The organism is Umezawaea sp., from assembly GCF_057122925.1.
The window spans coordinates 1-52,576 of the sequence record NZ_DBNGPQ010000054.1 but is presented as its reverse complement, the minus strand read 5'-3'; the positions used below and the strand labels follow the sequence as shown (position 1 = coordinate 52,576).

The 52,576-nt window shown below is 74.2% G+C and carries 44 protein-coding genes; 21 read left to right on the top strand and 23 right to left on the bottom strand.

Annotated elements, in window-relative coordinates; all coding sequences use genetic code 11:
- Both AC156L_RS12195 and AC156L_RS12190 read left to right on the top strand, forming a co-directional pair.
- A partial coding sequence (locus AC156L_RS12195; protein WP_330879373.1) for a discoidin domain-containing protein occupies positions 1-394 on the top strand: 394 nt, incomplete at its 5' end.
- Positions 395-952: 558 nt separating this feature from the next.
- A complete protein-coding gene (locus tag AC156L_RS12190) occupies positions 953-1,327 on the top strand; it encodes a helix-turn-helix domain-containing protein (protein WP_330879372.1) in 375 nt (124 codons plus the stop codon).
- Positions 1,328-1,519: 192 nt separating this feature from the next.
- On the opposite strand, the gene AC156L_RS12185 is transcribed toward AC156L_RS12190, so the two are convergent.
- From AC156L_RS12185 to AC156L_RS12170, 4 genes are all read right to left on the bottom strand, one after another.
- Positions 1,520-4,204: an ATP-binding protein gene (locus tag AC156L_RS12185; protein ID WP_330879371.1), complete on the bottom strand. Its 2,685-nt coding sequence runs from the start codon at positions 4,202-4,204 to the stop codon at positions 1,520-1,522.
- Positions 4,205-4,284: 80 nt separating this feature from the next.
- Positions 4,285-5,064, bottom strand: coding sequence for an alpha/beta fold hydrolase (locus tag AC156L_RS12180; protein WP_330879370.1), 780 nt, complete (start codon positions 5,062-5,064; stop codon positions 4,285-4,287).
- A 512-nt stretch (positions 5,065-5,576) separates the two neighbouring features.
- A complete protein-coding gene (locus tag AC156L_RS12175) occupies positions 5,577-8,405 on the bottom strand; it encodes an nSTAND1 domain-containing NTPase (RefSeq protein ID WP_330879369.1) in 2,829 nt (942 codons plus the stop codon).
- 87 nt (positions 8,406-8,492) lie between these two features.
- Entirely contained in the window at positions 8,493-9,560 is a 1,068-nt protein-coding gene (locus AC156L_RS12170) for a Glu/Leu/Phe/Val dehydrogenase dimerization domain-containing protein (RefSeq protein ID WP_330879368.1), read from the bottom strand.
- A 109-nt stretch (positions 9,561-9,669) separates the two neighbouring features.
- Between AC156L_RS12170 and AC156L_RS12165 the strand changes: the two genes are divergently transcribed.
- The 3 genes from AC156L_RS12165 to AC156L_RS12155 all read left to right on the top strand — a co-directional run bounded on the left by AC156L_RS12165 (position 9,670) and on the right by AC156L_RS12155 (position 13,004).
- Positions 9,670-10,149: an Lrp/AsnC family transcriptional regulator gene (locus AC156L_RS12165; protein WP_330879367.1), complete on the top strand. Its 480-nt coding sequence runs from the start codon at positions 9,670-9,672 to the stop codon at positions 10,147-10,149.
- A 68-nt stretch (positions 10,150-10,217) separates the two neighbouring features.
- Entirely contained in the window at positions 10,218-10,817 is a 600-nt protein-coding gene (locus AC156L_RS12160) for a TetR/AcrR family transcriptional regulator (RefSeq protein ID WP_330879366.1), read from the top strand.
- Positions 10,818-10,823: 6 nt separating this feature from the next.
- On the top strand, positions 10,824-13,004 hold the full coding sequence (locus AC156L_RS12155) for an MMPL family transporter (protein WP_330879365.1): 2,181 nt from the start codon (positions 10,824-10,826) through the stop codon (positions 13,002-13,004).
- 64 nt (positions 13,005-13,068) lie between these two features.
- Here the strand turns inward: AC156L_RS12155 and AC156L_RS12150 are convergent, their stop codons facing one another.
- The 5 genes from AC156L_RS12150 to AC156L_RS12130 form a co-directional block, all read right to left on the bottom strand.
- Positions 13,069-13,449, bottom strand: a complete 381-nt coding sequence (locus AC156L_RS12150; RefSeq protein ID WP_484406821.1) for a WHG domain-containing protein — start codon at positions 13,447-13,449, stop codon at positions 13,069-13,071.
- On the bottom strand, positions 13,416-13,643 hold the full coding sequence (locus AC156L_RS12145) for a TetR/AcrR family transcriptional regulator (RefSeq protein WP_484406820.1): 228 nt from the start codon (positions 13,641-13,643) through the stop codon (positions 13,416-13,418). The genes AC156L_RS12150 and AC156L_RS12145 overlap by 34 nt, the downstream gene beginning before the upstream one ends.
- 49 nt (positions 13,644-13,692) lie before the next feature.
- Positions 13,693-14,349 carry an SDR family oxidoreductase gene (locus AC156L_RS12140; RefSeq protein ID WP_330879362.1) on the bottom strand — a complete coding sequence of 219 codons (657 nt, stop codon included), beginning with the start codon at positions 14,347-14,349 and terminating at the stop codon, positions 13,693-13,695.
- A gap of 46 nt (positions 14,350-14,395) precedes the next feature.
- Positions 14,396-15,877, bottom strand: a complete 1,482-nt coding sequence (locus AC156L_RS12135; RefSeq protein ID WP_330879361.1) for a carboxylesterase/lipase family protein — start codon at positions 15,875-15,877, stop codon at positions 14,396-14,398.
- 125 nt (positions 15,878-16,002) lie between these two features.
- Positions 16,003-17,814 (bottom strand): AMP-binding protein, encoded by a 1,812-nt coding sequence (locus AC156L_RS12130; protein WP_330879360.1) that lies wholly within the window; start codon positions 17,812-17,814, stop codon positions 16,003-16,005.
- A gap of 194 nt (positions 17,815-18,008) precedes the next feature.
- Here AC156L_RS12130 and AC156L_RS12125 point away from each other — a divergent pair, with 194 nt between their 5' ends.
- Positions 18,009-19,466, top strand: coding sequence for a protein adenylyltransferase SelO (locus AC156L_RS12125; RefSeq protein WP_330879359.1), 1,458 nt, complete (start codon positions 18,009-18,011; stop codon positions 19,464-19,466).
- 9 nt (positions 19,467-19,475) lie between these two features.
- On the opposite strand, the gene AC156L_RS12120 is transcribed toward AC156L_RS12125, so the two are convergent.
- Positions 19,476-19,733 (bottom strand): hypothetical protein, encoded by a 258-nt coding sequence (locus tag AC156L_RS12120; RefSeq protein ID WP_330879358.1) that lies wholly within the window; start codon positions 19,731-19,733, stop codon positions 19,476-19,478.
- A gap of 166 nt (positions 19,734-19,899) precedes the next feature.
- Between AC156L_RS12120 and AC156L_RS12115 the strand changes: the two genes are divergently transcribed.
- The 5 genes from AC156L_RS12115 to AC156L_RS12095 all read left to right on the top strand — a co-directional run bounded on the left by AC156L_RS12115 (position 19,900) and on the right by AC156L_RS12095 (position 25,406).
- Entirely contained in the window at positions 19,900-21,060 is a 1,161-nt protein-coding gene (locus AC156L_RS12115) for an FAD-dependent monooxygenase (RefSeq protein ID WP_330879357.1), read from the top strand.
- 259 nt (positions 21,061-21,319) lie between these two features.
- Positions 21,320-22,879, top strand: coding sequence for a hypothetical protein (locus AC156L_RS12110; protein ID WP_330879356.1), 1,560 nt, complete (start codon positions 21,320-21,322; stop codon positions 22,877-22,879).
- A 5-nt stretch (positions 22,880-22,884) separates the two neighbouring features.
- A complete protein-coding gene (locus AC156L_RS12105; protein WP_330879355.1) occupies positions 22,885-23,511 on the top strand; it encodes a TetR/AcrR family transcriptional regulator in 627 nt (208 codons plus the stop codon).
- A gap of 156 nt (positions 23,512-23,667) precedes the next feature.
- Positions 23,668-24,042 carry a PadR family transcriptional regulator gene (locus AC156L_RS12100; protein ID WP_330879354.1) on the top strand — a complete coding sequence of 125 codons (375 nt, stop codon included), beginning with the start codon at positions 23,668-23,670 and terminating at the stop codon, positions 24,040-24,042.
- Positions 24,039-25,406, top strand: a complete 1,368-nt coding sequence (locus AC156L_RS12095; RefSeq protein WP_330879353.1) for a permease prefix domain 1-containing protein — start codon at positions 24,039-24,041, stop codon at positions 25,404-25,406. Before AC156L_RS12100 ends, AC156L_RS12095 begins: the two co-directional genes overlap by 4 nt.
- 45 nt (positions 25,407-25,451) lie before the next feature.
- On the opposite strand, the gene AC156L_RS12090 is transcribed toward AC156L_RS12095, so the two are convergent.
- From AC156L_RS12090 to AC156L_RS12080, 3 genes are all read right to left on the bottom strand, one after another.
- Positions 25,452-28,028: an ATP-binding protein gene (locus tag AC156L_RS12090; protein WP_330879352.1), complete on the bottom strand. Its 2,577-nt coding sequence runs from the start codon at positions 28,026-28,028 to the stop codon at positions 25,452-25,454.
- A gap of 452 nt (positions 28,029-28,480) precedes the next feature.
- Positions 28,481-29,788, bottom strand: a complete 1,308-nt coding sequence (locus AC156L_RS12085; protein WP_330879351.1) for a M28 family metallopeptidase — start codon at positions 29,786-29,788, stop codon at positions 28,481-28,483.
- Between the two features lie 448 nt (positions 29,789-30,236).
- Positions 30,237-30,977, bottom strand: a complete 741-nt coding sequence (locus AC156L_RS12080; RefSeq protein ID WP_330879350.1) for a LysR family substrate-binding domain-containing protein — start codon at positions 30,975-30,977, stop codon at positions 30,237-30,239.
- Between the two features lie 58 nt (positions 30,978-31,035).
- On the opposite strand from AC156L_RS12080, the gene AC156L_RS12075 reads away from it, so the two are divergent.
- Entirely contained in the window at positions 31,036-31,431 is a 396-nt protein-coding gene (locus AC156L_RS12075) for a DUF5997 family protein (protein WP_330879349.1), read from the top strand.
- A gap of 100 nt (positions 31,432-31,531) precedes the next feature.
- Here AC156L_RS12075 and AC156L_RS12070 read toward each other — a convergent pair whose 3' ends face one another.
- Entirely contained in the window at positions 31,532-34,252 is a 2,721-nt protein-coding gene (locus AC156L_RS12070; RefSeq protein ID WP_414720050.1) for a sensor domain-containing protein, read from the bottom strand.
- A 428-nt stretch (positions 34,253-34,680) separates the two neighbouring features.
- Here AC156L_RS12070 and AC156L_RS12065 point away from each other — a divergent pair, with 428 nt between their 5' ends.
- Positions 34,681-35,841: a beta-ketoacyl synthase N-terminal-like domain-containing protein gene (locus tag AC156L_RS12065; protein ID WP_330879347.1), complete on the top strand. Its 1,161-nt coding sequence runs from the start codon at positions 34,681-34,683 to the stop codon at positions 35,839-35,841.
- Between the two features lie 16 nt (positions 35,842-35,857).
- On the opposite strand, the gene lnt is transcribed toward AC156L_RS12065, so the two are convergent.
- Both lnt and mptB read right to left on the bottom strand, forming a co-directional pair.
- Positions 35,858-37,360 (bottom strand): apolipoprotein N-acyltransferase, encoded by a 1,503-nt coding sequence (gene lnt, locus AC156L_RS12060; RefSeq protein WP_330879346.1) that lies wholly within the window; start codon positions 37,358-37,360, stop codon positions 35,858-35,860.
- Positions 37,353-38,843 carry a polyprenol phosphomannose-dependent alpha 1,6 mannosyltransferase MptB gene (gene mptB, locus AC156L_RS12055; RefSeq protein WP_330879345.1) on the bottom strand — a complete coding sequence of 497 codons (1,491 nt, stop codon included), beginning with the start codon at positions 38,841-38,843 and terminating at the stop codon, positions 37,353-37,355. Before mptB ends, lnt begins: the two co-directional genes overlap by 8 nt.
- A gap of 364 nt (positions 38,844-39,207) precedes the next feature.
- Between mptB and AC156L_RS12050 the strand changes: the two genes are divergently transcribed.
- The 3 genes from AC156L_RS12050 to AC156L_RS12040 all read left to right on the top strand — a co-directional run bounded on the left by AC156L_RS12050 (position 39,208) and on the right by AC156L_RS12040 (position 41,594).
- Complete coding sequence (locus AC156L_RS12050; RefSeq protein WP_330879344.1) at positions 39,208-39,969, top strand: SDR family NAD(P)-dependent oxidoreductase; 762 nt, start codon at positions 39,208-39,210, stop codon at positions 39,967-39,969.
- An 81-nt stretch (positions 39,970-40,050) separates the two neighbouring features.
- Positions 40,051-40,539, top strand: coding sequence for a winged helix-turn-helix domain-containing protein (locus tag AC156L_RS12045; protein WP_330879343.1), 489 nt, complete (start codon positions 40,051-40,053; stop codon positions 40,537-40,539).
- Between the two features lie 293 nt (positions 40,540-40,832).
- Positions 40,833-41,594 carry an ABC transporter permease gene (locus AC156L_RS12040; protein WP_330879342.1) on the top strand — a complete coding sequence of 254 codons (762 nt, stop codon included), beginning with the start codon at positions 40,833-40,835 and terminating at the stop codon, positions 41,592-41,594.
- A 24-nt stretch (positions 41,595-41,618) separates the two neighbouring features.
- Here the strand turns inward: AC156L_RS12040 and AC156L_RS12035 are convergent, their stop codons facing one another.
- Together AC156L_RS12035 and AC156L_RS12030 are read right to left on the bottom strand one after the other, a co-directional pair.
- A complete protein-coding gene (locus AC156L_RS12035) occupies positions 41,619-41,741 on the bottom strand; it encodes a hypothetical protein (protein WP_330879341.1) in 123 nt (40 codons plus the stop codon).
- A 3-nt stretch (positions 41,742-41,744) separates the two neighbouring features.
- Positions 41,745-41,942 (bottom strand): hypothetical protein, encoded by a 198-nt coding sequence (locus AC156L_RS12030; RefSeq protein ID WP_330879340.1) that lies wholly within the window; start codon positions 41,940-41,942, stop codon positions 41,745-41,747.
- A 71-nt stretch (positions 41,943-42,013) separates the two neighbouring features.
- Between AC156L_RS12030 and AC156L_RS12025 the strand changes: the two genes are divergently transcribed.
- From AC156L_RS12025 to AC156L_RS12005, 5 genes are all read left to right on the top strand, one after another.
- Positions 42,014-42,658, top strand: a complete 645-nt coding sequence (locus AC156L_RS12025) for a glycine betaine ABC transporter substrate-binding protein (RefSeq protein ID WP_330879339.1) — start codon at positions 42,014-42,016, stop codon at positions 42,656-42,658.
- Positions 42,648-43,427, top strand: a complete 780-nt coding sequence (locus tag AC156L_RS12020) for an ABC transporter ATP-binding protein (protein WP_330879338.1) — start codon at positions 42,648-42,650, stop codon at positions 43,425-43,427. The genes AC156L_RS12025 and AC156L_RS12020 overlap by 11 nt, the downstream gene beginning before the upstream one ends.
- Before the next feature lie 22 nt (positions 43,428-43,449).
- Positions 43,450-44,310, top strand: coding sequence for a TauD/TfdA dioxygenase family protein (locus AC156L_RS12015; protein ID WP_330879337.1), 861 nt, complete (start codon positions 43,450-43,452; stop codon positions 44,308-44,310).
- A 176-nt stretch (positions 44,311-44,486) separates the two neighbouring features.
- The gene (locus AC156L_RS12010; RefSeq protein ID WP_330879336.1) at positions 44,487-48,167 is read left to right on the top strand and encodes a glycoside hydrolase family 2 TIM barrel-domain containing protein; all 3,681 of its coding nucleotides are present in this window, start codon (positions 44,487-44,489) and stop codon (positions 48,165-48,167) included.
- Positions 48,168-48,276: 109 nt separating this feature from the next.
- Entirely contained in the window at positions 48,277-49,032 is a 756-nt protein-coding gene (locus AC156L_RS12005; protein WP_330879335.1) for an SDR family oxidoreductase, read from the top strand.
- Here AC156L_RS12005 and AC156L_RS12000 read toward each other — a convergent pair.
- The 5 genes from AC156L_RS12000 to AC156L_RS11980 form a co-directional block, all read right to left on the bottom strand.
- Complete coding sequence (locus AC156L_RS12000) at positions 49,024-49,629, bottom strand: carboxymuconolactone decarboxylase family protein (protein WP_330879334.1); 606 nt, start codon at positions 49,627-49,629, stop codon at positions 49,024-49,026. The two genes, AC156L_RS12005 and AC156L_RS12000, sit on opposite strands and share 9 nt — an antisense overlap.
- 15 nt (positions 49,630-49,644) lie before the next feature.
- On the bottom strand, positions 49,645-50,595 hold the full coding sequence (locus AC156L_RS11995; protein ID WP_330879333.1) for a GlxA family transcriptional regulator: 951 nt from the start codon (positions 50,593-50,595) through the stop codon (positions 49,645-49,647).
- Between the two features lie 53 nt (positions 50,596-50,648).
- Complete coding sequence (locus AC156L_RS11990) at positions 50,649-50,957, bottom strand: hypothetical protein (protein WP_330879376.1); 309 nt, start codon at positions 50,955-50,957, stop codon at positions 50,649-50,651.
- Between the two features lie 2 nt (positions 50,958-50,959).
- Entirely contained in the window at positions 50,960-51,619 is a 660-nt protein-coding gene (locus tag AC156L_RS11985) for a DJ-1/PfpI family protein (protein WP_330879375.1), read from the bottom strand.
- 103 nt (positions 51,620-51,722) lie between these two features.
- The coding region (locus tag AC156L_RS11980) for a hypothetical protein (RefSeq protein WP_484406816.1) at positions 51,723-52,576 on the bottom strand (854 nt) is incomplete at its 5' end.

Sequence of the window (52,576 nt, the reverse complement as noted above, 5' to 3'; positions counted from 1 at the left end):
CAGCGAGCTGGACTTCGTGCCGATCGACGGTGCGAGGGCCACCGCCTCGCTCGGCACGGGCGCGGAGTTCGCGGTGGACGACGACGCCTCGACCCGCTGGTCCAGCGAGGCCGCCCAGGCGCCGGGCCAGTACGTGCAGGTGGATCTGGGTGCACGCGAGCACTTCCGCCGGGTCGCCGTCGACAGCGGCGGCAACCTCGGCGACTACGCGCGCGGCTGGCGGCTCGCGGTCAGCGACGACGGGGTCCGCTGGAGGACGGTGGCCGAGGGTGTCGGCGACGGCCAGCTGACCACCGTCGACCTGCCCCGCACACGGGCCCGCCACCTGCGGATCACCGCCACGGCCCAGGCCGGGAACTGGTGGAACGTCAGCGACGTGCGCCTGTACGGCTGATCGCCGGTGTTTCGCCGCGTCCTCGCAGGTGAGGACGCCTCTATCACTCGTTCGAGTAAATCTCCATCAGTGGGTGTAGACATTCATGCTCGGGAGTGGGTAGTCTCTTCCTCGTCGAGAAGAGAAAGTCAGTCGGCGCGGGAGATGACGAACTGCCCGCGGGTGTACCGCAAGACGGTCAGGTGTGCCGGGGCCGATCAGTGGAAGGGGTTCCGGCAGGTGACCGGAAGCGGTCGGTGAGGTGATGCCGGCATGTGCATGAGGACCGGTGCCGACCGCGACGTGAGAGCACGACAATCGGAATTCAGAGGAGAAGGGAAGGGTCGCACACCATCGGATCGCCTGCTTTCGGCTGCACTCGGCCGGGCGGGTACCGCGGTTCCATCGGATTGGAAGGTGGTCTTCGGTTACGCACAAGCGATCCCCGCAGTCTCCGCCCCCAGGGCGGACCACGCGGACAGAGGAAACCGATCTCACGGTCGGCTAGGTGGAAGTGAACCCTACAACCCCGGGGCCCCGGCGCTGCTGCGCCGGGGCCCCTCGTGATGCGGAGGCGCGATGAACCCAGAACACGACCACGAGGAGCAGGCTGTCCCGCCGCGCAACTCGGCGGAGAAGTTCGACGACGACCACTACCCCGCCTACACCATGGGCAGGGCGGCGGCGATGCTCAACACCACGGCCGCGTTCCTGCGCGGCCTCGACGAGGCGAAGCTCATCGAGCCCGAGCGCTCCAGCGGCGGGCACCGGCGCTACTCGCGCTACCAGCTCCGCCTGGCCGCTCGCGTGCGCGAGCTGGTCGACCAGGGCACCGCCCTGGACGCCGCGTGCCGCATCGTCACCCTGGAGGACCAGCTCCAGGAAGCGCGGGACGCCAACAAGAACGCGCAACACCCGCCGGGCGAGCCGTACCCGCCGCTGCGGGGCGTGTAGGCGGAGCACCACCGAGGACGAGGGCAGATCAACACGGAGGCTGGGAACCGACGACTCCGTGTTGATCCGACCACGGTTCCCGCACCTCGGGGGTCACCGCGGCCGCACTGCCGGACCGCCGCACCACCGCGTTCGCGCAGGCCGGGATCCGAGACCGGGCCCGCGTCACCGTGCTCACCGCGTCCACGCGGGTCAGGTGCCCAGGTCGGACCGGTCCCTGAGTTGCCTGCGGGACGTGATGCCGAGCTTGCGAAAGATGTTGCGCAGGTGGGCGTCCACGGTGCGGGGGCTGAGGAAGAGGCGGGCGGCGACCTCGTTGGACGTCGCCCCGGTGGCGACCAGCCGGGCGATGGAGACCTCCTGCATGGTGAGCTGGTCGACCGTGTGCCCCGACCGGCCGCGGGCCCTCTCGCCGGTGGCGCGCAGCTCGTCGGCGGCCCGCCGGGCGAACCCCTCGATCCCGGCCGAGGTCAGCAGGTCGTGGGCGGTGCGCAGGTGCGTGCGGCAGTCACGCCTGCGGCCCGCGCGCCGCAGCCACTCCCCGTACACCAGGTGCGCCCTGGCCCGGTAGGGGAGCATCGGGGACTCCTCCAGGTGCTCGACGGCCTCCCGGTAGTGGTCCTCGACGCCGGTCACCAGACCCCGCGCGCAGGCCGCGATCCCCAGGCCCGAGGCGGTTCCGCTCGCGCGCGTGCGCTCGGTCAGCGACTCCAGGGCCTCGGCCGCGGCGGCGGGCTCGCCGCACCGGACGGCCGCCTCCACCAGTTCCGGCAGGGCGATCCCGGTGAGGAACAGGTCGCCGTGCGCGGTGGCGCGCCTGGCCGCGGCCAGCGCGGCCGGGTAGTCGGCGGAACCGTTGTGCAGCACGGCCGCCGCCCAGTCGACGTTGGCGATCAGCTGCCCGATGCCGCGCCCCTCCGCCGTGGCGCTCTCGAACAGCTCCAGCGCTTCCCGCGCGCGTCCGCGCATCGCGGCCAGCTGCAACCGGTGGTAGAACACCGGCGGCGCGCCCCCGGCGTCGGCGATGGCCTCCTCCTCGGCTATCGCGGCCATCGCCCGGCCGAAGTCGCCGGTGAGGGCGGCGCCGGACGCCACCTGCGCGAGGCCGAGGCGCAGCAGGAGCGGCGACCCGGACTCGCGGCCGGTCTTCACCAGCCACTCGACGACCGCCGCGTGGGCGTGCGGGTCCCACAGTTCGGCCGCGACCATGACGGCGAGCGCGGGCCGTCTGGTCCACATCGGACTCTCCCCGTCGTCGAGCTGGGCGCGCAGCAGGGGAGCGGCGGCCCGGTGGCCCTCGGTGGCGAGCAGGCTCAGCGCGTCCAGGACGTCGGGGGTGCGCGGTTCCCGTGCCGCCGACCGCGCGGCGGCCAGGACCGCGTCGAGCACGCCACCCGCCCGACCCACGAGCAGCGCCATCTCCAGCGCGTCGAGGAAGCAGTCGCGCGACCGGTCCGGGTCGAGCGCCGCGAGCCGGTCCGCGGCGCGCAGCATGAACGCCGGGCCGTTGCCGTCGTCGCGCCGCACGAAGGCGATCCGCCCCCGCAGCAGGTCGACCTCCGCCTCCCCGAACCCGTCCAGCGAGGCGGTGCCGACGGTCGTGAGGAGGTCGGCCGCCGCGTCGGTGGCGCCCGCGTCGAGCTTGGCCCGCACCGCCGCGAACGTCCGCTCCACCCGCGCGGCGGGGGTCTGCGACAACGCCGCCGCGCGTTCCAGGAAGGCCGCGGCGGCCACCACGCCGCCGCGGGCCAGGGCACGGGACGCGGACCGCTCCAGCTCGGCGGCCACGTCGTCGTCCGGCCCGGTGCACGCCTGGGCGCGGTGCCAGGCCCGCCGGTCCGGATCGGTGACCGGGTCGGTGACCTCGGCCAGCACCCGGTGCGCCCCGCGGCGCTGGTCGGTGTCCGCGGCCCGGTAGACCGCCGACCTCGCCAGGGGGTGGCAGAAGCGGACGCGGGTGGCGAACTCGACCAGCCCGGTCGCGTCCGCCGCGGCGGACGCCTCGTCGACGTCGACGTCCAGCAGCCGCGCGGCGGCCCACAGCAGGCCTGGGTCGCCGGTCGGGTCGGCGCTCGCGACGGTCAGCAGCAGCCGTGCGGAGGCGGGCAGGCAGGCCAGCCTGGCCTGGAAGCCGCGTTCGACCCTGGTCGGCACCGACGCCGTGTCCGGTGGCGCGAAACCACCGGCCCTCGGCAGTTCCAGCAGTGCCAACGGGTTCCCGCGCGCCTCGGCCAGCACCCGGTCGCGCACCTGCTCGTCGAGCGGCACGTGGCTCCCGGCCGCCAGCAGCGTCCGCGCGTCGGCGTCCTCCAGCCCGGCCACCACCAGACCCGGCAGGTCGTCCAGCTCACCGGCCGGGCAGGGCACCCGGACCGCGAGCACCAGTGCGACCGGTTCGGCCGCCACGCGCCGGGCGAGGAAGGCCAACGCCTTCGACGACGCCGAGTCCAGCCACTGGGCGTCGTCGACCACGCACAGCACCGGGCGCCCTCGGGCCGCGGTCGTCAGCAGCTCCAACGTCGCCAGACCGATGCGGAACAGGTCGGGCGCGCCGGTGGCGAGTCCGAACGCGACCCGGAGCGCCTCGCCGTGCCGGTCGGGCAGGTCGTCGAGGTGCTCCAGGACCGGCACGCACAACTGGTGCAGGGCGGCGAACGGCAGCTCGGACTCGAACTCCGACCCGGAGACGTGGATGACCCGGAACCCGGAGGTCCCGCGGGCGTGCTCCAGCAGCGCGGTCTTGCCGATGCCCGCCTCGCCCCGCAGCACCAGCACCCCACCGCGGCCCTCGCGCGCGGCGCCGGTCAGCTCGTCCACGCGACCGACCTCGGCACGCCTGCCGACGAGGGGGCCGGGTGGGTGAACCAACGTCCGCATGGCCAGTACGGTAGCGAGCCCCCGTCACACGGGCGTGCGACCCGTGGAACACGGCGAACCCACGCCGGCGTGAGCGCCGATCACCAGCCGGCGTCCGCCAGCGCCCCCGACAGCCGAGGGGCGATCACGTCGGTGCTCGCCAGTGCCCCGATGTGGTCGAGGCCGTCGAACTCGATCAGCTCGAACCCGGCCCGCCGCAACGGTTCCGCGTGGGCGCGGACGCGGCGGGCGATGGCGCTGCCGCCGACCACGTCGTGCATCCGGCAGTCCGGTTCGCCGTCGCGCGAGCCGTACCAGAGGACCTTCGGGCCGGGCAGCGCCGTCAGCGCGGCGGTGTCGTCGCGCTCGGTCCAGTCCTGGTAGAGCAGCACGCCCGCGTGGTGCTCCGCCGCCTTCTCCGGCAGGCCCGCCTGCCGCAGCGCCCCGCGCGCGCCCTCCACGTAGCCGAGCCAGTAGTCGTAGCCCGCGAGGAGCGGGAAGCCGCCGATCAGCAGTCCGGTGGCGCGGTCGCTCGCGGCGACCAGGAAACCGGCCAGCGCCGCCATGCCCGAGTACCCGGCGAGCACGAAGGTGTCCACGCCCGCCGCGTCGGCGACGGTGTGCAGGTCGTCGACCTCCATGTCGAGGGGGTAGCGGGTCAGCGCGGTCGGGTTCCACGGACCGCCCGCGTCCTCCTCGGGCTCCAGCACGCCGACCACCTGGCGCGGTTTGTACCGCACGACCCGGCGGCCGTCGGCGGCCAGCGCGTCGCCCAGCGCCGCCTGCTCGGCGCGGAACCTCGCGGGGAACACCACGGCGGGCCCGTCACCCGTCGCCTCGTACCAGAGCCGGTACCCGTCACTCGTGACAGCGGTCGCCAACGTCGCCTCCGGGGGAGTGGGGAACGATCACCGTAGTGGGTCGCCCGCCCGCCGTGCGGAAGGCCCCGTGACGCGTCAGCCGGCCTCCTTGCCGGCCATGGTGAACGCCCCGGCCTCCAGCCGTCGGACCAGCCCGCGCGTCCACTCGGCGCGGGTCAGGTCGTCGACGAGGCCCACCGCCGCCGCGAGGAGGTCGAGCCGGGGGCGCGGTGCGGAGCAGCGCTCCCGTTCCTCCGGCCGCCGTGCTCACCCACCACAGGGCGCCGAACGCGGCGAAGCCCCCGTGCCGCTGCCGTCGTGCTGCGCCGCGACCTCCACCACCCACAGCCGGACGTGCGCCGGTTCGACCGGGAAGCCCGGCACCGGCCGCCGTCCGGGACGGAGTCGGCGAAGAACAGCGCGCCGTCGCGATGCGCGCCTCGGCGTGGGCCGGGCCCGCCCCACCACCGCGGAGGGCGCCAGGGTCGACCTGCGTCGGTTCGCTCCTCGAACAACCAGGCGGACGCGGCTGGTCAGCAGGGCGGTCGGTAGTCGACCCCCGGGAAGTAGGTGCGCCACTCCTGCTCGGTCAGGGGCTCGTCGACCGCCTGGCACACCCACCCGGCGGCGTCGTCCACGTCGACCTGCTCCAGCGGCACGTCCGGGATCCGCCACAGCACGGCGGAGTCGTCGTCGCTGCCCGACACGAGCGCGCGCCCGTCGGAGGTGAACGCCAGCGACACCACGGCCTCGGTGTGCGCGTCCAGCGTGGCGAGGTGCCGGGCGCCGGGCGAGGCGGTCCACAGCCGGACGGTCTTGTCCTCGGCGCCGGTGGCGACGGTGCGGCCGTCGGGGCTGAACACGGCCGACCGCACGATCCCGTCGTGCCCGCGCAGCACCGCCAGCTCGCTCCCGGTCGCGGTGCTCCACAGCCTGGACACGCGGTCCTGCCCGGCGGACAGCAGCATCGTGCCGTCGGGGCTGAACGCCACCGCCGTCGCGGGTGCCCCGTGGCCTGCGAGCACCCGCCCGGCACCGGACCCGGTGACGTCCCACAGCACGACGGTGTGGTCGAACGAGGCCGTCGCGAGCGTGCGTCCGTCCGGGCTGAAGGCCGCCGCCACGACGCCGTCCGCGTGCCCGGTCAACGTCGTCAGCTCACGGGGCAGCCGGGGGTCGGCGACGTCCCACAGCTTGACCGTGCGGTCGGTGCTCGCGGTCGCCGCGGTCCGGCCGTCGGGGCTGAACGCCACCGAGTTCACGTCGTCGGTGTGCGTGCCGAGGGTGCCGAGCCGCACGGGCGCGGCGGGGTCGGTGGTGTCCCACAGCGCGGCCGTGCCGTCCCAGCTCGCCGTCGCCACGACCCGGCCGCCCGGCTGGACGGCCACCCCGTTGACGGTGTCCGCGTGCCCGGTCAGCGTCCCGACCTCGACCGGGTGGCCGCGGTCGGCGAGGTCCCACAGCCGCGCGGTCCGGTCGTGCCCCGCGGTCACCAGCAGGCGGTCGTCCGAGCTGACCGCGACCGAGTCGAGGTTGGCGCCGTGCGCGGCGAGCCGCCGGTCCGGGTAGGGGAACGCCGCGATCAGGCTCGCCCGCGCCTCGTCGGTGGGAGCCAGCCGGTACGCGGCCAGGCTGAGCTGGGCCGCCAGCGCGGGGGCCCGCACGCGCATGTTCACGGCCTTCGCGGCGGCGATCTCCGACAGGGCGTGGTCGCGCTGCCGCCGGGCGGACTGCTGCGTGCTGACGGCGTAGGCCGTGGCGGTGACCGCCAGCAGGAACAGGACGCTGAGCAGGGCGACGGCCTGCTTCTGCTGCTGCGCGCGCCTCCTGGCCCGCTCGGTCTCCGCCGCCTCCTCGGCCAGGCTCGCGTCCAGCAGCCGCCGTTCCCGCGCGCTGAGCGCGGTCGGGTGCCGCTCCGCCCACTCCCGCGCGAGGGTGAGGCGCGTGCCCCGGTAGAGCGCGCTGGCGTCACCGCCGAGCGCCTCCCAGGCGTCGGTGGCGCGGGTCAGCTCCCGGTGCAGCCGCAGCCCCTCGCTCTCCTCGGCGATCCAGTCGCGCAGCCTCGGCCACGCCCGCACCAGGGCCTCGTGGGAGATCTCCACGTTGTCCCGGTCCAGCGTGACGAGTCGGGCGTCGGCGAGCAGGTCCAGCACGGCGCGGACGTCCGGGTCGTCGTCCAGCTCGGCGCGGGTGGTGCGGCGCTTGGTGTGCTCGGTGCCGTCGCCGGGCGCGATCAGCCGCAGCACGAGGTTCCTGGCGACGACCCGCTGCCGCCGCGTCAGCCGCGCGAACAGCGACTCGGCCGTCTGCGCGAGCGCGCCGTCGATGCCACCCGCGGCCCGGAAACCCGCCAGCGTCAGCGTGTTCCCCTCGCGGCGCAGCCAGGTCTCCAGCAGCGCGTGCGACAGCAGGGGCAGCACGCCGTGCTGCCCCTGCGCCTGGGCGACGAGTTCGGACAGCAGCTCGGTCTCCACCGCGTAGCCCGCGCGGACGGCGGGCCGCACGATCGCCTCCCGCAGCTCGTCCGTCGTCATCGGCCCGAGCGTGACCTGGCCCCGCGCCATCGCCTCCACCAGGGCCGCGGACGTCGTGCAGTGGGCGTAGAAGTCCGCGCGCACCCCGAGGACCACCCGGCAGTCACCGCGCGCGGCGGTGAGCAGCGCGTCGATGAACGCCTCCCGCTCCGCGACGTCGTGGCACAGCGCGAAGACCTCCTCGAACTGGTCCACGACGACCACCGGCTCGCTCCCGGCGGGCGCCACCCGCCGGATGTGCTCGGCCACCGCGAACCGGTCGTCCAGCGGGGGGACCGGCGCGCCCGCGAGCCTGCCGAGCTGTATCGCGCACTCCTCCAGCGGGTGCTCGCCGGGGGTGAACAGCAGCACCGGACCGGTCAGCCGCGGCACGAGACCCGCCCGCAGCAGCGACGACTTGCCCGCGCCGGACGCCCCGAACAGCACGACCACGCGCTGGTCGGACAGGCGGGCCACCAGCTCCCGCACCTGGCGGTCCCGGCCGAAGAAGCGGTCGACGTCGGTGGGCTGCAACGCGTTCAGCCCGACGTACGGGCGCTCGGCGTCGGAGGTCGGCGGCGGCTCCCGCTCGCCCACGACGTCGTGCCACCGGGCCCGCCACTCCTCGATCGGGCCGCCGCACGCCCGCACGTAGGCGAGCGTCACCTCCAGGCTCGGCATCCGCCTGCCCGCCGCGGCCTGCGACAGCACGGCGGTCGAGTAGTGCGCGCGCCTGCTCAGCTCCCGGTAGGTCGGTCTGCCCGCCTCGTCCCGCAACGACCTCAGGTCGTGCGCGAACCTCAGCAGGGCGCTGTCGCCCACGTCGAGCGGCCGTTCTCTCCTCGGCATCCCCCACACCCCGCCCCCGATTCTCCCGGCTCGGCGCGGTCGCGGTCCAGGAGTCGGCGAAAAATCCGTCCGCCGAGGGGAACGACGTCACCCCAGCAGGTCCCGCGCGCGGCGACGGGCCTCGTGCAGCGGCGCGGTGCCCCGGCTCGCGGCGGCGACCAGGACCTCGCCGAGCCGCCGCCCGGTGTCGCGCACCAGGAGGTCGGCCTCCTCCGGTGTCGCCCCGTGCAGCTCGCGGGCGACGGCGGAGACGATCCCGCCCGCGCTGACCACGGTGTCGGGAGCCCAGCACACGCCGCGGTCGTGCAGCAGGTCGGCGGTCGGGTCCGCGTCGAGCTGGTTGTTCGCGGGGCCGACGACCGCCCGGCACCGCAGGGTGGGCACGGTGGCGGGCGTCAGGATCCCGCCGACGGCGCAGGGGACCACGACGTCGACGTCGGCGGACAGCGCCTCGCCCGGCTCGGTCCACGTCGCCCCCCACCGGTCGGCGGGCGCCCGCCGGGACGGGTCGACGTCGGTGGCGGTCAGCCGGGCGCCCGCCGCGGCCAGGTGCTCGCCGACCAGCGTGCCGACGTGGCCGAGCCCGAGCAGCGAGAAGCTCAGCGACCCCAGCGGCCTGCCGCCCAGGACGTGGTGCCGCACCGCCTCGATCGAGGCGATCACCCCGGCGGCGGTGGGGCCGGACGAGTCGCCGCTGCCGCCCGCCGACACCGGTCGGCACAGCGCCCGCGTGGTGCCCCGGCCGATCGTGGTCATGTCCTCGGGGGACGACCCGACGTCCGGGCCGGTGTGGTAGCCGCCGTCGAAGGTCTCGACCAGGTCGGCGACGTCGGCGAGCAGGTCGGCGCGGCGCGGGCCGGTGAACTCCGCCGCGGTCGCGGGGTCGAGCGCCACGACCGTCTTCCCGCCGCCGTGCGCGAGCCCGGCCAGCGCCGCCTTCTCGGTCATCGCCGCCGACAGCCGCAGCGCGTCGGCCAGCCCGTCCTGCCAGGTCGGGTAGGCCCGGACCCGGCAGCCGCCGATGGCGGGCCCGAGCCGGGTCGAGTCGATGGCGACGACGACCACCTGCCCGGTGCGGGCGCCCCGGACGATCCGCACCTCCTCCGGCGGCCGGGTCGCGACCGCGGTCGGGGTGTGGTCGAGGTTCAGGGTCATGCGTGCCTCCCGGTCGGAAGTTCGAGGTTCTGGGATAACTTTGGTCCGGGTGAACCAGTGGTGGCACGTGGACCGAACGTCGTTCGGTGGAGCAGGGGAGTGGACCGGCGTGGACGAACTTGATTCGGCGATCCTGCGCGAACTCCAGGCCGATGCTCGGCTCACCAACCGGGAGTTGGCGAGCAGGCTCGGGCTGGCGCCGTCGACCTGCCTGGTGCGCACGCGGGCGCTGCGGGAGCGGGGCGTGCTGACCGGCTTCCACGCGCAGGTCGACCTGGCCAAGATCGGCCGGGGCGTCCAGGCGCTGATCGCGTTCACGATCCGGCCGCTGGGCCGCGACGTCATCCGCGGGTTCGAGACCTTCGCGCTCGCGCAGCCGGAGGTGCTGGCCGTCTTCGTGCTCGGCGGCAGCGACGACTTCCTGGTGCACGTCGCGATCCCCACGATCAGCGACATGCACGCGCTGCTGATGGACCGCTTCAGCAAGCGCAAGGAGGTCGTCGGGTTCCGCACCTCGATCATCTACGAGCACCGCAGGCGGCTCTCGATCGATCCGGCCGAGCCGGACGGGGTGCCCGGCGGGGTATGACGAAGACCACCGACCAAGTTGGTCGGTAAACCGACCAACTTGGTCCGTCAGCTCGTACCGTGGTGGGCATGACCCGTCCGTTCCGGCAGCAGGTCGACGAGAGCATCCTCGACCAGGCCGCCGCGCTGTTCGCCCGCCGAGGAGTCGCCAAGACCTCCCTCCAGGAGGTCGCCGACGCCGTCGGGCTGTCGAAGACCGGCCTGCTGCACCACTTCCCGAGCAAGGACGCGCTGCGCGAGGCGGTGGTCGCCCAGGCGAACTCGCTGGGGCAGCGGGTGCTCGACCAGGTGCGCGACCTGCCCGTCGGCGTCGACCGCGACCGCACCGCCCTGGAGGTCCTGGTCGACGTCGCGTTCGCGCACCCCGGCATGGTCGCCATGCTCCTGATCCCCGTCGCGCGCGGCGGGGACGACGTGGTCGTGCCGGGGCCCACCGACGGCGGCGTCGGGGGAGCCGCGTTCGACGCGTTCGGCGTCGACCCCGTGATCCCCGCGTCCGAGCGCGCCGTCCGGGTGGCGGGCGCGCTGGCCGCGCTGGCGGTCCTGAGCCTCGCGGCGCACCACGACGACCAGATCTCCACCTGGCGACCCCACATCGTCGCCACCTGCTTCGACGCGCTCGGCCACGGCCGCGTCGCCCGTTCCGGCTCCGACCAGGTTGAGGACTGATCACCCATGGCTCGCTTCTTGTCCCGGATCGGTGCGTTCGCGCACCGGCACCGGTTGTCCGTGATCGCCGTCTGGCTGGTCGTCCTCTTCGGCGCGGGAGCGGGAGCGGTCACCCTGGCGGGCGAGACCTCCAACTCGTTCTCCATCCCCGGCCAGGAGTCGACCACCGCACTGGAGCGGATCGGCCAGGAGTTCGGCACCAGCGGAGCCCAGGCCAAGGTCGTGGTGCGGGCCCCCGAGGGGCAGACGCTGACCACGCCGGAGAACGCCAAGGCGCTCGGCGACCTGGTCGCCGACCTCGCGGGCCTGCCCGGCGTGAAGGCCGCCAGCAACCCGCTCGACCCCACCGCGCCGACGGTCAACGCCCAGCAGGACACCGCCTACAGCACGGTCACCTACTCGGCCGCCGTCGGCGAGGTCACCGCCGAGGACCAGAGCGCGCTGCTCGCCGCCGTCGAGGACGCCCGGAGCAGCGGGTTCACCGTCGAGGCCACCGGTGAGGCCACCCAGGCGCCGTTCCACCTCGGCGGCATCGCCGAGGCCCTCGGCGTCGTCGTCGCCCTGATGATCCTGGTCATCACCTACGGCTCGCTGATCGCCGCGGGCATGAACCTGCTGACCGCGCTCGTGGGCGTGGGCATCGGCGTCCTGGGCGTCACCATCGCCACCGGGTTCGCCGACCTGTCGTCGACCACCCCGCTGCTGGCGGGCATGCTCGGCCTCGCCGTGGGCATCGACTACGCCCTGTTCATCATCACCCGGTTCCGCCACGAGCTGCGCCGCGGCAGCGACGTGCCGACCGCCATCGCCACGGCCGTGGGCACCGCGGGCTCGGCCGTGGTCACCGCCGGTCTGACCGTCGTCATCGCCCTGACCGGCCTGGTCGTGGTCGGCATCCCGTTCCTGACCCAGATGGGCGTGGCCGCCGCCGCGACCATCGTCGTCGCCGTCCTGGTCGCGATCACCCTGGTCCCGGCAGCGCTCGGGCTCCTCGGGCACCGCGTGCTGCCGCGCAAGCAGCGCGGGGTGGTCGTCTCCGACGACGTGGACCTCACCGGCGACAGCGGGTTCCTGGCCCGCTGGAGCACGGCGGTCACCCGCCAGCGCGTCCTGTCGCTCGTCCTCGCGGTGGCGGCGCTCGGCGTGATCGCCATCCCGTTCGCCTCGATGCACACCACCCTGGTGCAGCGGCCCGCCTCCGACAGCACCCAGGCGCGGGCCGACCAGGTGCTGTCCGACGGCTTCGGCGCCGGGTTCAACGGGCCGATCATCGTGCTGTTCGACGGCGACGGCGCTCCCGCGGCGGCCGAGAAGGCCGGTGCCGCGATCGGCGCGCTCGACGACGTGGCCCTCGTGACCCCGCCGACCCCCAACGCCGACGGCAGCGCGGCCCTCGTCACGGTCATCCCGGAGTCCGGACCCACGACCGAGGCCACCGAGCAGCTCGTGGAGGACCTGCGCGCGCTGCCCGCCGCCACCGAGGGTCCCGGCTACGCCGTCACCGGAGCCACGGCGGTCAGCGTCGACGTCGCGCAGAGCCTCGACGAGGCGCTGCCGATCTACCTGGCCCTGGTGGTCGGCCTGGCCCTGGCGCTGCTGGTGCTCGTCTTCCGCTCGCTGCTCGTGCCGCTCGTCGGCGTGCTCGGCTTCCTGCTGACCATCGGCGCCTCGCTCGGCGCCACGGTCGCGGTGTTCCAGTGGGGCTGGCTGGCCGACCTGGTCGCGCTCGACAGCACCGGACCGCTGATCAGCCTCACCCCGATCCTGGTGATCGGCATCCTGTTCGGCCTCGCGATGGACTACCAGATCTTCCTGGTGTCCCGGATGCACGAGGCCCACAGCCACGGCGCCGCGCCGCTGCGGGCCATCCGCACCGGCTTCCGCCAGGCGGCCCCGGTCGTCGTCGCGGCGGCGCTGATCATGTTCTCGGTGTTCGCGGGCTTCGTGCCCGCCGGCGACGCCACGCTGAAGTCGATCGCCTTCGCGCTCGCCGCGGGCATCCTGTTCGACGCCTTCGTCGTCCGCATGGTGCTCGTCCCGGCCGCGCTCGCGCTGCTCGGCGAGCGCGCCTGGTGGCTGCCGAGCTGGCTGAACTGGCTCCCGGCGCTCGACGTCGAGGGCTCGGCGCTGACCGAGGAGGCCCCGGTGGCGCGGGAGAAGCAGGAGGTCGCGGTCGGCGAGCGGTGACCCGGCCCCGACGACGGCGAGCGGCCCCCGGTGCTCCGGCACCGGGGGCCGCTCGCGCGTCCGGTCAGGACGGTCGCGGCAGGACGCCGATCAGCAGGTCCAGCAGGTCCTCGGGCGTCGTGCCCCACTTGGCGGGGGACAGGTGGCCGCTCAGCTCCAACCCGGTGGCGCCGTGGACGCTCGTGAGCAGCAGCGCGGCGTACTGCCGGGCCGCGGCCGCGCCGACGACCGCGGTGACCAGGTCGAGGAAGTGGCCCTGGGCTCGCTCGGCCGCCCTGGCCACCGCCGCCGGATCGGCCGCGGGAACGGTGAACATGAGGCGGTGCAGGTGGGGGCGGGACCGGCCGATCGAGAGCAGCGCGAGCAGCGCCCTCCGCAGGGTCCGCTCCGGCGTGTCGCCGGAACCCGCGGTCAGGGTTTCGAGCTCGTCGGCGACGGCGTCCACGCCTCGGTCGCCACCGCCACCAGCAGGCTCTCCTTGTCGGCGAAGTGCCGGTAGGGAGCCGACCGGGAGACTCCCGCGTCGGCGCCGACCTCGCGCAGGGTGACCGCGTCCGGTCCGCCCTTGTCCAGCAGCGCGCCGGCCGCGTCGAGCAGCGCCCGTCGGGTGGTGGCGGCGGATTCGGCTCTGGTCACCATCCCGTCAGGGTAGTTGTCGGCCTCCGCCCCGCCGCTCGCTCGGCGGGCGTCACGCGGGCACCGGCGGCCGGAGGTGGGACCCGAGGTCGCGCGGCAGCACCCTGTCCAGCAGCCGGTCCGGCACCAGTCGGGCGAGTCGCACGAGGACGGCCGCGTCGCGCCCCACGGCGTAGCGGGCGCGCGGCCTCGTCGCGGTGACCGCGTCCGCGACGACCCGCGCCACCGCCGCCGCGGGCAGGCCCTTGGCGGTGAACGACTCCGCCAGGGTGACGACGGCGTCCACCAGGGTGTCGTAGCGCGCGTGCTGGGCCGGGGTCATGTCCGCGGCCGAGCGGTGCGCCGTGGCGATGCCGCGGCCGGACATCCCGGTGGCGACACCGCCGGGTTCGACCACGACGACCTCGACCCCGTGGGCGTTGACGGCGATCCCGGCGTTGTTCACCAGTGCCCGCAGCCCGAGCCCGTCGTGCGCCGCGCGCTCGGCGAGCGCGGCGAGGTGGGCCCGGTCGGTGATGTCGAGGATGAGGGGCTCGACGCGGTCGGACCGCAGCGCCGCCGCGTCCACCTCGCGCCGGACGCCCGCCAGGACGTGGAAGCCGCGGCGGGCCAGTTCCCGTGCCGTCGCCGCGCCGATCCCGGAGGACGCCCCGGTCACCACGGCCAGTTCGCCGCGCGGGGGCGCGACGCGTTCAGTTGACGTTGTCATCTCAAAACCGCAGCAGTTCGGATGACGCTGTCAACTCGAACACGGGTCAGCGGCGGCCCTCCCACAGGAGGCGCTCGTCGGCCCGGTCGTCGACCGTGGTCGCGGAGACGGTGTCGAAGCGCATCGCCACCCGGTGGTCGGGGCGGTAGGCGGGCCAGCCGGGGTCGCCGTTCGCGGCGAAGGAGACCCACGCGCCGTGCACGGCGTCGGCCAGCCCCTGCGGCGCGCGGCCGTCGGTGATGGCCGTGAGCGCCGGGTCGTCGAGGTTGTCGAAGACGAACGGGATCTCCAGGACGTGGCAGGCGCCCAGCGCGCCGCCGTAGGCGGGGGAGCGCCAGGCGAACTCGTACACGTGCGCCCGGCCGCGGTGGGCCTCGGCAAGGCGCAGCGCGGGGATCCGGTAGTACCAGTCGGTGATGATGGCGGACACCACCTCGCCGGGCGAGGCCCCCGGCCGGTTGGCGCGGTAGCGGCGGACCGCCGCGCCGGGGCGCAGCCCGTAGCGCAGCGCCACGAGGTGCGGGGCCAGCGCGTTCATCCGCGCGATGGCGCCGGTCGGCACGAGGAACAGTCGCGCCTCCTCGCTGTTCGTGCCGATCAGTACGTCGATGTCGGCGCTCGCGCCCTCGGCGACGGCGTCGATCGGCTTCACGGGCAGCACGTCGCCGTCCACCACCGGTTCGAACGGCATCAGGTTGCGCGCCACCTCGCCCCACAGACCCGTCCTCGGCTTGGCGGCGACCTCCTCGGCCACCCGCGCCTGGGCGGCCAGCAGCCGTTCGACGGGAACGCCCGCGACGGCCTCGCGGGTCGGGGCGACGCCGAGGATCGCCGCCAGCCGGGTGCCGACCAGCCGCGCCGCGCGCGGGGAGATGACGCTGTCGCCCGCGCCGGACTGGGCGATGGCGCGGTGGAACAGGCCCTTCGCGGCGGGCATCGCCATGAGGGAGCACACGCTCATGGCACCCGCGGACTCGCCGAAGACGGTGACGTTCCCCGGATCGCCGCCGAACCCGGCGATGTTGTCGCGGACCCACGCCAGCGCGGCCACCTGGTCCAGCAGGCCGAGGTTGGGCACGCCGTCGCCGAACCAGAGGAACCCGTCCGCGCCGAGCCGGTAGTTGAGGGTCACGAGCACGACGCCGTCACGGGCGAAGCGCGTGCCGTCGTAGGCGTGCAGCGAGCCGGAGCCGCTGGTGAACGAGCCGCCGTGGACGAAGACCATCACCGGTCGCGCGCCGGTGGTGCCCTGCGTCCACACGGAGAGGTTGAGGTGGTCGTCGCCGGGCGTGACCACGCTGGGCACGAGGTCGGCCAGCGGACCGAAGCCCTGGGCCTGCGGCGCGGTGGGCCCGAACCGGGTGGCGTCGCGCGGCTCCGCCCACGGCTCGGGCGGTCGCGGCGGCTGGAACCGGTTCGGCCCGACCGGCGGTGCGGCGTAGGGGATCCCCCGGAAGACCAGGACGTCGGACTCGGCGGTGCCGACGACGTCCCCGTGGCGGGTGGTGGCGGTGGGCTGGGTGGTCAACGGACCTCCGGTGGGGGCGGCGTCGAGGCCGCCGAGGAGCGGGTCGGGTCGCGGAGAGGTGTCCCCCCGCGCACGGCGGCGACCCTACGGGGGGCGTCGCCGTGCGCGGGGGGACACCCGCGGTGTCAGCCGGTCCGCTCGGTCGGCTCGTGCACGTCGTCCGCGCGCGGGTCCGCGTACAGCTCCTCCACGTCGGCCGCGTACTTGCGGTTGATGTTGCGGCGCTTGAGCTTCATCGTCGGCGTGATCTCGTCGCCGCCGGGCTCCCAGACCGCCGGGAGCACGCGGAACCGCTTGACCTGCTCCACGCGCGACAGCTTCGCGTTCGCCTCGGCGATCCCCGCGCGGATCGCCTCGACCACGACGGGGTGCCGCGACAGCGCCGCCGGGGAGGTGTCGGTGATGCCCGCCCCCGCCGCCACCGCGGCGGCCACGTCGGGTTCCAGCGCGACCAGCGCGGTGTTGTACGAGCGGGCCTCGCCGATGACCACGATCTCGCCCACCAGCGGGCAGGCGACCTTCACCGTGTTCTCGATGGCGGTCGGCGACATGTTCTTGCCGCCGGAGTTGATGATCAGCTCCTTCTTGCGGTCGACGATCGTGACGTACCCGTCGTCGTCCACGGTCACCACGTCACCCGTGCGCAGCCAGCCGTCCTCGGTGAACGCCTCGGCCGTGCGGGCCGGGTCGTCGCGGTAGCCGCGCATCACGACGGGGCCGCGCACCAGCAGTTCGCCGTCGTCGGCGACCTGGAGTTCCACACCGGGCACGGCGACGCCGACCGTGCCGACCTTCACCCTGGTCAGCGGGTTGTGGATGGCGGCGCCCGTCGTCTCGGACATGCCCCAGACCTCCACGATCGTCAGGCCCAGCGCCATGAAGAACTCCAGCGTGTCCGGAGCGATGGCGGCGGCGCCGGACATCGCCCACCGCATCCGGTCGAACCCGATCGCGGTGCGCAGGGGCGCCAGCACGGCCTGGTCGAGCGCCTGGAACTCGGCCTCCAGCGCCGGGTCGGGCTCCAGCCCGGTCTGCCGGGCGCGCACCCGCGCGAGCGCCACCTCGAACGCGCGCGACACGACCGCCGCCTGCTCGGCAGGCGCCGCCGCCAGCCGGGCCTCCAGCCCGAGCTTGATCTTCTGCCAGACCCTCGGGACGGCGAACCAGAACGTGGGCCTGCTGTCCGCGAGGGCCTCGGCGACCCGGCGGGCGTCGGTGATCGACGTGACCTCGGTCCCGCAGGTGATCTGGAGGTAGTGCGCCGACACCCGGTCGGCGATGTGCGCCGAGGGCAGGTAGGAGATCGTCCGGTCCCCCTGGCGGACGCCGAGTTCGTCGTCCACCGCCACGATCCCGGCCAGCACGTTGGCGTGCGTCAGCTCGACGCCCTTGGGGTCGCCGGTGGTGCCGGAGGTGTAGATCAGGGTCAGCACGTCGGAGCCCTCGACCGCGCGCCAGGTCGCGTCGAAGTCGAACCCGGCCACGTCCGCGGACTCCAGCTCGTCCAGCGCGAGGGTGCCCTCCGCCGGGCCGTCCACGACGACGACGTGGTCGAGGGGCACGCCCGCGGCGCGCACCTGGTCGAGGAACGGCGGCTCGCACACCAGCACCCGGCAGCCCGAGTGCCGCAGCAGGTAGGCGATCTGCTCCGGCGCCGACGTCTGGTAGATCGAGAACGGCACCAGGCCGAGGTGCAGGGCCGCGGTGTCGACCAGGTTGAACTCGGGGCGGTTGGTCAGCAGCAGCGCGAGCGTGTCGCCCCGGCGCAGGCCGAGGGAGTGCAGGCCGCCCGCGATCCGCCGCACCCGCTCGCCGTACTCGCGCCACGTCAGCTCCCGCTCGCCGCCGAGGGTGCGCAGCGCCACCGCGCCGGGATTGAGCGCCGCCGTGTGCTGGAACGCCTCGCAGAGCGTCGTGAACCGGCCCGTGGTGGTCATGGTCCTCCTCGACTTGATCGTTCGCCTCATCATGGCGGGAAACCCGATCGGCGCAGCAGGGGTGAGGTAGGCGCGATCTCGCCTACCTCACCCCCGGCCGGACCCGGTCGGCCGGACGGCGGAGCGGGGGGCCTGCTCGTCGCGCTCCTCGGACCGCACGTGCTCGTCGACGCGGACCCCGTACGGTGGAAGCCGTGAGCACCGCACCGCCGTCAACCGTCACCCTGGACGACCGGTTCGCCCGTGAACTACCGGAGATGAGCCTTCCCTGGCAGGCCGAGGAGGCTCCCGAGCCGCGCCTGCTCGTGCTCAACGAGCGGCTGGCGGCCGAGTTCGGCCTCGACACCGACTGGCTGCGCGGTCCGGACGGGGTGCGCCTGCTCGTGGGCAACCAGGTACCCGACGGCGCCACCCCGGTGGCGCAGGCCTACGCGGGCCACCAGTTCGGGAACTACTCGCCGCGCCTGGGCGACGGGCGCGCCCTGCTGCTCGGCGAACTCGTCCACGCCGACGGCCACCCCCGCGACCTGCACCTCAAGGGCTCCGGGCGCACGCCGTTCGCGCGCGGCGGCGACGGCCTGGCCGCGGTCGGCCCGATGCTGCGCGAGTACGTGGTCAGCGAGGCGCTGCACGCGCTCGGCATCCCGACGACCCGTTCACTGGCCGTGGTGGCGACCGGCCGCCCGGTGCGCCGCGAGACCGTGCTGCCGGGGGCCGTGCTCGCGCGGACCGCGAGCAGCCACCTGCGCGTCGGCAGCTTCCAGTACGCGCGGGCCACCGACGACGTCGACCTGCTGCGCAGGCTCGCCGACCACGCCGTCGCCCGCCACCACCCCGCCGCCGCGGACGCGGACCGTCCGCACCTCGCGCTGTTCGAGGCGGTCGTCGCGGCCCAGGCGTCGCTGGTGGCGAGGTGGATGCTCGTGGGCTTCGTGCACGGGGTCATGAACACCGACAACACGACGATCTCCGGCGAGACCATCGACTACGGGCCGTGCGCGTTCCTGGAGGCCTACGACCCGGCCACCGTGTTCAGCTCGATCGACCACGGCGGGCGCTACGCCTACGGCAACCAGCCCGGTGTGGCCCAGTGGAACCTCGCCCGCCTCGCCGAGGCGCTGCTCCCGCTGTTCTCCGACGACCAGGAGCAGGCGGTGGCCCTGGCGCTCGACGTGCTCGGCACGTTCCGCGAGCGGTACGAGAGCGCCTGGTCGGCCGGGATGCGCGCCAAGCTCGGCCTGCCCGGCGGCGTGGACGCCGCGGCGCTGGTCGACGACCTGCTCGCGCTGCTGCGGGAGAACCACGTCGACCACACGTCGTTCTACCGCGGGCTGGGCGCCGCCGCGCGCGGCGACGTCGAACGGGTGCGCGGGGTGTTCCTCGACCTCGCCGGGATCGACGCGTGGCTGGCCCGCTGGCGGGCGCTGGCCCCGGACGCCGACGCGATGGACCGGGTCAACCCCGTCTACGTCCCGCGCAACCACCTCGTCGAGGAGGCCCTCTCCGCCGCCACCGAGGGTGACCAGGAGCCGCTCGAACGGCTGCTGGAGGCGGTCACCGCGCCCTACGGCGAACGCCCCGGCCTGGAGCGCTACGCGGCCCCGGCCCCGGAGGACTTCGCCACGACGTACCGGACGTTCTGCGGCACCTGAGCCCCGTGCTCACGCGGCGGTCGTGACCTTGCCGATCGCCGACCCCGCCTGGTCGGACGGCGCGTCGAGCGCCCGGCGCGCACCGCGGCGACCGCCGTGCCGGAGCCACTGGGCGCCCACCGCCAGCGCGGCCGCCAGGCACGCCCCGCCCACCCCGCCCAGCCACCACGTCGACCAGAGCACGGCCACCACCGCGTTGACGACGCCGCAGACCAGCAGCGTCCCCAACGCGAAGGACAGGACTACCTCAACGCGAGCGCAACGCATCACCACAGCCCTTCCGTCGCTGGTCTGGTCTCTATCGACGGCACCGCCCGACTGGTTACAGCGTTCTGGACCAGGTGACCGGGCTCGCACCACCCCCACTGGTTGAGCGGTCGCTCAAATCGGCCTATCCTCACGTTTGAGCAGTCGCTCAACCGAGGGGGAGCGCATGGGCGGGCGCAGTGCGGTCGTGGTGGGCGGCGGGATCGGCGGACTGGCCGCGGCGGTGGCGCTGCACCGGACCGGGTGGGACGTCGTGGTGCTCGAACGGGCGGAGGAGTTCACCGAGGTCGGCGCGGGGCTGTCGCTGTGGCCCAACGCGATGCGGGCGCTCGTCGCGCTCGGCCTGGCCGACCGGGTGCGCGCGATCGGCGCGGTGGAGGCGGCGGGCGGCGTGCGCGACCGCACCGGGCGCTGGCTGTCCCGGCTGGACAACGCCGTGATCGCGCGGCGCCACGGCTGGCCGCTCCTCGTGGTGCACCGCGCCGACCTGGTGCGCGTGCTGGTCGAGGCCCTGCCGCCGTCGGTGCCGCACCCGGCCGCCGAGGTGCGCGCCGTGCGCGCGGACGGTGACGCCGCCGTCGTCGAGCACCGCGGCGGGACCGTCCGGGCGGACCTGGTGGTCGGCGCGGACGGCCTGCGCAGCGCGGTGCGGCGGTCGTGCTGGCCGGAGGCGCGCGAGCCCGGCTACAGCGGGTGCACGGCGTGGCGGACGATCACCGACCCGCTGCCCGACCCGCGCCCCGACGGCGCCGTGCTGTGGGGGCGCGGCGAGCGGTTCGGGTACACGGCGCTGCCGGGCGGGCGGTTCTACTGCTTCGCGGCGGCCGTGGTGCCCGAGGGTGGTGCGGACGAGCCCGGTGCCGTGGCGCGCCGCTTCGCGGACTGGCCGCACCCGGTGCCCGCGCTGCTGGCCGCGATGCCCGAGGACCGGCTGTTGCGCCACGACGTGCACGACCTGCCGCCGCTGTCGACGTTCGTGCGCGGTCGGGTGGTGCTGCTCGGCGACGCGGCGCACGCGATGGACCCGATGCTGGGCCAGGGCGCGTGCCAGGCGCTGGAGGACGCGGTGACGCTCGCCGACCGCCTCGCCGCGACCCCGGACGTCGACGCGGCACTGGCCGCCTACGACGCCGAACGCCGTCCGAGGACCCAGGCCGTGGTCCGCCGCTCGGCCCGGCTGGCGGCGGTCACCCGCTGGACGTGGCCGCCCGCCGTGGCGGCCCGCGACCTGGCCGCGCGGCTGGTCCCCGCCGCACTGACCCTGCGCGCGATGGCACCGGTCCTCGACTGGACACCGCCCCGCTCGGCGGAGGGGGTGGGTCTCTAGTGGCCGGTCGTCGCGTGCGGACCTCGGTGCTGGTCGGCCGGTCGGCTCGGCCTGGGCTCGCGGGGCGTGGTCGTCGCGGAACGACCCGGCCTGGGCTCGCCGGGCGTGGTCGTCGCGGCGCGGCGTCGCGGGTTCGGTGCGGTGTCGCGTCTTCGGGCGGGTTCGGTGCGGATGTCGTTCGGCTCGCGGGGCGTGGTCGTCGCGGAACGTCCCCGCAGGCGGCCGTGGCCCCGCGGACCTCGCCGGAAAGGAACGGCTAGTGCCCGACTGGACCTACCAGCCGTTGCGCGGGATCGCCGCCGCGCTGCTCGGCGCACGGCGGTCGCGGCGGGTCGCGCTGCGGACGTTGGCCGCCGTCGGCTCGCTGCCCGGCGGTGGACGGCTGATCGCCAGGGGGTTCGGGCACCGGCACCCGCCCGCGCGCCTGGCCGGGTCGGTCGCCGGGGTGCCGGTGCGCAGCAGGCTCGGCGCGGTGGTGCCGCCCAGCGCGGCGCGGGACGCCGTGCGGGCGCTGCCGCCGCTGGGCGCGGGGCTGGTCGAGGTGGCGCCGGTCGGTCCGGCGGACGTCCCCGCGGTCGTCGAGGCCGCGCGCGGGCGGCGGGTCCCGGTCGTCGTGCGCGCGGTCGGGCCGGACGCGGCGGCCGTCGTGGCCGCGCTGGCACCGCACGTCGACGCCGTCCTGACCGGACCGGCTCCGAACCTGCTCCACGTGACGAACCCCGGCGTGGAGGCCGCCGTCGACGCGCTCGCCGACCCGGCCGCGGTGGTGCTGGCCACGCCGTCGGTGCTGGTGGCGGCCGGACCCGGCTGGTTCGCCAGGGTGGTGGAGGCGGCGACCCCCACCGATCCCGCGCCCCCGCCGCGCGGCCAGGGGTTCGACCCCCGGCGGTGGCCCGCGTGGTGGTGGGGCCTGCTGGTCGGCCTCGGGATGGTCGGCGCGGGCCTGGGCGCCGCCGTGATCACGCTCGGGCCGGTGCTGCTCTGGTACGACCGCGCGTTCCTCGGCGCAGGCGTGGACGAGCTGCACGCGGTCAACCACCACCTGGTCGGCTTCCTCCAGCACGACCGGATCACCATGGCGGGCACGATGGTCGCGATCGGCGTGCTCTACGTCGGCCTCGCCGTCGGCGGTGTGCGGCGGGGCTGGCCGTGGGCGCGCGAGGCCTACCTGGCGTCCGGGTGGATCGGTTTCCCCACGCTGCTGTACTTCCTGGGCTTCGGGTTCGTGGAACCGCTGCACACCGCGGTCGCCGTCGTGCTGTTCCCGATGTTCCTGGTCGCCGTCCACCGCGCACCGGACAGGCCGCGCTGGACGATCGGGGAGGAGGGCCCCGAACGCGAGCGCCGCCGCGCGCTGGTGGGCCAACTCCTGATGGTGTGCACGGGGATCGGGCTGTTCACCGGCGGCGCGGTGGTGTCGGTGGTGGGGCTCACCGACGTGTTCGTCGCCAGCGACCTGGAGTTCCTCGGGACCGGTCCGGAGGAGCTGGCCGCCGCCAACCCGCGGCTGCTGTCGTTCATCGCGCACGACCGGGCCGGGTTCGGCGGCGCGCTGATGGCCGCCGCCGCGGCGATCACGCTGCTGAGCGCGTGGGGGTGGCGCCGGGGCGAGGCGTGGGTCTGGTGGTCGCTCGCGCTCGCCGCGGTCGCGGGGTTCCTGCCCGCGGTCGTCGTGCACGGCTCGGTCCACTACCACGACACCGGCCACCTGGCGCCGGTCTACGTCGGGATCGGCCTCACCGCGACCGCCCTCGCCCTCGCCCGCCCGTTCCTGTGCGCGCGCCCGGAACGGGTCCGCCGACCCGCGCGCCTACCGTGATCACCATGGCCGACACCCGACAGCGCCTGATCGACGGCGCGATCCACACGATCCGGCAGCACGGCATCACGGGGACGTCCGCGCGGACCATCGCCGCCGCGGCGGGGGTCAACCAGGCCCTGGTGTTCTACCACTTCGGCAGCGTGCACGACCTGGTCGAGCAGGCGTGCGTGACCGCCACCCGCGCCAGGGTCGCGCCGTTCCTGGAGCGGCTGGACGAGGTCACCACCCTGCGGGAGCTGCTGGACCTCGGCCGCCGCCTGCACGTCGAGGAACGCTCGCTGGGCAACGTGATGGTGCTCGCCCAGGTGCTTGCGGGCGCCCAGACGGACCCGACCCTCGCCAAGGCCACCTCGGCGTCGCTGCACCTGTGGATCGACCCGATCGAGCGGACCCTGGAACGGCTGCTGGCCGACTCCCCGCTGACCTCGTTCGTCGACACGGGCGGACTGGCCCGCGCGGTGTGCGCGGGGTTCATCGGCCTGGAGCTGTTCGAGGGCGTCGAACCGGTGGGCGCGCAGGCCGCGCTGGACGCGCTGGACCGCATGGCGGTGCTCGTGGAGGTGATCGACGACCTCGGCCCGGTGGCGCGCGCGGCGGTGCGCGCCACGCTGCGCAGGTCGTCGTCGTGACCCCCGCACGATCGTCGTCGCGCACTCGGTGGTGGCGGTCCGGTCCGCGGCCTCGACGGTGCGCTCGGTACCCGCCGGGGAGGGGCTTCCTTGCGCTGAGTGATACCTAGAACTACTATGCCTAGTACTTCTAGGGTATCGAACGGAGCAGGACGCGTGAAAGTCACCAAAGACCTTGTGGCCGCCTCGGCGACGCCGATGGTGCTGGGGATCCTGGCCGAGGCGGACAGCTACGGCTACGCCATCCTCAGGCGGATCAACGAGCTGTCCGGCGGGGAGCTGGACTGGACCGAGGGGCTGCTCTACCCGCTGCTGCACCGGCTGGAGCGCCTCGGGCACGTGGAGGCGAACTGGCAGTCCGTCCCCGGCGAGCGGCGGCGCAAGTACTACCGCATCACCGAGAGCGGGCTGGCCGAGCTGGCCGAGCAGCGCAGGCAGTGGGACACCGTCGTCGACGCCCTCAAGGAGATCTGGCGCGGGCACGGCGACTCCAGGCCGTTCACCGCGACCCCGTTGGGAGGCCTGGCATGACCGGGGGGCAGGACGAGCTGGAGGAGCAGTTCGCGCAGTGGCGGCACTACGTGCAGCGCCGCCGCGAGCTGCGGCAGCCCGACGCCGACGAGCTGGAGGACCACCTCAGGGGCTCCGTCGACGAGCTGGTGGCGTCGGGCCTGCACGCCGACGAGGCGTTCCTCGTCGCGGTGAAGCGCATGGGCAGCCTGGACGACCTGTCGCGCGAGTTCGCCCGCGAGCACTCGGAACGGCTGTGGAAGCAGCTGGTGCTGACCGGTGACACCGACGGCCCCGCCACGAGCACCCGGTCGCGCAACGACCTGCTCGCGATGATCGCCTGCGCGGCGGGCGCCGCGGTGTCGATCAAGGTGCCGGAGCTGTTCGGTCTGGCGTTCGAGGAGGACAGCACCTTCTACGCGCCGAACATCAGCCTGTTCGCGCTGCCCTGGCTGGCCGGGTTCCTCGCGTGGCGCCGCAACGCCTCCAGGGCTGTGATCGGCGTGCTGGTGGCGCTGTTCGCGCTGGGCGCGGTCGCGGCCAACGCCTACCCGCTGGGGGAGGAGTCCCAGTCGGTGGTGCTGACCAGCATCCACCTCCCCATCGCGCTGTGGTTCGCGGTCGGTCTCGCCTACGTGTCCGACGACCTGCGCTCGCCGCGCCGCCGCATGGACTTCGTCCGCTTCACCGGCGAGTGGTTCGTCTACTCCGTCCTCATCGGTCTCGGCGGCGGGGTGCTGATCGCGTTCACGTTCGGGACGTTCGAGGCCATCGGGATCTCCCCGGAGACCTTCGTCGTCCAGTGGCTCGTCCCGTGCGGAGGCATGGCCGCGGTGGTCGTCGCGGGCTGGCTCGTCGAGGCGAAGCAGAGCGTCGTCGAGAACATCGCCCCGGTGCTCACCCGGCTGTTCACGCCGCTGTTCACCCTGGTGCTGCTGGCGTTCCTCGTCGCGTTCGGCATCAGCAGCGGGCGCATCGACGTCGAGCGGGAAGCGCTGATCCTGTTCGACCTGCTGCTGGTCGTGGTGCTCGCGCTGCTGCTCTACACGATCTCCGCCCGCGACCCGCTGGCCCCCGCTGGCCTGTTCGACAAGCTCCAGCTCGCGCTCGTGGTCAGCGCGCTGGCCATCGACGTGCTGGTGCTGCTGGAGATCACCGGCCGCATCACCGAGTACGGCACCACCCCCAACAAGGCGGCGGCGCTCGGCGAGAACGTCATCCTGCTGGCCAACCTCGTCTGGGCGACCTGGCTGCTGCTGGGCCTGATCCGGCGGCGCACGCCGTTCGCGGCGCTCGAACGCTGGCAGACCGCCTACCTGCCGGTGTTCGCGGTGTGGGCGTGGATCGTGGTCCTGGTGTTCCCGCCGGTCTTCGGCTACCTCTGACCGCGGCGGGGGACGCGATCGGCCGGACCGCGTCCCCCACGGCGGTCACCCCGCCTCGGCGAGGCGGGCGCGGACCAGCTCCGCCTCCGGCATCCCGAGGTCGGTGTAGAGGGCCAGCGCCAGCCGGTGCTGCTCACGGGCGGCGGCGGTGTCGCCGAGGGCCTGGTGGGCGACGCCGAGACCAGCGTGGGCGCGGGCCAGCTGGTCGCGGGCGCCCGTGGTGGCGGCGATGGCACGGGCGGCGCCGTGGTGGGTGACGGCGTCGGCCGCGCGCCCGGCAGCGCGCGCGGCCTCGCCCAGCCCGTTCAGCGCGGCGGCCTCACCGTCGCGCTCGCCGGTCTCCCGGTGGACGAGGAGGGCCTGCTCGTAGTGGTCGGCCGCGGCCTCGGGCAGGCCCCGGCGCAGGTCGAGCGTGCCCAGGCTGTCCACCGTCCAGGCCTCGCCGTCGCGGTCGCCGAGCCGCCGGTACAGCGCCAGGCTCTGCCCCAGGTGCTCGGCCGCGGCGTCGAACCGGTCCAGCGCCACCTCGACGTCACCCAGGTTGAGCAGCGAGTTGGCCTCGCCGATCCGGTCGCCGACCTCGCGGAACAGCGCCAGCGCCCGTGCGTGGTGCTCGGCCGACGGTTCGTGGTGGCCCAACCGGAACTCGACCATCCCCAGGCCGTTGAGCGCTCCGGCCTCACCGGTCCGGTCACCGGTCAGCCCGCACAGCTCCAGCGCCTGCTCGTAGTGCTCCCGCGCCGACTCGTGGCGGCCGAGCCGCTGCTCGACGATGCCGAGGTTGTGCACCGCGCGGGCCTGGCCCACCCGGTCCCCGGTCTGCTGGAACAGGGGGAGGGCCCGTGCGAAGCAGTCGGCGGCCGACCCGTGGCCGCCCATCTGGAGGTGGGCGACGCCCAGGTTCGTCAGCGCCGCAGCCTGCGCGGTCGGGTCGTCGGTGATCCTCGCGGCGTGCCGGGCGTGGCCGTGGACGGCCACCGCGTCGGCGAAGTGGCCGCCGGTGAAGTAGCGGAACAGCGTGGCGGACAGCCGGGTGGCGTGGGTCGGCCAGCCGTGGTGGGCCGAGTGCGCGGCCACGGCGACGAGGATGGGGCGCTCGGTGTCCAACCAGTCCCGCGCCGCGTCCGGGTCGGACAGGTCCGGGGCCGGTGTCGCGGGCGGCGCGACCCTCGGCCGGTGGTGGGCCTCCGCCGGGAACAGGGTGTCCATCGCGGCGGACGCGGTGGCCAGGTAGTGGTCGAACAGGCGCGTCAGGGCCGCCCGGCGCTCGGCCGGCCGGTCCTCGTCACCCGCCCGCAGCGCGGCGTGGGCGCGGACGAGGTCGTGGAACGCGTTCCTGCCCGCGGTGGCCTGGAGCAGGTGCTCGTCGCACAGGTGGTCCAGCTCGGTGCGGGCGGTGCGCAGGCCGGTGTCGGCGAGGGCGGCCGCCGCGTGCGCGTCGAAGTCCTGGCCGGGGTGCAGGGCGACCAGCCGCAGCAGCCTGCGCCGCTGGGCGGGCAGGTTCCGGTAGGACAGGTCGAGCGCGAACTCCACCCCGCCCTCCAGCCTGCGGTCGCGGTGGCGCTCGTCCAGCCGGTCGGCGTGGTCGGACAGGGTCCAGTCCGGTGTGCCGCGGATGTGCCCGGCGACCAGGCCCAGTGCCAGCGGGAGGTGGCCGCACCGGGCGGCGATCCGGTCGACCGCGTCCTGGCTCGGCCCGACCGGCACGTCCGGCACGGCGTCGCCGAGGAACCACCGCGCCTCGTCGGGGGTGAACACGTCCACGGCGAGGTGGTGGGCGGGCTTGAGGTCGGTGAGGTGGCGCCTGCTGGTGATCAGCACCGTGCAACCGGGGGAGTCCGGCAGCAGGGGGCGGACCTGGTCCTCCGTGGCCGCGTTGTCCAGGACGACGAGCGCGCGGGTGCCCGCGAGCCGGTCGCGGTAGACGGCGGCGCGCTCGGTGACGTCGTGCGGGACCTCGTGGCCGGGAACGCCGAGCAGGCGCAGGAACCCGTCCAGGACGGCGGCCGGGTCGGCGGGCGGCTGGGCCGGGTCGGGGTGGAACCCGCGCAGGTCCACGAACAGCACCCGGTCGAACGGTTCCCGCCGCAGCAGCCGGTGCGCGTGGTGGACGGCCAGCCGGGTCTTGCCGACGCCCGCCATGCCCTCGATCGCGGAGATCACCACCGGCTCGCCGTCACCGCTCGGCACCCGGTCGAGCCGGTCCAGCTCGGCGGCGCGGCCGGTGAACCCGGCGAGGTCGGGGGGAAGGGCGTCCCGGACGCGGACCTGCGCCGCCGCGCTGATCTCCCCGCTGATCACCCGGAGGGCCTGCCGCCACTGGGCGACGTAGCCCTCGTCCGGGTGGAGCGTCCACACGATCGCGAGGACCAGGTCGGTGCTGAGCCTGCGGCGACCGGACCGGAAGCAGTCCACGACGGTCGTCTTGCCCACCAGGTCGCCCGCGGGTCTGCCCGCGGCCGTCCACGCCGCGTTGACCCTGTCCTTGATGGTCCCGTACGACGGGTCGCCCGCCCAGACCTTCAGCGACCGCAACCGGTCCACCAGGTCGTCCAGGGTCTCGGCCCGACCGGGGTCCGGCAGCACCGCGAACGGGTCCTCCGGTTCGCGCGGCGATCGCATGGTCCTCCCGAGGTGATCGTCCGCCCCCGTTATACCGCGTTCGGGTTCGGTCGGAACATCACCCCGACCGGCCGCCGTGCGGCATCGTCGGCAGCGGACCGGTGAGGACCACCGGCACCGGTCCAGTCCGACGCCCGACTCGTTCCGGGGAGGGAGGACGACGGCAGCGGAGGACCGCCACGGGGTGCGCGCGGCGAGCACGGGCCGTCCCACCGGCCCGGTGGCTCGACGGGACGCGCGGCACCCGCCGCGAGCCGGTGTGCGCAGCTCTGGGGGGCGCGCACCGGACGGGTCGGGTTCGGATCGGCTCCTCCCGGAGGTCCGAACCCGTGGTGGGGAGCGGGTGGGCGCGCGGCGCCCGCCCGCTCCCACCGATCCGGGAGTCCTCCGTGGACGGTGGACCACCTGGGCGGGCCCCGCCGAGCCGTGGCGCGACGGGACCCGGCCCCGCGTCAGAACTGGAGCGACCAGCCGTTGATCCGGCCGACGTCCTGCGCGGCGACGTCCTGCACGCGCAGCTTCCACACGCCGTTGGCGACCTCGCCGGAGGCGTTCACCGAGTAGGTCGTGACGACGTCGTCGCCGCTGTCGTTGCCGGACCCCTTCAGCCGGAACGAGGTGCCGTCCGGCGCGATGAGGTCGATCACCAGGTCACCGCGGTAGGTGTGGGTGATGTCGACCCCCACGCCCAGCGCCGCCGGGGCGTTGCCGGTCACGCCGGAGACGGTGATCGGGCTCTCGACCGTGCTCAGGTCGGGGACCGCCACGTCGGTCTGGTTCTCGAAGCGGGGACCGGGCGGCGTGCCCGCCCCGGACAGCGTCCACAGCGCGTGGGCGATGGCGTCGGTGTTGCGGTCCAGCGCGGGGACGTTGACGTTGGTGATCGTGTCGCACGACCGGTGGTAGCACGGGTCGAACGCGCGGCCCGACACGCCGCCCCACTTCTGCGCCTGCGCGCTGGTCATGACCACCTCGGCCCCGGTGAACAGGCCGCCGGTGGCGATGTTCGCGCGGGCGAAGGCGGCGTGGTCGGACCGGCCGCCGACCTGCGTCAGCTCGGTCGGCACGCCGATCCCGGCGAAGTGCGACTCCAGGACCTGCTGCACCTCCAGCGATCCGGTGGGCTGGCCGCTGGCGCTGTAGACGAAGTAGCCGGGGTTCGGCGAGCCGGTCATGTCGAAGTTCAGGTAGGCCTTGATCTTCGCCTTCTCGGCGGCGGGCAGGCTGTTCACGTAGAACGTGGACCCGACCAGGCCCAGCTCCTCCGCGCCCCACCAGCCGAACCGGAGGTGCTTCTGCGGCTGGAACTGCTCGCGGGCGACGGTCAGCGCGACCTCCAGGACACCCGCGGACCCCGTCCCGTTGTCGTTGATGCCCGGACCGGCGCTGACGCTGTCCAGGTGGCCGCCCATCATCAGCACGTTCTGCGGGTCGCCGCCCGGCCAGTCGGCGATCAGGTTCCAGCCGGTCGCGCCGTTGGACGTGAACTGCTGCAACGACGTCTGGTACCCGACCGCGTCCAGCTTCGCCTTGACGAAGTCGATCGACGCGCGGTACCCCGGCCTGCCGTGCGCCCGGTTGCCGCTGTTGCTCGTCGCGATGGCCTGGAGGTCGTTGAGGTGGGCCCGCACGTTGGCCACCGGGATGTCCGGCGCGGCCAGGGCGACGGCGGGTGCCGCCGTCGCCGTCAGCGGGCTGAGCAGGGCACCGGTGAGCAGCAGGACGCCCACCAGCGGTGTCGTGGATCTCTTCGAGAACAAGGCTGCCTCCGCAGGGATAGGGAAAGCCGTGTTCGAGCTAACGGGCTGGACGCCGGGAGCGGTAGCGGCGTTCGTCGTGGCGCATTCGGCGGAGTCGGAGCTGTCGGTGTCCGTGAAGGCTTCAGTGTTGACTGAAATAAGCTCTCGCGGACGGGGCACCGCGCTTCGGACGCCGCCGGAGGGCGCGCGGTGCACCTTCTTCCCGCGACGGGGCCGTGGCGGTCGTGAGGTCTCGGGTGGTCACGGTGGACACGACGAGCGCCGTCGCGCGGCAGGCACGCCGACGTTGACCCTGGGGAGCGCCACGACCAGGTCACGCCGGTGGTGGCGGGGGAGTCGGGACGCGGTGGCGACGGCGTCCGCGGTGGTGGTCGGGGCGTGGCCGTTCAGCGGGCCTTGCGGAGCCGTGCCCGCCCGGTGACCCCCCGCGGCCGGGGCAGGGCTGCCGCTACGTCCGGCGGCGGGGCTTCCCGCGCTTGCCCGCCTTGGGGGTGGCGCCGCGCTGCGGGGTCCTGCGGGCGGGTTTCGCGGCGGGCTTGCGGGCCTCGGCCGTGGACTTCGGCTGAGCGGGCGCGGACGCCGGGCCGCGCGTGCTGTTGACGGTCCGGCCCCGGACGATCCCGATGAGCTGCTCCGTCAGGTCGGTCGTCTCGTCCTCCAGCCACGACAGCGCGACCCGCGACTCGGGGGCGTCGGTGAGCGGCCGGTAGGTGAGGTCCTTGCGGTGGTGCAGGCGGGCGAGGGACTGGGGGACGACGAGCAGGCCGATGCCCGCCGCCACGAGCTGGACGGCGTCGGCCGTGGTGGCGGGGCGGGAGATCGCCGGGCGGCCGGGCGGCCCGTCCCAGTCGAGGGCGTCGTCGAGGGGGTGCAGCACGACGTCGTCGGCGACGTCCTCGGTGGACAGTTCGTCGGCGGAGGCCGCGGCGTGGTCCTTCGGGACGACCACCACGGTCGTCTCGGTGTAGAGCGGGATCGCGTGCAGGCCCGTCCGGTCGACCGGCAGCCGCAGCAGCACGGCGTCGGCCTCGCGGTCGCGCACCGCGGCGGCGGCGTTCGCGGCGGACACCGGGACGAGGACCAGCGGGACGTCGGGCGACCGCTCCTTCCAGATCCGCACCCACTTGCTGGGCGTCACGCCGGGGACGTAGGCGAGCCTGAAGGGTGCGGGTACGTCCGAGCCGGTCACGAGGTCAGATTACCGGGCGTGACCGGGAGCGGCGGACGGGCCCGATACCCTGACCCCCATGAAGTCGCAGAAGACCCCCCAGACGATGAAGCCCGCGACAGCGGCGAAGAAGCTGGGTGTGTACCTCGAAGCCACCCCCGCGGAGTTCCAGGAGGGTGTCGTCTCGCGCGACGAGTTGAACGCCCTCCAGGCCGACCCGCCGGAGTGGCTGCGCGACCTCCGGCGCAACGGGCCGCACCCGCGGTCGGTCGTCGCGACCAAGCTGGGCGTCTCCATCGGCGGCCTGGTGCGCGGCGGTGTCACCGAGGCCCTGACGACCGAGCAGATCGAGGCGTTGAAGGCGGACATCCCGTCCTGGCTGCGCAAGGAGCGCGCCACGCAGGCCGACGTCCGCCGCGAGGAGGCGCGCCTGAGGGAACGGCCCGTCGAGCCCGCCAAGCGCCCGCGGTCCTGATCCGGCGGGTGCGGCGCTCGACCGTCCTCCGGGAGCCCCCTCTCGGGTCCGGTCTGGACGGTGACTCCGCCGGGCGGGCCGCGCGGCCCGCCCGGCGGAGTCAGAACACCCGGTCCAGGTCGGGTTCGGCGGCCGGACGGCCCAGCAGGTAGCCCTGGGCCTGGTCGCAGCCCAGCCTGCGCAGGACGTCGAGCTGGAGTTCGTGCTCGACGCCCTCGGCGACCACCGTGAGGTCGACGGCGTGCGCCATCGCGATGATGCTGGTGACGATGGCCTCCGCGTCGGCGGACTTGCCGAGCCCGGTGGTGAACGACTGGTCGATCTTGAGCGTGTCCAGCGGCAGCGTCAGCAGCTGGGCGAGCGAGGAGTACCCGGTGCCGAAGTCGTCGATGGCGAGCCGGACACCGAGGTCCCGCAGCGCCGCGAGCGTGCGGGCGGCGATGGTCGGGTCGCGCATCAGCGCGCTCTCGGTGATCTCCAGGTACAGCGCGTTCGGCGGCAGGTCGGCGGTCCGCAGCGCCTCCCGCACGGCCGTGACCAGGTAGGGGTCGTCGAGCTGGCGCGCGGACAGGTTCACGGCGAGCTGGAGGTCCGGGTCGTGGCGGGCCCGCAGCTCGACGACCCCCCTGGTCGCGGTGCGGAGCATGTGGACGCCGATGATGTTGATCAGGTCGCTCTCCTCGGCGAGCCCGATGAACTCCACGGGTGGGATGAGGCCGTAGCGGGGGTGCGTCCAGCGCAGCAGGCCCTCGACCATGGTGGTGCGGCCGGTGCGGAGGTCCACGATCGGCTGGTAGGCCACCCACAGCTCGCCCCGGCGGGGCGCCTCGCGCAGGTCCTGTTCGAGCTGGAGCCGCCGCTGGGTGCGTTCGAGCAGGTCGACGTCGTAGAACGCGTGCCGCCCCCGACCCCGCGTCTTGGCCTCGTACATCGCGAGGTCGGCGTCGCGCAGCAGGTCGGCGCCGTCGCGCGGGTCGTCCTGGTCCGCGATCACGATGCCGACGCTCGCGTCGATGTGCAGGTTCCGACCGTCCACGGTGATCGGCTCGTTCAGCGCGCCGCGGATGTGCTCGGCCAGCGCGGTGGCCTCCTCCGGGCCCGCGGTGCCGTGGGCGATGACGGCGAACTCGTCGCCGCCGAGCCTGCCGACGACGTCGCCGCGGCGGACGCCGCGGCTCAGCCGCGCCCCGAGGACCTGGAGCACCTTGTCGCCCGCGCTGTGGCCGAGCGAATCGTTGATGATCTTGAACTTGTCCAGGTCGATGAACAGGACCGCCGTCCGGCCCGAGCGGTGCTTCCTCGACGCCCCGCTGAGCCGCTCGATGATCACCGTCCGGTTGAACAGGCCGGTCAGCGCGTCGTGCGTGGCCTCGTGCTCCAGCATCCCGTCGAGCATCCTGCGCTCGGTGATGTCGGTGAACGACACGACGACGGCGCTCGGCCCCTCACCGCCGGAGTCGAGGGCGTGGCAGCTCAGCGACAGCCAGATGCGGGCTCCGTCCGGCCTGGACAGGCTGAGGATGCGCCCGTTCTGCGGCTCCCCGGTGAGCCGCGTGCGCGCCGACAGGTAGTTCGCGGCGGGCAGGCGCGCGCCGGTCTCGTCGTACAGCTCGGCCAGCGTCGTCGGCAGGCCCACGATCTCCTGTGCGTTCACCCCGAGGATGCGCTCGGCCGCCGGGTTGGCCGATTCGACCAGTCCGGTGGGCCCCACGACGATCACGCCCTCCTCCAGGGCGGCCACCACGGTGGTGAAGTGCTGCTCGGCCCGTCTGCGCGCGGTCTCGTCCGCGCAGACCAGCACGTACCCGTCGTCCATCCGCGCCACCGACACGCGGACCGCGAGGGGGGCGCCGTCGGCCCGGTGGTGGACGGCCTGCTCCACGCCGCCCGACTCCAGGATGGACACGGGGTCCAGGGGAGCGGCGACCACCCGTTCGATCGGCTGCCCGATCGCCTCGCTCGCGGGACGGCCGTACACGGTCTCGGCCGTCGGGTTCCAGCTCGTCACGAGACCGTCGGCGGTCATCGCCACCAGCGCGTCGCTGACGTGGGCGACCAGGGCCGCCTGGTAGTGCAGGGCCGCGGCTGCCGCCTTCTGGGCGGTCACGTCGCGCATGATCACCTGGAACGCCGGGCGTCCCTCCCACGTGGTCCGCACCGACACCGACTCGACGTCGAGGGTGCCGCCGTCGAACCGGAGGAGGACTGCCTCAGCCGGGTCGCTCGTGGCGCCCGGCGCGCCTAACTCGGAGATGCGGTGCAGCATCGGCGACACCGAGTTCGGGTGGACGAAGTCGGTGATCGGGCGGTTGAGCAGCTCGGAGGCGGACCCCGCCCTGGTGAACTGGACCGCGGCCGGGTTCGCGTACACGATCAGCCCGGCCTCGTGCACGACGATCGCCTCCGGCGACAGCTCGACGAGCAGCCGGTACCGCTCGGCCAGGTCGGTGAGCGCCTGCTCCTGCTGGTGCTGCTCGGTCACGTCGGTGGCGACGCCGACCAGGCGCCTGCTGTCCGACTCGCCCGAGACACGCGCCCGGAACTGGATCCAGCGGATGGCTCCTCCTGGCGTCTCGCACGGTTGTTCCAGCTCGTAGTCCTGCCACACCGGAGCGGCCTTCGCGGCGACCGTCAGCGGGGCGACCAGTTCGGACAGACGAGCCCTCACCAGATTCTCGTCCGAACCCGGCACGCCCACCATCTCACCCAGACCCGGCATCCAGGCGAGGGTGTCGGTGGAGACGTCGAACCACCAGGCAACGGCCCGCCCGGCCGACAGCGCCAGCTCGACCACCACCTCGTGGTCCGATCCGACGCCCATGAGCTCCTTCACGTCGTGGCTCCCAGGCCTTGTGTCGCGTCCGATTCGCCGTGGCGTTGCCATCGTGGAGTCCTACTACATCGTCCGCGCAAAACCCACCCAACCGCAGCACACGGTGTGTCGTTATAGCGGGTCCTCGCTGTGACCGGGTGCTCGGGTGGACATCCGGGGTGATCAACGGGGGAGCGGTCCACTGTGGATCGGAGCGTTCAGGCGGCCCTCGAACGTGTCCTGCTCGGCCTCCGACACCGTTACCATCAAGGGCGTTGGCGGTGTGAACGGTGTGCTCAGGCGCATCCGGGTGGCGTGTCGCGGTTTCACGCCACCGGTCAACACGAGTCCGCAGCGCTGTCCCTGCTCCGTTCGGCGGAACGCCCGTCGCGGTCCGGTGCCGGTGGTGTCGGTCCTCGACTCGGGGAGGGAGCGGAATGGACGCGCAGGGCGTGGGTATTTGCGGCATCGGTGTCGTCAGCGGGTACGGGTGGGGGCGTGAACCGCTGTGGGACGGCCTGCTGAGCGGAACGCCCGCCGCGACCGTGGTCCCCGGTCTCGGTCTGGACCCCGGCGCCGCCGTGTGGGCGGCGCGCGTCCCCGACGGCGGCGACCCGCAGGACGGCCAGACCCGGTTCGCCCGAGCGATGCGCGCGTCCGCGCGGGAGGCCATTCGGGACGCGGGCGACCGGGGCTGGCGTCCCGGTCGGAGGGTCGGCCTGCTGCACGCGGTCGTCCTCGGCGAGGTCGACCTGTGGCGCGACTTCTACACCACCCGCGGCGGCGAGCTGCCCGTGCGGGAGTACCTGGCGCTCATGCCGTCCACCCCGATGTCCACGTTCATGCAGGAGTTCGGCTTCCACGGCCCGGCGATGAACGTCTCCGCGATGTGCGCCTCCGGCAACGCGGGCCTGATCACCGCGAAGTCCTGGCTGGACGCGGGCCTCGTCGACGACGTGGTGTTCGTGGCCACCGACCTGTCGCTCACCCCGGAGAACGTGTCCCACTTCGTCCGGCTCGGCGTGGCGATCACCGACGCGGAGCCGCTGGACGCGTGCCGCCCGTTCCAGCAGGGCAGCAGGGGTTTCATCATGGGTGAGGCGTCGGTGTCGTTCGTCCTGTCCCGCCGGGCCGACCGGCCGTACGCCATGACGCTGGGCGGCGCCATGTCGCACGACGCCTACCACGCGACCTCGATCGACCCCGGCCTCGCCCACGTCACGGCCTGCTTCCAGGACGCGCTGGCCAACGCGGGCGTGCCCGCCTCGGCCGTGCGCTACCTCAACGCCCACGGGCCGGGCACCGCGCAGTGCGACCTGGCCGAGGCCACGGTGCTGGACCGGATGTTCCCGGCGGACACCGAGGTCTACTCGGTGAAGCCGCTGACCGGCCACTGCCAGGGAGCGGCGTCCGCGGTCGAGGTCGCGGTGACCGCGCTGGGCTACGACCGGGGCCTGGTGCCCGCGCCGCCGACGGTCGCTCCCGGACACCCCAGGCTCCTGGACGGACCGTCGCCGATCACCGGGGGCATCACCGTGAAGTCGTCGCTCGGGATGGGCGGCCACAACTCCGTGATCGTGCTCGCGCCCCCCGCCTGACCGTCCACGGAGCCGGTCACCGGCGCGCGGGGCGTCCGACCCGCGCGCCCACCGCGCAGGCGGCGAGCGCGGCGAGGGCGAACAGGGCTTCCAGCAGCCCGCCCCACCGGGTCGCGGGGGTGGTGTCCGAGCGCAGCGGGACGGTGGCCAGGAGCGTGTCCTCGGTGAACACGCCGGTCGACCGCACCACCGTGCCGTCCGGTCGCACCACCGCGCTCACACCGCTGATCGCCGCCACGACCACGGCCCGCCCGTGCTCGACCGCGCGCACCCTGGCCATCGCGAGCTGCTGGTGGGTCATCTCGCCGCGCCCGTACCAGGCGTTGTTCGTCGGCACCACGAACAGCCGCGCGCCGCGGGCGGCGCTCTCGCGCAGCACGGCGTCGTAGGCCACCTCGTAGCAGATCCCGACGCCGACGCGGGTGCCCGCGACGTCCAGGACACCGGGCTCGGTGCCCGCCCGCAGGTCGGGGGTGTCGGCGAACGGGGTGACCAGCCCGGCGAGCGACCGCAGCGGGATGTGCTCGGCGAACGGGACCAGTTCCCGCTTCGCGTAGGACGCGCCCGCGCCGGTCCTCGGGTCCCAGGCGATGACGGCGTTCTCCTGCTGCCCGTCGACCCGGCGCAGCGCGCCCACCAGCGTGGGGACGCCGAGGTCGGCCACGGCCCCGTCCAGCACGGGGTCGTGGCCGCCGGTGCTGGTCGCGCTCTCCGGCCACACCACGAGGTCGGGCGCGGGCACCTCGCCCGCGCGGATCGCGGTGGCCAGACCGGCGGTGACGCGCAGGTGGTTGCGGCGCAGGGTCTCCCGCTGGTCCAGCAGCCCCAGCCCCACGTCGGGCGCGTTGCCCTGCACCACCGCGACGGTGCGGACGCCGTCCTGCGCCTCGACGGCGGGCGTGACGGCCAGGGCCGCGACCAGCGGCAGCACCGGCCACGCCCGGCGGACGTCCCGAGGCCGGGCGACCCACGCCGCCGCGCCGAACCCCGTCACCACGACCGCGAACGACACCAGGGGTGCGCCACCGAGCGCCGCGAGCCGCAGGTAGGGGCCCTCGACCTGGCCGAACGCCACCCGTCCCCACGGGAAGCCGTTGAAGGGCAGGCGACCGCGCGCCGACTCCTGGAGCACGAACAGCAGCGCCGCCCACACCGGCGCGGCGGGCAGGCGGGCCACCAGCGGCACGAGCGCGCACGCGGCGGACGTGAAGAGGGCCATCACCGCGGCCAGCACGAGCCACGGCGCGGGCCCGAAGTCGCGTCCGAGGAAGTCGTCGATCCACACCAGGTGGAGCAGGAAGAACGTCCACCCGAACACGAGGCCCAGCAGCGCGGCCCGGCGGACGCGCGCCCCGCGCAGGGCGGACCACAGCAGCGCGAACGCGATGACCGCCGCCCACCAGAGCGCGCGGGGCGGGAACGCGGCGTGCAGCAGCGCGCCCGCCGCGACGACGGCGGCGTACCGCGCGACGTCGGGCACGCGCGACGTCGGGCGCGGGGCGAGAGCGACCTCAGACAAGCGTCCGGGTCCTCTCGGGCGCGGTCTTCTCCGGACGCAGCACCAGGTACGCCGCTCCCACCAGGACGATCCCGATCGCGTAGCCCGCGACGAGCTGGCCGACGCGGCCGGAGAAGTTCCCCGCCAGCGGCGGGACGAGCACGGCGAAGACGGCGACGAGCCCGGCGAGCCTCGCCCACGCGTGCCGGGGGAGCCCGCTCGCGGCGAGCGGGACGACCGCCCACAGCAGGTACCAGGGCTGCACCACCGGACCGAGCACCACCACGAGGGCCATCACCATCCCGAGGGACGACACCGCGTCGAGCCTGCCTCGCCACTGCCGGTGCAGCACGACCGCGATGCCCGCCACGGCCAGCGCGTAGCCGAGGACCTTGCCGACGCCGATCATGGTCTGGGTGGTGTCCGCGCCGAACAGCGCGCCGACGCCCCCGGTGAGGAAGCCGAACCAGTTCGTGGGCGCCATCCAGCTGTTCACCAGCCCGGACGTGCCGAGCGCCCGCACCCAGCCGAACCCGAGGCCGGTCGCCAGCGACGTCGCGGCGGACACGGCCCCGAAGGCGAGCACCATGCCGGTCCCGGCGAGCAGGAAGTCGCCGACCGACCCGCCCCGGCGGCGGGCGAGCGCGGTCCCGACGACCGCCAGCGCGACCAGAGCGGGCAGCTTCACCTGGGCGCCGAGCGCGATGAGCACGACCCCGAGCGCGAACGGCCACCCGTCGACCCGTTCCCGCAGCGCCTCCAGCGCGACGACCGTCCCCGCGAGCATGAGGCCCAGCATGAGGGAGTCGTTGTGGACACCGGCCACCAGGTGCCACAGCACCAGGGGGTTGAGCACCCCGAGCCAGAGCGCGACGCGCCGCGACGCCCCGGCCACGGCGGCGAGCCGGGGAACCGCCCACACGACGAGCAGCAGTCCCAGGACCTCGACCAGCCGGTGCAGGAGCACACCCACCACCGGCTGCCCGCCCGAGACCTGCGCGACCACCCGTTCGACCGCCCCGAACAGCGGGCCGTACGGCGAGGGCGTGTCCCGCCAGTGCTCGCCGACGCGGCCGACGACCTCCGAGGCCGCCCCGAGCCCCGTGGCGGGACCGGTGGTGTTGGGGTCGAGGCCGCGCGCGGCGACCTCGCCCTGCGCCAGGTAGCTGAACACGTCCAGGCTGAACAGGGGAGGGGCGACCAGCAGCGGAGCGCACCAGAGGGCCAGCGTCCTCCTCAGCCAGCGCGTGCTCGGTCGCGGCCTGCCCGACAGCACGACCCGGCCGAGCAGCGCCCACGCCACCACCAGCACCCCCGCGCCCGCCACCCCGGCGGCGAGCGGCACCACGGCCGCGCCGGACGCCACCACCCCGACCCAGGCCGCGACCGTGAGCACCACGACGGCGCCGAACCCGGTCCAGCGGAACCGGTCCGGCGCCGAGCGGGTGGGACGGCCCACCGCCGACGGTGTCAGCGGGAGCCGGTCCACGGCGGAAAGCGACATGCGTCCTCCAAGCAGGGCGGTGCAGGGGTCAGCCGGGGAGGCGGTGCGCACGGGGAAGTGGCGACCGGGGGCCGGGGCGGGTCAGCGGCGTGGCGGACCGCCTCTGCCTCCGCAGGGGGGCGTCCGTCGGCGTCGCACGGGACGATCATGGCCGGCGCGCGGGTCATCGCGGATCACACCCCGGTCGCACGCGGAAGTACGACCACGGGTGGACAACCCCGCGGCCGATCGGACCTCGGGGGTGGTCGAACGGGGTGGAGCAGCGATGTCCTAATGTTGACATTAGGACATCATTGAGGGCAGGGTGTCGTCCGAGTGGCGGGCGCTCGTCCGCCGTCCGGGTGTCGGGAAAGGTCGGTGCTCCATGAGGGGCGTGTTGGTCACGGGTGCGTCGCGCGGCATCGGTCGTGCGGTCGCGGTGGCGTTCGCCGAGCGCGGCGACCGGGTCGCGGTCCACTGCGCGGCCAACCGCGCCGACGCCGAGGAGACGCTGCGCCTGCTGCCCGGCACCGGGCACGCGCTGGTCGTCGGCGACCTCGGCGACCCCGGCACCGCGCGCCGCGTGGTCGACGAGGCCGTGCGCGCGCTCGGCGGGGTCGACGTCCTGGTCAACAACGCCGCCGTCGCGCCGACCGCGGCGAACCGGCACGACGTGGCGACCACGTCCTACGAGGACTGGCTGGCCGCGTGGCGGCGCATGGTCGACGTCAACCTCCTGGGCGCGGCCAACGTGACCTACGGCGTGGCCCGGCACCTCGTCGACCGCGGCGCCCCCGGCAGCGTCGTCAACATCGGCTCCCGCGGCGCCTTCCGGGGCGAACCGGAGTTCCCGGCGTACGGCGCGACCAAGGCCGCCCTGCACGCCTTCGGCCAGTCGATGGCCGTGTCGCTCGCACCGCACGGGATCGCGGTGACGTCCGTGGCGCCGGGGTTCGTCGCGACCGAGCGGCAGGAGGGCACGCTGGCGGGCGCGGCGGGGGAGGGCCTGCGGGGCCAGAGCCCGTTCGGCAGGGTCGGCACGCCCGCGGAGGTCGCCGCCGCCGTGCTCCACCTCGCCTCGCCCGAGGCCGCGTGGTCGTCCGGCGCGGTGCTCGACCTGAACGGCGCGTCCTACCTGAGGACCTGACGGCCGCTTTCCCGCCGTGTCAAGGGCTTCCACCCCCTGGGCGCTGTTGACCAAGGTGCCCTGACTTGGTCGGATCGTCGCGTGACCGCCACCCTTTCCCCCGAGACCGTCGAGATATCCCTGGTGATCCGCGTCAGCGCGGCGGACGCGACGGCGGTGGCCGACACCGTGGCCTCCGCACTGCGCTCCGCCCTCGACGACGAGCGGGCGACCGTCGACGTGCCGCGTCCGGACGTCGACGTGCCCGTCCAGCGGGGTGGCCCGGAGCTGCGCGTCTTCCCGGAGTCCCGCCGGGTGCTGCACCGCGGCGTCCCGGTGTCGTTGACGCGGCTGGAGTTCGACCTCCTGCTGCACCTGTGCAGGCGGCCGAGGCTCGTGCACCGCAGGGCCGACCTGATGGCCGCGGTGTGGGGGACGCCCGTCCACGTGGACACCCGGACCATCGACGTGCACGTGCGCAGGATCCGCGGCAAGCTCGGCCCCGACGGCGCGGCGTTCATCGGCACCGTGCGCGGCGTCGGCTACCGCGTCGAGCACGCCCACTTGGTGCGCGTCGAGGACGAGGTCTGAGTCCACAGAGGACTCACCGGTCCTCCGGTGCCGTTGGTCCCCCATGCCCTACGAAGTGCCCTTCGCACAAGGGTTTCACCACCGGGTGTCCACAGTGCGGAACCGCTCGGAAGACGCGGTCCGCGTCTGTACGTTCAGCCGGGAAGCGAAGGTCCCCCGCCTCCCAGCGATCCCGAGAGCGCAGAACCCCCATGACACAGGCACTCGCCGACGTTTCCGACCCACCAGGTGGCTCTCTCCGCCCGGTGCCGCGCCCCCGGCGCACGGCTCCGGGAGCGGCGAGGACCCTGCTCGTGCGCCTGATCGCCGTCCTCGTCCTGCTCGGGCTGTGGCAGCTGCTGGCCGTCGCCGGGTTCTGGCCGCCGGTGGTCCTGCCGGGCCCGCTCCAGGTGTGGGACCAGCTGCTCATCACCTCCGACGCCGCCAACGGGCAGGGCGGCTACGCGGGCTCCACGCTGCTCGAACGGCTGGGCGTCAGCCTGCGCAGGGTGGGCTACGGATCGGCCTACGGCATCCTGATCGGCGTCGCCCTCGGCCTGGTGATGGGACTGGTGCCGCTGGTCAGGGCCGTGACCGAACCGGCCGTCACGTTCCTGCGCGCGCTGCCGCCGCTGGCCTACCTGAGCCTGCTGGTCATCTGGTTCGGCATCGACGAGGAACCCAAGGTGTACCTGCTGATGATCGCCGCGTTCCCGCCGGTGGCGGTCGCGACGGCGACCGCGGTCACCGGGGTCGGCCGGCAGTACGTCGAGGCCGCGCAGGCCCTCGGCGCGTCACGGGGCCACGTGATCGCCTCGGTGGTCCTGCCCGCGTCGGCACCGGAGATCATCACGGGTGTGCGGCTGGCCGTGGGCATCGCCTACAGCTCCGTCGTGGCGGCCGAGACCGTGAACGGCGCCGACGGGATCGGCGGCATGGTCCTCAACGCCCAGCGCTACAACCAGACCTCGGTGGTCATCCTCGGGCTGTTCGTCATCGGGGTCACCGGCCTGCTCATCGACTCCGCCGTCGTCGGCGCCCAGCGCGCGCTGTCGCCGTGGCGGGGTCTGGTGTGAAAGACGTCCCCACTGCCAAGGAGATCACGTGTCCGTGACCCGCAGATCGGTCCTGTCCCTGCTCGCGTCGGGGCCCGTGCTGGCGGCGTGCGGTGTCGGCGGCTCGTCGTCCTCGTCCGGGTCGGGTTCCGGGCGCGTCGTGCGCATCGCCTACCAGAACTTCGCCGACAGCACCCTGCTGGTGAAGGACCAGGGCACGCTGGAGAAGGCGCTGCCCGACCACCGCATCACCTGGACCTCCTTCGACTCCGGGGCGAGCATCAACACCGCGTTCCTCGGCGGTGCCGTCGACCTCGCGGTGATCGGCAGCAGCCCCACCGCGCAGGCGCTGTGCCCCCCGCTGAACATCCCCTACAGGGTGATCGAGCTGCTCAACGTGATCGGCGACAGCGAGGCGCTGGTGGCGCGCGGGGCGAGCGGTGTCACCGGCGTCGCGGACCTCGTCGGCCGCAAGGTGGCCGCGCCCTTCGGCTCCACCGCGCACTACAGCCTGGCTCGCCGCCCTCCAGCAGGCGGGCGTCGATCCGGGCGCCGTCACGCTGGTCGACCTGGAGCCCCAGAACATCCAGGCCGCCTGGCAGCGCGGCGACGTCGACGCGGCCTACGTGTGGACGCCCGTGCTCAGCGTGCTCCAGCAGGACGGGGTGACCCTCACCGACAGCGCGACGCTCGCCGCCGCGGGCAAGCCCACGCTGACGTTCACCGTGGCGCGCACCGAGTTCATCGACGGCAACCGCGACGTGGTCGACCGGTGGCTGGAGGCGACCAACCGGGCCATCGGGCTGGTCAAGACCGATCCCGGCGTCGTCGCCGAGGCCGTCAGCAGGCAGATCGGCAGCAGCAAGGAGGACGCCGTCGCCCAGCTCGAGCAGAACGTCTACCTCGACCACGCCGAGCAGCGCGGCCCCGAGTACTTCGGCACCGCCGAGGCACCCGGCAAGCTCGCCGAGCGGCTGCGCGACACCGCTCAGTTCCTCCACGGCCAGAAGAAGATCGAGGCCGTGCCCGACGTGGCCACCTTCCGCGCCGCCCTGCTCGCACCCGGAGCGGACGATGGCAGGTGACGCGACCTCGTTGGCCGAACTGGTCGACGTCGAACACGGCTACCGGACCAGGGCGGGGGTCGTGCCCGCGCTCGGGCCGATCGACCTGCGGGTGGACCCCGGCGAGTTCCTCGTCGTCGTGGGCCCGTCCGGCTCCGGGAAGAGCACGCTGCTGCGCATGGTCGCGGGCTTCGAGCACCCGAGCGCCGGGGCCGTCCGCAGACTGGGCCGCACCCCCGTGCCCGGTCAGGACGTGGGCGTGGTGTTCCAGCAGCCCCGGCTGTTCCCGTGGCTGACGGTGGCGGGCAACATCGGTGCCGCGCTGCGGTGGGCCGACGTCCCCAAGGCGGACCGGGCCCGCCGCACGGCCGAGCTGCTGGCCGCCGTCGGCCTCGCGGAGCTGGGGCCCCGGCGCACCTGGGAGATCTCCGGGGGGCAGCAGCAGCGCGTCGCCATCGCCAGGGCGCTGGCCGCGCGGCCGAGGCTGCTGCTGATGGACGAGCCGTTCGCCGCGCTCGACGCGCTGACGAGGGAACGGCTCCAGGAGGACGTCCGCTCGCTGACCGACGACGTCGGCCAGGGCGTGGTATTCGTGACGCACAGCGTCGACGAGGCCGTGTTCCTGGCCAGCCGCATCGTCGTGCTCACCGACCGGCCGGGGCGCATCGCGCTCGACGTGCCCATCACGTTGCCCCGCACCGGGGTGTCGGCCGACGAGCTGCGCGGCTCCGCCGAGTACGCGGCCTTCCGAGGCGAGATCGCGGCCGCCGTCCGGGCGGCCGTGGCATGACCCGACACGAGAGGGAACGACCATGACAGTCGTATCGGCGGTCGAGCCGCTCACGGCCACGATCGGTGCGCAGCTCTCCGGCTTCGACCTGTCGCGACCCCAGACCCCGACGGAGGTCGCCGACATCCGCTCGGCCCTGCTGGACCGCAAGGTCCTCGTCTTCCGCGGCCAGCGGCTCACCCCCACCTCCCACCGCGACTTCGCCGCGACCCTCGGCGAGCTCACCCCGGCGCACCCCGTGGTGCCCGGTCTGGACGACGAGCACCCGGAGATCTACGTCCTCGACAGCGGTGACGGCGGCAAGTCGCCGGTCTGGCACACCGACGTGACGTTCATGCCCCGCCCGCCGCTCGGCTCGGTGCTCCGCGCCGTCTCCCTCCCGCCCGTGGGCGGCGACACCTGCTGGACCGACCTGGAAGCCGCTTACCTGGCCCTGTCACCCCACCTGCGCTCGCTCGCCGACCGCCTGACGGCCCTGCACGACGGGCGTGAGGACTTCGACGAGTACCTGCACACGCGGCTGTCCGGCCAGGGCAGCACGTGGGAGGGGGAGCGGGTCACCTCGCTGGAGCCGTCCGTGCACCCGGTCGTCCGGGTCCACCCCGAGACGGGCAGGCGCAGCCTCTTCGTCAGCCCCGGATTCACCACCCGCGTTCTCGACGTGACCGAGTCCGAGAGCCGCGCCCTGCTCGACCTGTTCTTCGCGGTGATCGGCCTGCCCGAGCACTCCGTGCGCCACCGGTGGAGTCCGGGCGACGTCGTGGTGTGGGACAACCGGAGCACGGCCCACTACGCCGTCGACGACTACGGCGACCAGCACCGCGTCATGCACCGCGTCACGATCAGGGGCGACGTCCCGGTCGGGGTCGGCGGGCGGGCCTGACCGGTTCACCGTCGAGGCCCGTCCCCACGTCGGGGCGGGCCTCGACGCCGTTCCGGGGAGGTGACCGCCATCCGGCCGCGGTCGTGCGCGCAACGGAGGCATACCAATGCCGTATTGCCCCCTGTGTTGCGTTTCGTTACATGTTGAGTGACCGTGTGGAGTCTTGGAGGAACCGGATGCGCGCACTCCTGACCGCCCTGCTCACCGCCTGCCTCGTAGCGGGAGGGGTGACCGAAGTCGGGGCGGTGGGAGCGGTCGCCGCGCCCGACGCCTACGCCTACCTGGACAACCCGCGGATGACCGGTGAGGGGCAGCAGGCCCCGCACGTGGAGCTGCGGCCGTACGCCGACGTCGGGTCGGCGGCCCGGCGCGAGGAGAGCACGCCCTACACCGCCTCGCTCGACGGCCAGTGGAAGATCGCGATGGCCGACGTGCCGCAGGACGTGCCCGCCGGGTTCTTCGCGGACGGCTACGACGTCAGCGGGTGGCGGACGACGACCGTGCCGCACACGTGGCAGACCTCCGGGCTCGACCACCCGGTGTTCCGCAACATCCCCGAGGAGATCTGGCCGGACGACCCGCCGTTCGCGCCGAAGGACCTGAACCCGACCGGCGCCTACGCGCGGGACTTCGACGTGCCCGCGAACTGGGCCGGGCGCAGCACGTTCCTGCGCTTCGAGGGCGTCACGTCCGGCTACTTCGTCTGGGTCAACGGGAAGTACCTCGGCTACGACCAGGGCGGCTACACGCCCGCCGAGTTCGACATCTCCTCCGCGCTGCGCCCCGGCCGCAACCGGGTCGCGGTCCAGGTGCACCGCTGGGGCTCCGGCTCGTACCTGGAGGACGTCGACCAGTGGCGCTACAGCGGGATCTTCCGCTCGGTCTGGCTGTACGCCACGCCGAGGACGCACGTCCGCGACGTCGCCGTGACCACCGACCTGGACGACACCTCCACCAACGCCACGCTGACCGCGCGCGTCTCGCTGACCCGGGACCGGAGCGGGCCGCTGACCGTGAACGCCTCGCTGCGGGACCCCGGCGGGCGCGAGGTCGCCGCGTTCCGCGGCACGACCGACGGTGACGAGGTGACGCTCTCCCAGGCCGTGCGCGACCCGGCGAAGTGGACCGACGAGACGCCGAACCTCTACACGCTCGTGCTGTCCGTCGGCGGCCACATCACCAGCGAGGCGGTCGGGTTCCGGGAGATCACGATCGCCGACCGGCAGCTCAAGGTCAACGGGAAGCGCGTGCTGTTCAAGGGGGTCAACCGGGCGGAGACCGACCCCGACCACGGCCGCCACGTGCCCAGGGCGCGCCAGGAGCAGGACGTGCGGCTGATGAAGCAGCTCAACGTCAACGCGGTCCGCACCTCGCACTACCCGTCCGACCCGTACTTCTACGACCTGGCCGACCGCGAGGGCCTGTGGGTCGACGACGAGGTGGACATCGAGACGCACGCGCACGAGTGGTGCCCCACGGAGTGCCTCGCCGACAAACCGGAGTGGCAGGACGCCTTCCTCGAACGGTTCGTCGCGATGGTGCAGCGGGACAAGAACCACCCGAGCGTCTTCCTGTGGGACACGGGCAACGAGGCCGGCCTCGGCGCGGGCCACTACGCGATGGCCGACTGGGCGGAGAAGAACGACCCGACCCGGCCGCTGTACCACCAGTCGAACTCGCCGGACGGCGACGCCCCGTTCGCCGACGTGTGGGGTCCGCGCTACCCGTCGCCGGAACGGTTGGCGGAGCAGGCGAAGACCACCACGAAGCCGGTGATCCTCGGCGAGTACGCGCACGCGATGGGCAACAGCCTGGGCAACTTCCGCGAGTTCTGGGACGTCATCCGGGCCAACCCGCAGCTCCAGGGCGGGTTCATCTGGGACTGGGCCGAGCAGAACATCCGCGAGCAGCTCAAGACCACGCCGGACGGGTCGGGCAACGACATCCTGACCCACCTCAACGGCAGGCCCGAGGTGGTCGACGGGCACCGGGGCACGGCGCTGGACCTCTCCGGCCTCGACGACTTCGTGGAGGTGTACCGGGACCCGAGGCTGGAGATCACCGGCACCGCGCTGACGCTGGACGCGTGGGTCAAGCCCGACACGTGGACCGGAGACCTCACCGTCATCGCCAAGGGAGACCACGCCTACGCGCTGAAGATGAAGGACCGCACCACGCTGGAGTTCTTCGTCCACAGCGGTACCTGGCGGACCGTGCACGCCCAGGTGCCCGCCGACTTCTACGGCGAGTGGCACCGGATCACCGGCACCTACGACGGCACGGCGCTGAGGCTGTTCATCGACGGCGTCCAAGTCGGCAGCACGCCGTTCACCGGCGCGATCGACCGGACGCACTACGAGGTCAACATCGGCCGCAACCCCGAGGTCATGCAGGACAACTACGGGGGCCGCACGGCCAACGGCGTCGTCGACGACGTGCGGATCTACGACCGCGCGCTGCCCGCCGACGTGATCGGCGCGGGCGGCGACCCGGCGGCGGACGCCGTGCTGGCGCTGGACTTCGACCGGATCGACACGGTCGGCACCTACCTGTCCAACGGGCAGAGCCTGTCCGGTGTGGACGGTCTGATCGGCTCGGACCGCTTCCTGCAACCGGAGACCGCCCAGCTCGCGTGGGTGCACCAGCCGCTGCGCTTCTCCTACGCCGACGGCGTCCTGAGCGTGCACAACGAGCGGTCGTTCGCCTCCACGGCCGGGGCGCGGCTGCGGTGGGGGGTCGTCGAGGGCGACACGGAGGTCGCCAGGGGCCGCCGGACGCTGGACGTCGCGCCCGGTGCCACCGAGACCGTGCGCGTGCCCGTCCCGGCCAACCCCGGTGACGTGGAGCGGTTCCTGAACGTCGAGGTGACCGGCGGCGTCACCGCGCACGACCAGTTCCCGCTCGGCGGCACGGTGGTGCCCGGTCTCCGACCGCCGGACGGGCAGGGGACCGTGGCGCTGGACGACGACCCCGAGCGGGTCGAGGTGTCCGGTCCCGGCTTCCGCTACGGGTTCGACAAGGCCGGGGGCACGCTCGACTCGATGCGGGTCCGCGACACCGAACTGCTGGTCGGTGGCCCGGAGCTGGACGCGTGGCGGGCGCCGATCAGCAACGAGATCTACTCGTGGGGCACGGCCGAGGGCGAGCTGTGGCGCGCGGCCGGGCTCGACCGGCTCCGCACCTCGGTGGAGTCGGTGACCGCGAGCACCGACCCGGCCGGGGGAGCGGTCGTCGAGGTGCGCTCCGCGGTGGCCGCCCCCGACCGCCCGGACGCCTCCTTCGGCCAGGTCATGACCTACCGGATCGACGCGGCGGGCACGATCCGGCTGGCGCACCAGGTCAGCCCGCGCGGCGCGGTCCGCACCCTGCCCTACCTGCCGCGGATCGGCGTGTCCGTGGCCGTGCCCGAGAAGTTCCAGCAGTTCGCCTGGTACGGCCGCGGGCCGCAGGAGAGCTACAACGACCGCGAGGACGGCACCCCGATCGGCGTCCACCGGTCCACGGTGGACGAGCAGTACGTCGACTACTACCGGCCGCAGGACCACGGCAACCACACCGACACCCGCTGGGCGCTGCTCACCGACGGCCGGACGGGGGGCCTGCTCGTCTCCGGCGCCAACGACGTCTCCGTCACGCCCTACGACGAGCTGGACCGCGCGGCGTACCCGTTCGAGCTGAAGCGCAACGCGGGCTGGACCACCCTGCACGCCGACCACGCGGCCACCGGCGTGGGCGACACCCCCAACCCGGTGCGGTCCCGCTACCAGGTCCGCGCCGACCAGGACTACTCCTACTCGCTCGTGCTCCGGCCGCTCACCGCGCAGGAGGTCGCCACGCGCACCCCGCGCTGGTCGTAGTGCGGTGTGACGTCCCCCTCAGCCGGTCGCTGTCACATCCGGCCCCGCCGCGCAGTCCTGGGTGTGGGTCGGCGTGCGAGGTCGCCGCCACGAGGGAAGGAAGTGCGCCGTGCGGGTAGCCGTGGCGGGCGGGACCGGGTTGATCGGGACGATGGTGGTGGCGGAGCTGACAGCCGCGGGGCACGCGCCCGTGGTCCTGTCGCGGTCCCGCGGTGTGGACCTCACCACGGGGCGGGGGCTCGCGGCGGCGCTCGCCGGGTGCGACGCCGTGGTCGACGTGACCAACGTGACGACGATGTCGAGGAAGGTCTCCGTCGACTTCTTCGGCGCCGTGGCGAGGAACCTCCTGGCGGCGGGCGTCGCCGCGGGCGTCGACCACGTCGTGGTGCTGTCCATCGTCGGCGTCGACGAGGTCGACCTCGGCTACTACCTCGGCAAGCGCGAGCAGGAGGACCTGGTCGCGAACGGACCGCTGCCGTGGACGGTCCTGCGGGCCACCCAGTTCCACGAGTTCCCCGAGTCGCTGCTGGGCAGCGGCGTCGGCCCGTTCGTGCCGGTGCCGAGGATGCGCTCCCGGCCCGTCGCGGGCATCGAGGTCGCCAGGGCGCTGGTCGACCTCGTCGAGAAGCCCGCGGTCGGCCACGCCCGGCCGATCGCCGGGCCCGAGGAGCTGTGGATGGCGGACATGGCCCGGCGCTACGTGCGGGCGCGGGGCCTGCGCCGGGTGCTGGTCCCGATCCGGCTCCCCGGCGCGGCGGGCAGGGCGATGGCGACGGGGGGACTGCTGCCCACCGGGCCGTTCACCCAGGGCGTCCAGACCTTCGCCGAGCACCTGGAGCGGCTGGCGGCGGCGCGGTCAGCCTGATCCGGTCCCGGTCGGGGTGGTGACGCGGAAGACCCGCAGTTGCAGCGCGAGCGTCGCGTAGTAGCCCACGAGGGTGGTCAGCTCGAAGACCACCCTCGTGCCGACGGCCGCCACGGCGTCGGCGTAGGCCGCGTCGTCCACGTCCCCGTCGCGCAGCAGGGCGACCACCACGGTCAGCGCGGCGCACTCGGTGTCGTCCGCGAGGTCCGGCACCCGCGGCTCCCGCAGGGCCGTGACCTGCTCGGCCGTGACACCGGCCCGCAGCGCGAGGGGTTCGTGGGCGTACCGCTCGAAGTCGCAGTCCCACCGGCCCGCCACCGCGAGGACCGCCATCTCGCGCACCCGGTCGCTCAGCGTCGTCCCGTACCGCACGGCCGCGCCGACGCCCTGGAGCGCCTGGCCGAGCGGCGGCGCGACCAGCATCGCGTTGAACGGACCGGCCAGCCGCCCCTCGTCGTCGGCGAGCGGCACCGCCTGCGGCCCCGAGGCGCGGGGCCCGCCGGTGATCGCGTCGTACAGCTCGCGCTGGGCGGGGTCGAGGTCGGCGGGGAGGAACCGCGGCAGCCTGGTCATGCCGCCCATCTCACCAGCGCGCACCGCGGTCCGCGCACCTCAGGGCCCCGAACCCCGGAACGCGGAGCGGTAGGCGCCGGGGCTGGTGCCGACCACGCGCTTGAACTGGTCGCGGAACGCCGTGGGCGAGCCGAACCCGACCTGGCGCGCGATCCGGTCGACCGGGTGCGTCGTGGACTCCAGCAGGTACTGCGCCCGGCGGATCCTGGCCCGCAGCAGCCACCGCAGCGGCGTGGTGCCGGTCTGCTCGCGGAAGCGGCGGTTGAGCGTGCGGGTGCTGGTGTTCGCGCGCGCGGCGATGTCCTCCAGCGTCAGGTCCCGTTCGGCGTTGTCGTCCATCCACCGCAGCACCGGCTCCAGGGCCGAGCCCCGCGGCGTGGGGTACCGGTCGCCGACGATGAACTGCGCCTGCCCGCCCTCGCGCTCCAGCGGCATGACGGACAGCCGCGCAGCCTGGGCGGCCACGGCGGAACCGTGGTCGCGGCGGACCAGGTGCAGGCAGAGGTCGAGCCCGGCCGCCGCGCCCGCCGACGTGAGCAGCTGCCCGTTGTCGACGTAGAGGACGTCCGGGTCGACCTCGATCTCCGGGTGGCCCGCGGCGAGCGCGGGGGCGGCCAGCCAGTGCGTGGTGGCGCGCAGGCCGTCGAGCAGGCCCGTGGCGGCGAGGATGAACGCCCCCGAGCAGATCGACGCGATCCGCGTGCCGTCGGCCGCCGCCTTCCGCAGCGCGGTGAGGACGTCGTCCGGGACCGGCGTCGCGAGGTCGGTGCAGCCGGGCAGGACGATCGTGTCCGCGCCCGCCAGCTCGGCCAGGCCCCAGTGCGCCCGGACGGTGAACGCCCCGGCGTCGACGAACGGCTCGGCGGCGCACACCCGGACCCGGTAGGCGGGCCGCCCACCGGGCAGGGTGACGCGGGTGAACACCTCGATCGGCGTCGACAGGTCGAACGGCACGACGGTGGCCAGGGCCAGCACGGCGACGGTGTGCACGGCGCCACCATAGGCATCCTCCCGGTCCTCGCCACCGGTGGTAGCCCCGCCGGTCACGTCCGCGCGCGGCGACCGGTCACCCTGGAGCGGGGCAGCCGCCCGGCCTTCGAGTACCCCGTCATCCCGTCACCGCCGACCGTCACGTCGAAGGCGAGGTTCAGCCGCAGCGGCCTGGTGATGGACTGCGTCCACGTGAGCCGGTCGCCGTCGACCACCAGGTCGCCGAGGACGACCTCCTCGCCGCGCTCGGGGTCGCGGGCGACGCCGCGCAGGACACCGTCGCGGGTGGACAGCTCCAGCGTGGCGCGCTGCCTGCCGATCGGGGTCTCGACGACGAGGTCCCAGGTGCCGTCCACCGACATGCTCACACCCCCACCGTCGGCTCGACGCCCGTGGCGCGCCAGACCGTGCCGCGGCGCTCGTGCGCGATGAGCTCCTCCACGGCGTGCGCCACCCTGGGACCCAGCTCGCGCTCCAGCAGGTACAGCCCCACGTCCAGGCCCGAGGTCACGGACGCGCCGGACACCAGGTCGCCGTCGTCCACGAGGCGGGCGTCCACCGCGACCGTCCCGGTGGCGTCGAGCAGGTCGAGGCCGAGGTGGTGGGTCGTCGTCGGACGGCCCACCACCAGCCCGGCCATCGCCAGCACCATCGACCCGCCGCACACCGTGGCCACGGTGACCCCCGGCCGGTCGAGCGCCTCCTTGAGCAGGGCGGGCAGGGCGGTGTCCAGGGTGCGGGCCAGGATCGCCGGGATGGTGTCGTCCGACGGCTCGTCGCCGTCCGGCAGCCGCCCCAGCGCACCCGGCACCACGACCACGTCCGCGCGCGCCGGGTCGAGGGCCGCCGTCGCCCGCAGCGTCAGCGACCCGAGCCCGCTCGGCACCTCGCGCGGTCCCTCGGCGGACACCAGTTCGGCCGTCAGCAGGCCACCGGTGACCATCCCGCCCGCACTGAGCACCTCGTACGGCGCCACGACGTCCAGCGGGTCGAACCCGTCGAACAGAACGACCTGCGCGTGCACCATCGAACCAGTCCTCCTCGTGTCGGTGACCCGACGCTAACGAGGGGGACCAGCGGGCGGAACCGGCCGGATTGCCAGGCTCCGACGGATTCTCGCCACGCGCTCATCCGGTCACGGTGATGTCCGCGTCGTTGAGGTCGAAGAAGACGTTGCCGACGGCCTCGACCCTGATCCGGCCCTTGGTGGTGGCGACCCTCGGCAGCGTCACGGTCTCCGACCCGTCGTTGCGGGTGCGGCTCGCCAGCACGTGCGGGAACGTGAGGCCGCCGTCGGTGGAGAACGTGATCCGCACGGCCCTCGTGCCGACCGGCGCGGCGCTCGTGCCCGCCACGTCCCAGGTGACCGCCTGCCTCGACCCGCCGCGGTAGCCTGCCGCCGACCCCTGCGAGGTCACCAGGAACGGGCCCGCGTCCGGCGCGACCACCAGTGCGGTGTCGGCCGTCCCGATCCCGCCGCCGCCCGGCCTGCCGTCGCGGGCGGTGAGCTTGAAGTGCAGGGTGCGCGAGCCGTCCACGCCCACCCAGTCCGCGGTGGGCAGGAACTCCGAGTAGCAGTCGACCAGCGCGGGCGGCAGGTTCGTCCCGCCACCGGTCGTGGGCGGCGGGGGCGCGGCCGGGCACGCGCCCGAGACCGCGTTGGTGCGGCCCGCCGCGATCTGCGCCAGGTCGGGGAAGACCCGCCGCGGATCGGTGGTCGTGGTGTTCTGGCCGGGGGAGTAGTACTCCAGCGCGTCCTCGTCGCTGACCACCGCCTCCGTACCGAACACCCGGAACAGCGGCCCGTCGGTCTTCGTGTTGTCCACCAACGGGGTTCCGGTCTCGCCACCGGGATCGTCCTGCTCCCACAGGTAGGTCACCGGGTCGCCGTCGGGGTCGGAGGCCCTGCCGGTCAACGAGAACGGCGTGCGCGCCGGGATCGTGCGCCTCGCGGCGGTGGACACGACCGGCGGGTGGTTGC

Excerpts from the sequence above, each read along its gene's own strand:
- AC156L_RS12190 (WP_330879372.1), top strand. The coding sequence starts at position 953 with ATGAACCCAGAACACGACCACGAGGAGCAGGCTGTCCCGCCGCGCAAC.
- AC156L_RS12185 (WP_330879371.1), bottom strand. The coding sequence starts at position 4,204 with ATGCGGACGTTGGTTCACCCACCCGGCCCCCTCGTCGGCAGGCGTGCC.
- AC156L_RS12175 (WP_330879369.1), bottom strand. The coding sequence starts at position 8,405 with ATGCCGAGGAGAGAACGGCCGCTCGACGTGGGCGACAGCGCCCTGCTG.
- AC156L_RS12170 (WP_330879368.1), bottom strand. The coding sequence starts at position 9,560 with ATGACCCTGAACCTCGACCACACCCCGACCGCGGTCGCGACCCGGCCG.
- AC156L_RS12160 (WP_330879366.1), top strand. The coding sequence starts at position 10,218 with ATGACCCGTCCGTTCCGGCAGCAGGTCGACGAGAGCATCCTCGACCAG.
- AC156L_RS12155 (WP_330879365.1), top strand. The coding sequence starts at position 10,824 with ATGGCTCGCTTCTTGTCCCGGATCGGTGCGTTCGCGCACCGGCACCGG.
- AC156L_RS12145 (WP_484406820.1), bottom strand. The coding sequence starts at position 13,643 with ATGGTGACCAGAGCCGAATCCGCCGCCACCACCCGACGGGCGCTGCTC.
- AC156L_RS12140 (WP_330879362.1), bottom strand. The coding sequence starts at position 14,349 with ATGACAACGTCAACTGAACGCGTCGCGCCCCCGCGCGGCGAACTGGCC.
- AC156L_RS12130 (WP_330879360.1), bottom strand. The coding sequence starts at position 17,814 with ATGACCACCACGGGCCGGTTCACGACGCTCTGCGAGGCGTTCCAGCAC.
- AC156L_RS12120 (WP_330879358.1), bottom strand. The coding sequence starts at position 19,733 with ATGCGTTGCGCTCGCGTTGAGGTAGTCCTGTCCTTCGCGTTGGGGACG.
- AC156L_RS12115 (WP_330879357.1), top strand. The coding sequence starts at position 19,900 with ATGGGCGGGCGCAGTGCGGTCGTGGTGGGCGGCGGGATCGGCGGACTG.
- AC156L_RS12105 (WP_330879355.1), top strand. The coding sequence starts at position 22,885 with ATGGCCGACACCCGACAGCGCCTGATCGACGGCGCGATCCACACGATC.
- AC156L_RS12095 (WP_330879353.1), top strand. The coding sequence starts at position 24,039 with ATGACCGGGGGGCAGGACGAGCTGGAGGAGCAGTTCGCGCAGTGGCGG.
- AC156L_RS12090 (WP_330879352.1), bottom strand. The coding sequence starts at position 28,028 with ATGCGATCGCCGCGCGAACCGGAGGACCCGTTCGCGGTGCTGCCGGAC.
- AC156L_RS12075 (WP_330879349.1), top strand. The coding sequence starts at position 31,036 with ATGAAGTCGCAGAAGACCCCCCAGACGATGAAGCCCGCGACAGCGGCG.
- AC156L_RS12070 (WP_414720050.1), bottom strand. The coding sequence starts at position 34,252 with ATGGGCGTCGGATCGGACCACGAGGTGGTGGTCGAGCTGGCGCTGTCG.
- AC156L_RS12065 (WP_330879347.1), top strand. The coding sequence starts at position 34,681 with ATGGACGCGCAGGGCGTGGGTATTTGCGGCATCGGTGTCGTCAGCGGG.
- mptB (WP_330879345.1), bottom strand. The coding sequence starts at position 38,843 with ATGTCGCTTTCCGCCGTGGACCGGCTCCCGCTGACACCGTCGGCGGTG.
- AC156L_RS12050 (WP_330879344.1), top strand. The coding sequence starts at position 39,208 with ATGAGGGGCGTGTTGGTCACGGGTGCGTCGCGCGGCATCGGTCGTGCG.
- AC156L_RS12035 (WP_330879341.1), bottom strand. The coding sequence starts at position 41,741 with ATGCGCACGACGCGCCCGGAACCCGACCCGGACGAGGACGACGAGCCG.
- AC156L_RS12030 (WP_330879340.1), bottom strand. The coding sequence starts at position 41,942 with ATGTTCAGCGGGGGGCACAGCGCCTGCGCGGTGGGGCTGCTGCCGATC.
- AC156L_RS12020 (WP_330879338.1), top strand. The coding sequence starts at position 42,648 with ATGGCAGGTGACGCGACCTCGTTGGCCGAACTGGTCGACGTCGAACAC.
- AC156L_RS12015 (WP_330879337.1), top strand. The coding sequence starts at position 43,450 with ATGACAGTCGTATCGGCGGTCGAGCCGCTCACGGCCACGATCGGTGCG.
- AC156L_RS12010 (WP_330879336.1), top strand. The coding sequence starts at position 44,487 with ATGCGCGCACTCCTGACCGCCCTGCTCACCGCCTGCCTCGTAGCGGGA.
- AC156L_RS11990 (WP_330879376.1), bottom strand. The coding sequence starts at position 50,957 with ATGTCGGTGGACGGCACCTGGGACCTCGTCGTCGAGACCCCGATCGGC.